Genomic DNA, 52105 nt, shown 5'->3' with positions numbered 1-52105 from the left:
CGCGTCCTTGGCGACAAGGTCCTCCCTGATTTCGCTGCCGGCGATACGCTGCGCGTTCACGTGCGCATCAAGGAAGGCGAGCGCGAGCGCGTCCAGGTCTATGAAGGCGTCTGCATCGCCCGCAATGGTGGCGGCCTCAACGAGAGCTACACCGTCCGCAAGATCTCCTTCGGTGAAGGTGTCGAGCGCGTCTTCCCGATGTATTCGCCAAATGTCGAGCTGATCGAAATTGTCCGCAAGGGCAAGGTTCGCCGCGCCAAGCTGTATTACCTGCGCGATCGTCGCGGCAAGTCGGCCCGGATCACCGAGCGCACCACCGGTCGCGGCATCGTCAAGCGCGAGCCGAAGAAGAAGGGCTAAGCCCCCTCTTCCTTACCGAATGCAAAACGCCCGCTGTTCAACCAGCGGGCGTTTTTTTACGTCTCGTTAGGGAATTCTGTCCGGTTTTGCCGCCCGAGTCCGGATTTGCGGGTGGCGCCATCAAGGCTGGAAACCGAACCCGCATTTAAAGACTCGGAGGCCGGTCAGGCGCCTGAATCCTCGATTTTGTGCATGTCTTCATCGGACAGACCGAAATGATGACCGATCTCGTGCACCAGGACATGACTGACCAGCTCGCCCAGCGTCACCGTCTCACGCTCGGCCCATTCATCAAGAATCGGGCGCCGGAACAGGAAGACCCGCGAGGCTTGCGGCGTCGGGTCCATATTCGACTGCTGCGTCAGGTCCACGCCCATATAGAGACCGCTCAGCTCGAACGGGTCTTCCAGACCAACCGCCTCGAGCATTTCCGCATCGGCGAAATCGGCCACGAAGAGTTCGACATGACCGCACAGGGCGCGATAGGCCTCGGGCAGGCGCTCCCAGGCGCTGGCGGCGAGGGTTTCAAAGTCCGACAAGGTCGGCGGGGTCAGATTGGCTGTAGTGTTCATGACGATATCCGGTTTTGCTGAACCGCCTCTAACGCTTCCCGGCCGCAAAGGCACGCTGCAATGCCGCAAGATCGGTCAGGGCCCTGACTTGTCATGTGAACAAAAACCGAACAAACTGCCGCCATGGACCTTTCTGACGTCGCCTCCGACCGCAATCCGCAAATTGATGACGCCCAGGCGCTGATGCGCGGGGCGGCGCGGCTGTTGTGGCAGATGGGCTTCAGCGCGATTCCGGAATTCTCCCTGCCGGACGGCCGTCGCGCCGATCTCGCCGCGATCGGCCGCAAGGGGGAGATCACCATTATCGAGGTCAAGTCCGGCATTGCCGATTTTCGCGCCGACCATAAATGGACCGATTACACCGGCTATTGCGAGCGGATCTATTTCGCTGTCTCGCAACGCTTCCCGCACGAGGTGATCCCGGAACATGCCGGACTGATTGTCGCCGATGGGTTTGGCGGTGCGATTGTCCGCGAAAGCCCTGTACTCACCCTGGCCCCGGCCAGGCGCAAGGCCCTGACCCTGCGCTTCGCCCGCGCCGCCGCCGACCGTTTGATGCGTGTCGGTGAGGGCGAACAGGCTGACTACAGTGCGACGCCCGGCAGGGCCTGACAGGCCGCTACGCTCCCGGCTTGACCCGCCAGGGCGGGTCGATGCGATTGACGCCGGCATGGTAGAGCTTGATCAGATGGCCGTCGGGGTCGCGCAGATTGGCCTCGCGCCACAGCCAGCCCATATCGGCCGGCGCGGTCTCGAAATCAAAGCCTTCGGCCTGCAGGGCCGCCACCTCGGCATCAAGCTCATCGCATTCCAGATAGATCACCGCGCCGGGCACGATGGGATCGGTTGTCAGGTGCAGTGAGAAGGTCGTATCGCCCTGTGGCGCCAGAAAGCGGGAGTAGTGCGGCGAATCGACGAGAAGACGGAAACCCAGCCGCTGATAGAAATCCTTCGAACGCGGTATGTCACTGACCGGAATCGTCACCTGGTTGAGACGCATGATTGGCTCCCGTGTAATCGGCAATTTCGTCAAGCGGCCGCAAGAGCCGGTCAAGACTCAGGTCGCTGAGCAGATAGGCCCAGCCCCCGGCGCGGGCATTGATCGCCGCTGCGGCGTCGCGGCCGCCATCACTCAACGCCTCGGCCTGGATCACCGCCCAGCGCGTATCACCCAGCGCCAGGATATCGAGGCTGACACGCAGACCGGAGAAGGTTTCCTCGACATGCCGTCCCACCGGCTCGCCGCGCAAACGGTCGGCCCGGCGTACATCGCGAAACCGCAGGCGCGACAGGGCCGCCGAGGGGCCATTGCCGGCCCCGGCCGTGATAGGGCGCCAGCCACCGGGCTCGCGCAGCGAGAAATTGCGCGCCGAACGCCCCGCCCGCTCAAACACATAGGCCGGACCGCGCTCGGGCGTGATCGCGGTGCGGGCGATATCGGAACTGTCGAGCGCGATGAAATCGAGGTCGAGCCAGCCATCGGCCAAGCCGATCGCCGGAATGGCCGAACCGCCACCGGAAAGCTGCGCCGCATAGCTGCGCGGGCGATCCGGGAAGCGGAGATAGATCAAGCCATTGCGCGCCGCGCCGAGCAGGATATCGGTCAACACTTCCCCATCGCTGCCACGCACGGTCAGCCGGGTACCGGCACCGCGCTGACCGGCATCGGCCAGTTCCAGCCGCGCCAGCTTGGCCGGATCGGCCGTGCGCGCCCCGGCATAGCCCAGATCGGCCAGGAAGGCGTCGAGCTCGGCCAGACGTTCGGCAATCACGGGGTGGTCATCGCGGCTCGGCATCACCCAGCCGGCTTCACTGCGCTCCAGGGTGAAATGATCCTCGGGGCCGGTGATTTCGATTTCGCGGGCATTGGCGACTGTGGCCGACCAGTCCGGCAATACTGGGCCGCTCACCTCCGGCTGCCAGTCACGCCGGGCCTGGATGACCAGCGTGGCCGCCGCGCCAGCGAGCAACAGCGCGGCAATACCGCCGGTGATCAACAGGTGGCGCAGTCTTTGACGATCCATCGGCCGGCTCATTGGGCACTCCTGCAGCGGCGCACCAGCGTCCCGGCCAGACCGAACAGCACCACCAGGGCCGGGGGCACGCCAATCGTCCAGAATTGCAGGCTGGAATTGAGAGCATCGATGTCATGGCGGAATTCGCGCTCGACCTCGCGCAAATGCGCCCGGGTTGCCAGGATCTGCTGGCGCAAGGCAATCGCTTCATCACGGCCCGCCCGCGCACCCGGATCAGCGAGGCCCGAAGCCTGCCCGGAGCCGAGCAGTTCCTGCAGCCGGGTCTCGGCCGCCTCGATCTCCGCCTCAAGCCGGTCCTGGATCTCGACATATCGCGCCTCGGCCTCGGCCCGCAGGGTATCGACACGCGTCATCGGGCGGGCTGAAGGTGCGCGCGACCGCAAACCGATCAGGGCCGGGTCGCCGGCGGCCATATCGACCAGATTCATCGCCAGGGCAAGATTGTCGGCAACAATCATGTCGCCGGCTGCCGGGTCACTGCGCAGGTAGAAACTGTCATCGAGCCAGTCGATATCGGCAATCACGGTCAGGTCCAGTGGCACTTCCGAGCGGGACAGGTGCTCGGCAGGGCTGAACATCACATCACCGGCTGGCGGGCCGTCCGGAAAGGCCGTGCCGGCATCGCCGCGCAAGCGGGCTCCGAGAATCACCGGCTGGCGTTCAGGTTCGTATTCCCGCAGCAGATCATCCGGGCTCGGTGCACTGGCCGCGATATCGGCATCCACAAGGGCGCCATCCGGGCTGGTGGTCAGCAGCGGCGTCACGTCAAACCCGCTGTCGGCGAGAAAGTCGAGGGCGCCCGGGGAGCCAAAATTGACCCCGCGATCGAGCGTCGAGGTTGCGAGGTCTTCGCCATCGATCTGGGCACTGCCGATCGAGAACCACAGCGGATAGGCGCGGCGGCGGGCACGGCCATCGGTATCGATGATCTCCACCGGCAGGCCGAGCGTGCGGTCCATCGCCACGGTCTCGCTATCCCAGGCGACGCCCCAATTGGCCAGCAATTGCGGCAGGTCCGATGCGCGATGGGCATCGACGGGCGGCAGGCCGTCGAGCCCGGGACGCAGGGCCAGATGCGCCATCGGGTCGATGAAGAGCAGGACCCGGCCGCGGCGGAGGGCAAACTGGTCGATCAGATAAAGTTGAGACTCGCTGAGCCGGCCGGGATGGATGATCATCAGGGCGGCGGCATCGGGAATGGATTCGAAATCCCGCTCGATCCATTGCAGGTCATAGGCGCTGTTGAGGTCGGCGATGAAACGGTTCGGCGCGCCGCTGGAGGGATCGAGCGGAATGCCGGACAGGATGGCCAGGCGCGGCCGGTCGGGCCGGTCGACATCGGAAATCAGGCGGGTCAGATCATATTCCAGCCGCGCCTCGTCGGCCTGGTCGAACAGGTCGATAATCGCCCCGTCATCGACGGAATTGCGCGCAACCAGGCCGAAGAAGATCTGTTCGCCGGTATCGGTTGGCAGGGAATGCAGGCCCGCCGCGAGGGCTTCGTCCTCGGCCTGGGAGAAGGGTGCCGGATCAATCTCGACCAGGCGGATGCGGCCGCCGGACTGTTTCTCATAGGCGCGGAGCAATTCGCGCACCCGGGTCGCATAGCTGCGGATTGCCGGATATTGCGCGGCTTCGGCGCGCGAATGATAGAAGCGCCACTCGACCGGCTCGTTGAGGCGGTCGATCACGGCGAGTGTACCGGGCGAAAGCCGGTAAAGACCATTCTGGGTCAGATCAATGCGCACGCCCGGCAGCCATTGGCCCGCCAGGAATGTGCCGGTCAGGAACATCAGCACAATGCTGGCCAGCATCAGCGGCAGATAGAGCGCCTTCTTCATCGTCCGCCCCCGCGCTGTTCGGCAATCATCACACCGGCCGCACCCAGCGAAGCGAAGATCAGGCCGGCAAAATAGAGCAGGTCGGTCAGGTCGATGACGCCGTTGCGCAAGGCGTCATAATGCTCGAGCGCACTGAGGCCGGCAACGAATTCGGAGACCGCCGCCGGGGCATTGTCACCCAGCACCGACAGGACGAGCGGCAGCCCGGCCATGGTCAGGATGAAACAGGCGCCGGCGCCGAGCACGAAGGCCACCACCTGGTTGGAGGTCGTCGCCGACAGCGCCTGGCCGATGGCGAGATAGCCGCCGGCCAGCAGCAGGGCGCCGAGATAGGCGGTGGCAATCGCCATATTGTCCGGCGAACCGAGATAATTCACCGCGATCCACATCGGCATGGTCAGGATGATCGCAGCGGCCGCGACCGTCCAGGCGGCGAGGAATTTGCCACCAGTCGAGGCCCAGAGCGGGATCGGCAGCGACATCAGGAATTCCAGCGTGCCGCGATCGCGTTCCTCGGCCCAGGCCCGCATCGCCAGTGCCGGCATCAGGATGACCAGCAGCCAGGGCAGATAATCGAACAGGGGGGCAAGATCGGCGCGATTGGTGTCGAAGAAGCGGCCGATATGGAAGGCAAAGGCCGGGGCGGCAAAGGCGAAGACCGCCAGGAAGACATAGGCAAGCGGCGTCTGGAAATAGGCCGTCAGCTCGCGGCGATAAACAGCGACCAGCGACCCCATCAGGCGGCCTCGCCGATAGCGGGAATGCCGGCAGTGAAATGCCGGAAGGCGGCCTCGATGCTTCCGGCTTCCGTGACAGCCTCCAGCGCATGGGGCGTGCCGTCGAACAATAGCCGGCCCTGGGCGATGATGATCGCGCGGCTGCACACGGCGGGGACCTCGTCGAGGATATGGGTCGAGATGATGATCGCCTTTTCCGGTGCCATTTCGCGGATCAGCTCGCGCACCCCGTCCTTCTGGTTGGGATCAAGCCCGTCTGTGGGCTCGTCAAGGATCAGCACGGCAGGATCATGGGCGATGGCCGCAGCCAGGGCGGCGCGGCGCTTATAGCCCTTGGACAGCGTCCCGATCGGTTGCGAGGCTGCGGCGCCAAGACGGGCGCGTTCCAGCGCCAGCGCTGTCGCGCGTTTCAGGGCATCACCGGAGAAGCCGCGCACCTGCAGGCCGAAGGCGACAAAGGCCCGCGGCGTCATCGCCGGATAGGCCGGGGCGCCCTCGGGCAGATAGCCCAGGCGCGACTGGGCCTCGATCCGGTCCTCGACACAATCATGGCCCGCGATGAGGGCGCAGCCGGAATCGGGCTCGAGACAGCCGGCCAGCATTCGCATGGTCGTGGTCTTTCCGGCACCGTTTGGCCCGAGAAAGCCGAGCACCTCACCGCGCTCGAGTGTGAAACTGACATCGTCGACGGCCCGCAGGCCTCCGAATTCTTTCACCAAATGGTCGGCTACCAGCATGGGAAGCGCTCACGTATTGCAGACCCTAGCGTTAGCGCGGTGCACAGCACTTGGCCAGAGCGAAGAGTGGTCGCAAAATACAAATCGGTGGGAGAAGTGTCGACCGGCACGCTGCTCTTGATCCGGGGGGCTGGGGGGGCTGTTTAAAACCAAGACCCAGAGCGTTGATGCGGCCGATCGACACCGAAACCGTGGCGGTGCGGTGCGGCGCGATCAGGCCGAAATCATGGCAACTTTGCGGCACTGGGTGAAATGTTTGTAAGCTGTCGCCCACACCAGGCCAGGAATTCAACCGGGAGGAGAAAACAGGTGGCGGCAGGACCCCAGACCGCGAAACGCGCGCCCGCCCCGATCATGTGGGACCGGCGCGAACTCTCCGATATTCTCAATGTCTATGGCCGCTTCGTCGCAATGGGCGAGTGGAAGGATTACGCCATTGACGGCCTGCCCACCACGGCCGTGTTCTCGATCTTTCGCCGCGCCAGCGAAGTGCCGATGTTCGCCATCATCAAGACCCCCGCCGACGCCCAGCGCCAGGGCATGTACAAGGTCGTCGCCGTCGACGGCCAGGTGCTCAAGCGCGGTCATGAACTGGCCCAGGTCCTGCGGGTGTTCGACAAGAAGCGCTTCACGGTCGTCGACTGAGCGCAGGCCAGAAAAAACCCCCGAAGCCAGGCTCCGGGGGTTGATATCCAGGCGGGACAGTCCCGATCAGTTGCGATTGCCCATGAAGCGCAACAGGAAGAGGAACATGTTGATGAAGTCGAGATAGAGCGAAAGCGCTCCGTGGATCTTCATCTTGGCCGCCACCTCCGGCGTGCCGCCATATTCGTAATAGCTGATCTTCAGACGCTGGGTGTCATAGGCGGTCAGGCCGGCAAAGATCAGCACACCGATCGCCGAGATCGCGAATTCCAGGGCGCTTGAGGCCAGGAACATATTGACGATCGAGGCGAGGATGATGCCGAACAGGCCCATGATCAGGAAAGAGCCCATCCCGGTCAGATTACGCTTCGTGGTGTAGCCATACAGGCTCAGCGCCGCGAAAGCCGCTGCGGTCACGAAGAAGGTGTTGGCGATCGAACCTGCGGTATAGACCGCGATGATCGAGGACAGGGAAATCCCCATCACGGCGGCGAAGACGTAGAACAGGATGCGCGCCATGCTGTGGCTGAGCTTGTTGAGCCTGAAGGAGATCAGCATCACCAGGCCGAGCGGGGCGAGCATGACCAGCCATTTCAATGGCGTATTGAAAACCGTATTGCCGAGCGGCGTCACGCCGAAGCTCTCCGTGCCGATACCGACAAAGAAGAGCTGGGCAGCAAGGATGGCCGCACCGGCGGTTACCAGCAGGCCAACCGTCATCAGATTGTAGATGCCGAGCATATAGCTGCGCAGCCCGGCATCGATGGACATGTCCATCGAAGGCGCGCCGACATGGGTGCGGGAAAAATCATTCATCGTTGCGGTCTCTCATTCTTCCATTCGCCCGATCAGGCGATTTGAACTCAATATCGTCTCGCCCAGCGCCGATTGCAAGGCGGGACGCACGAGCCTCGCGTCCCCCCTTGCGGGGCATTCAGGCCTGGACGCCATTGAGCGCCCGCGCCGCGGGAACCGACAGGGCCGAACGCGCCACCAGCGCCCCCCCGGCAGCGGCCGACAGGATCGCGATCGCGCTCACCAGGCCGACGGCAACCCAGTCCGGCGCCCACACCGCCTCAACCAGTTGCGTCATCACATACCAGGCGGGTGGAATCGCGAGCAGCAGCGCCATAATCGTCGCCATCACCCCGACCAGGGCAAATTCGAGCGCAAAGATCATCAGCACGCCCGCCGGTGTGACGCCGAAGGTTTTCAGGAGCGCCGCATCGGCAACGCGGCGGCGGGCCGCAGCGGCAAAGGCACCGAGCATGACCAGGGCCCCGGCAAGGGCCACCACTCCAGCGACGGCATTGATCGCGACGGTGGTTTGTTCAAACACCTCGGCTGCGGCCTGCAGCCTCTCGCGAATCCGGTAGATGACCACCTCGGGAAAGGCGGCTCCAATCGCCGCGGCAATCGCATCCTCGAACTCCGGATCGACGCGCAACAATGCGGTCTGGCTGGCATTGGCGCCCTCCAGTGTTCCCGGCGCAAAGACGATGGCGACATTGACGCCGAAACTGCCCCAGTCGATCGTGCGCAGACTGGCGATCTCGGCGGTGATGTCGCGGCCGAGAATGCGCAGGGTCAGTTCATCGCCGACACCGACACCCAGTCCGCGCGCGGCATCGCCCTCGATAGAGATCAACGGCGGTCCGGCATAGTCCGACGGCCACCATTCACCGGCTTCCAGCACCGATTCCGGTGGCTGCTGCGCCAGATAGGTCAGGCGTGTCTCGCCATCGACCAGCCAGCGTTCCGAAGGCGCGACGGCCTCCATGTCCAGCGGCTCGCCCTTGATGGCGATGATCCGGCCCAGCAGGGCCGGCGCGCGGCGATAGCGTTGGGGGTCGTCGACATCACCACCGGCCACGGCGACGATGCGGTCAAACTCTCCGGCGCGGTCGGAAGGGATCTGGGCCATTGCCAGGCTGGGAAGATTGGCCGGTGCGGTATCGCGGATCTGGGTCACCAGATTGTGCTGCACCAGGGTCACCACGGCGAGCAGGGCCAGGCCGAGCCCCAGCGCCGGGGCGGCGATCGGTGCCACCGAGCCCGGACCACCCAGCTGGGTCAGCGCCAGCCGCAGGCCGCCGCGCGTTCCATGGGCGAGCCAGCGCGCGAGACGGCGCAGGGCAAAGGCTGCACCCCAGAGCAGGGCGAAAACCACCAGGGCAAAACCGAGCATCACCGCGGCCACCAGTGGCGACGGGCTGAACAGGATGGCCAGCGCCACAAAGACGAGGCCGGTCAGCAGGGCCGCGATACGTTCGGCCCATGGCGCCGCGCTCTGCCCCCGAATGTCGCCGCCGAGCAGGGCGGAGGGCGGCGTCGCCCGCGCCCGGCCGATCGCGGGCAAGGCAAAGGCCAGCGCCGAGAGCAGGCCGGACAGGATCGCCAGCCCCAGCGGCACCGGATAGATGCCGGCCTGGACCGGGATGGGCAGGGCATCGCCGAACGCCTGCGCCAGCGCCATCGGGGCCAGTGCGCCGAGCACGGCACCCAGCAGGGAACCGGCCAGCGCCAGAACGATGATTTGCAGCAGATAGGCCAGCCGGATCGTGGCGCCGTCGGCACCAAGCGCCTTGAGGGCGGCGATGGATCCGATCCGGGTCGCCAGGAAGGTCGAGACAGCTTGCGCCACGCCCAGCCCGCCAGCCAGCAGCGCGGCCAGCCCGGCCACAGCGAGAAAGACGCTGAGATTGTCCAGCAGGTCGTCAAACTGGTCGCCCAGCTGGTCCCGTGTGGTGAGATTGATGCCTTGTTCGCGCAGGGTCGGCTCCAGCCCCGCCGCAACGGCATCCAGATCCGCGCCCGCATCATCGAGCCGGACACGAAGTCCGGAACTGTAGATCGAGCCCTCGCTCATCAGGCCGGCCGCCTCGACCACCTCGAGTTCGACCAGCAGCCGCGGCGCGAAATCAAAGCCGAGATTGAGCCGGTCCGGCTCGCTGGTCAGCTCGGCGCGCAATTCGAAGATCTCGCCGGCGAGCTCGATCCGGTCACCGATCCGGGCGTTGAAGACCCGGAAGATATCCGGATCAGCCGCGGCACCGGGAATGCCGTCGCGCACTTCGAGCAGACGATCCAGCGGCAGGTCCGGTACGGTCTGTACCGTCCCGAACAGGGGATAGGCGGCATCAACGCCGCGCAGCCGCACCAGGCGGCGCACCTCGTTCAGGCTGGCCATGACATTGATATCCGCAATCCTGGAGACCTCTCCAGCCGCCTCCATCGTGGTCGTCAGATCGCCTGGAATGGGCGCGCGCTGTGCGGAAAACGCCAGATCGCCACCGAGAATACGGCTGAGTTCACCGGCGACGCCCTGGCGAAACATCGCGCTCGCCGACCCGGCAGCGGCAATCGCCGCAACACCCAGGGTGAGGCAGGCGAGGAACACCATGAAACCGCGCGCACCGGCGCGCAGTTCGCGGCCAGCGATGCGAAGGGCCAGCGGAGCATTCATGACAGGATCGCCCCGTCGCGCATCTCGATGGTGCGGTCAGCCCGGCTGGCGAGCTCGCGATCATGGGTGACCAGGACCAGGGCTGCACCATGCTGGCGGGCGGCATCGAACAGGAAATCCGCGATCATGCCACCGGCGGCGGTGTCGAGATTGCCGGTCGGTTCGTCGGCGAAAATGATCTCTGGCCCGACTGCCAGCGCCCGCGCCACGGCGACGCGCTGACGCTCGCCGCCCGAGAGCTGGCCCGGATAATGGGTCAGGCGGTGCTCGAGCCCGACCAGGGCCAGGGCCTCGATGGCCCGTTCGCGGACCCGGTCCTGGCGCGCAATTTCCAGCGGCGCCATGACGTTTTCCAGAGCCGTCATGGTCGGCATCAGATGAAAGGACTGGAACACAAAGCCGACCCGGCCGCGCCGCAGACGGGCGAGTTGACCCTCGCTGCGGCCGTTCACCGGATCACCGAGGAGCAGGATGTCACCGGAGGTGGCACGCTCCAGCCCGGCCGCGACCGCCATCAGCGAGGACTTCCCCGATCCGGACGGGCCGACAATGGCCACACTTTCGCCCGCAGCGACCTCCAGACTGACATGATCGAGAATATGAACCGGCCCCGAAGCGGCCATCAGAGTGAGTTCGACATCGCGCAGCGACAGGACGGGTGGCAAGCTGGTATCTGTCATTGCGGATCCGGAATTTGTGTTGATATCGAATTTCGATATATGTCATAGGACAGCATTCGGCAAAGGCCTTCTTGAAAATGCGTCACATGTTTCACCTTGTCGTGATCGGCCTGCTGGCCCTGACGACGCCAGCCATGGCTGCGGACGATGCGCCGGGCTACCGGCTTGTCGTGATCGGCGACAGCCTCAGCGCCGGCTTCGGCCTCACCGACGCGCAAGCCCTGCCAGCCGCGCTCGGCCGGGAATTTGCGGCTCGCGGCATTGCCAATATTACCGTCATCAATGCCGGCGTCTCCGGCGACACGACGGCCGCCGGCCTCAACCGGTTCGACTTTTCCGTCGGCCCCGATGCCGATGGTGTCATCATCGCGCTCGGTGCCAATGACGCGCTGCAGGGCCAGCCGCCGGCGCGGGCCCGCGCCAACCTGGCAGCGATGATCGACCGGGCACAGGCGCGGGGCCTCGATATCGTGCTGGCGGGCATGCTTGCTCCGATCAATCTCGGCGAGACATACCGGCAGGAATTCGACACCCTCTATCCCGAGTTGGCAGAGGAGAAGTCGGTGCCGCTCTACCCCTTCCTGCTGGAGCCGGTCGCGCTGCATCCCGAATATCTGCAACGCGATGGTCTGCACCCAACCGCCGAGGGCGTTGAACTGATGGCCAGCCCCCTGGCCGAATTCCTCGTCCAGACCCTGTTTACGCCTGCGGGGCCGACGCCATGAGCCAACGTCTTTTTGCTGCAATCGGCCTGCCGGACGCGGCCTGTGAACCATTGCTGGCGCTGCAATCGGGTCTGCCCGGTGCGAGTTGGCGCCCGCGCGAAAACCTGCATCTGACCCTGCGCTTCTTTGGCGATGTCGATGAACGCCAGGCCGAGGATCTGAGCTTCGAGCTGGCGAGGGTCACCGCGCCGGCCTTTGATCTCACACTCAAGGGAGCGGGCTGGTTCGGCCGGCTTGAACCGCATGCGCTGTGGATCGGTGTCGACGAAAACCCGGCCCTGCTCGCCCTGCAGGGCAAGTGCGAACGCGCCGCCCGCCGCGCCGGACTGGCGCCGGAACAGCGCAATTTCCTGCCACATGTGACGCTGGCCTATCTCGACAAGACGCCCGTCGACAAGCTGGCAGGTTTCACCCAGGGACTGGGCACATTCCGCAGCGAGCCGATACGGGTGACCGGATTCAGCCTCTATGCCAGCTGGCTGACCCGCGGCGAGGCCAATATCTACGAACCGGTTACGCGCTACCCGCTAGACTGAATTCAATCGGACTCTGCGACCTCGAAGGCAGCGGGCAGGACAGCGACCTGCCAGGCACCATCCAGCCGGTAGAGCCAGAACACATCGCCATAGGCGGTCTCCTCGAGACGACCATCCGTGCAGCCTGCGGTCTGCGCGGCCGCCTCGCCGGCAAATTCGGCCAGCCAGAGGCAGCTTGTGTTGGAATGCTCCCCGACCAACGTCCAGCGGGCCTGCGAGGCCGCGGCCTGGGCAAAGGCATCGGCCCGGCTGCGCGTGATGCGGTCATCGGCGGCGCAACCGGTTTCAAGCCCGTCGGCAGCCTGGTGCACCGTCACAGCCTGGCCGCCGGCCTCGGCTGTGCGCAGGGTGCGGCAGGCAGCGCTGGCGAAGGCTTCATCGACAGGCGGTGCCCCGATCAGGCTCGCCAGCTGTGCGGTCATCGCCTCGCCGCGCGGACTCAAGGGACAATCGAGTGCATTGCAGTCCGGCGCGATCTTGCGCGCATGGCGCACGACCAGGATATGCCGGTCGGCGCGGCCAATATCGGCAGCCGTGGCGGCGGGCAGGCGCTCGAGCAGGGCAGGCCTGTCGAAATCGGCGCCTGTTTCAGGAGCCGCACAGGCGGCCAGGGAGGCGCAGAGCGCAATCAACGGCAGGACGAGTCGCATGGGAGACCTCATTTCCGGTTTTGCCGAAGCCTAGTGCGCCGGGCGCAGTGCTACCAGCCCAAAGTGACGCCGCAGCTAGACCTCGTGCCGCATCGGCAGGTTTACCCGGATTGTCGTGCCGCTGGCACTGTCGCTCGAAATGGCGAGACTGCCCTCCAGCAGGCCGGCGAGCTGCCAGCAGGTGGCCAGACCGATACCGCCATCGCCCCGCATGCTGCCCTGATCGGCACTGACGCGCTCGATCACCTCGCCGGGGAAGTCCAGTTCGGACGCCACGAGCGTGAACGTGACCGCGACGATATCATCGGGAGCCGGGTCGAGATCGACAGCGATCGTCACCGTGCCGGCCGGGCTGTATTTGATGGCAAGTGAGGTGAGGATCGACAGCATTTGGCGGGTCAGCCGACTATCGCCAACCATAATGGTTTCCGCCGCCTCCGAAGCCTGGCCGATCAGGGTCAGCCCGCTTTCCTGGGCCGACGGGCCAAACAGGGCGATAATGGACCGGACCAGCTCGGCCGGAGAAAAGCTCCCCGCCCGCACCTCGACATCGCCGGTCCTGAGCTGCGACAGCTCGATCACCGCGCCGACACGCGCCAGCATGGTCTGGGCCGATTGCTCGAGCGTGCCGAGCAGGCGCCGCTGATTGGGATCAAGATTCGTATTCCCCAACAGGCTTCCCAGCCCGATGATTCCGTTCAGGGGGGTGCGCAATTCATGGCTGAGACCGAGCAGGAATTCGGATTCCTGCCGGCCTGCCTGCCGCTGCGTCGCGCCGGCAGCCTTCAACTCGGCCTCCAGCGTTGTCCTGGCCCGATGTTCCTGCGCCAGGGCCGAGGCCGATTGGTCGAGCGCCGCCAGCAAGCGGCCAAAGCGCTGGGTCAACCGCACAACGCCTGCCAGGAAGAGAATGGTGGCGACAGTCTCGACGCCCCAGCGGACATAGGTCTGCAGCAGGTTTCCCCATTCAAGCATCATCGCTTCACTCGCCCAGAGCGGGCCAAGCAGCAGGAAGAGAAGGTGGAAAAGGTGGAAACTGCCCCAGAGCAGCATCCCGGCCGCAATCAGGCCGAGTTCGCGGGTGAGGCCGGCAAAGCTGATCGCGCGCAGATTCCGCGCCATCACGAACAGTGTGAGCGCGAGTACGAGAATGACAAAGACGTCCTGGGCTGCCGTTGACAACATGAAGTTCTCGCTCATGCGCGGCCCGAAGAGAGCTGCGCGGCAGTCAGACATGTACCCCGGGGCGCATCAAATGCGACCGGCCCGACAAATAGTGCCCGCAACCTCACCATTATCGCCCGGTCTGTAAAGCACTATCCTGCCCAATGAATTAAACATGCGTACGCGTGCCCCGCCAACGCGCCCGGCGGCATCGACCGCCGGGCATTGCACGTCAGGCATCAATCATTGCGGCCAAGCCGGCGCTTGCGCCGTGCCAGCAGCTGGAGCCGGAGCGCATTCAGGCGGATGAAGCCGGCTGCGTCCTTCTGGTCATAGACCTCGTCTTCCTCGAAAGTGACGTGGGCCTGCGAGTAGAGGGAGTGGTCGGAACTGCGGCCAACGACATTGACCGAGCCCTTGTAGAGCTTCAGCCGGACATCGCCGGTGACATATTCCTGGCTGGAATCGATGGCAGCCTGCAGCATTTCGCGCTCGGGCGAGAACCAGAAGCCCTCATAGAGCAGCTTGGCATAGCGTGGCATCAGCTCGTCCTTGAGATGGGCCGCGCCGCGATCGAGCGTGATCTGCTCGATCCCGCGGTGGGCCGCCATCAGGATGGTGCCGCCCGGGGTCTCGTAGACGCCGCGCGACTTCATGCCGACGAAGCGGTTCTCGACCAGGTCGAGTCGGCCGATGCCGTGCTTGCCGCCCAGCTCATTGAGCCGGGTCAGCAAGGTGGCCGGGCTCATCGCCTTGCCGTCAATGGCGCAGGCATCGCCGCGCTTGAAAGAGATGGTGACATATTCCGGCGCGTCGGGCGCATCTTCCGGCCGCACGGTGCGCTGATAGACCAGTTCGGAAGCTTCCTCGGCGGGATCCTCGAGCATTTTGCCTTCCGAGGAGGTGTGCCAGAGATTGGCGTCGACCGAAAATGGCGCTTCGCCGCGCTTGTCCTTGGCGACTTCAATCCCGTGCTCTTCGGCATAGGCGATCAGCTTGGTGCGCGAATTGAGATCCCACTCCCGCCACGGCGCGATCACGCGCAGATCCGGGTCAAGGGCGTAGACGCCGAGTTCGAAGCGGACCTGGTCATTGCCCTTGCCGGTGGCACCGTGAGCGACCGCGTCGGCGCCGGTTTCATGCGCAATCTCGACCAGGCGTTTGGAGATCAGCGGCCGTGCGATCGAGGTGCCGAGCAGGTAGAGGCCCTCATAGACCGCATTGGCGCGCACCATCGGGAAGACGAAATCGCGGACGAATTCCTCGCGCAGGTCGTCGATGAAGATTTCCGAGACGCCGGCAGCCTTGGCCTTGCGCCGTGCCGGTTCCAGCTCCTCACCCTGGCCGAGATCGGCGGTGAAGGTGACGACTTCGGCATCATACTCATCCTGAAGCCATTTCAGGATGACCGATGTGTCGAGCCCGCCGGAATAGGCGAGGACGATTTTCTTCACTTTGGCGGGAGTTTTCATGGCCGGGCTTTCCTTTGCACCTTTTGCAGCCCGCGTAGCGCCCCCGCCCCTTGTGTGCAAGTGCCCCGGCCCGAAAAATCGTACCCCAACAGCAAATTGCGACCATTCAGCGCTGGACAGGCGCCCTGACGACCGCAATCTAGCGGGATGGTTACACATCCCGTCTCTGCCTTTTCCGGATTTTCCGGCCGCCGAGCCCGCTTCGAGCACGACATTGCCGACAGCGCGACGGCGCGTGAACTGGCCTTGCGTCTGTTGCGGCGGGCACGGGAAGAAGGCCTCACAACAGCTGCCGGCCTGCGCCAGCACCTGGCCCGCGCCGGCATCGATCTCGACATGCCACGCCTCGCCGATGCCCGCAGCTTTCTGGAAAGCGATGCCGGGCTTGATGCCGATGCCGCCGAAGCCGCACTGACCCCGGATATCAGCCGTTTCATCCTGCAAGTCCTCGACGGCGATCTTGCGATCCACAATTTTCCCGTCTTCGAGAACCGGATCGCCAATATCTACGCCCATGCCGAGGCGGCCACGGGCGGCGACGTCGCCAGCTATATCCCTGAGCTTGCGAAACAGGACCCGGACAGTTTCGGCCTCGCCGTCTGCAGTATTGACGGCCAGCGCATGGCATTAGGGCAGGCGGATACGCCCTTCTGCCTGCAATCGGTGATGAAGCCGCTCAACTACGCCCTCGCCCTGGGTCTCAATGGCGAGCGCTATGTGCACCACCATGTCGGCCGCGAACCCTCCGGGCAGGGCTTCAATGAATTGACGCTCAATCGCGACAACCGGCCCCATAATCCGATGATCAATTCCGGCGCCATCATGTGCAGCGCCATGATCCGGCCCGGACATCCGGTAGATGAGCGGTTCGACATGCTGATGCGGTTCTGGAATTCGGCTGCCGGCGGCCCGGCCTGCAGTTTCGACGAGGCCGTTTACCGCTCGGAACAGGCCACGGCCGAACGCAATTTCGCGCTGACGCGGCTGATGGACAGCCATGGCGTCTTCCCCGAGGGCAGCCAGCCGGAACGCGCGCTCGACCTCTATTTCCGCAGCTGCGCCATTTCGCTCGATTGCCGTGCCCTGTCGGTCGCCGCCGCGACCCTGGCCAATGGCGGTGTCTGCCCGCTGACCGGTCACCGCATCGCCGAACCGGTGGTGATCCGCAATACGCTTTCACTGATGCTCACCTGCGGCATGTATGATTTTTCCGGCGAGTTTGCCTTCGTCGTCGGCCTGCCGGCGAAATCGGGCGTGTCGGGTGGCCTGATGCTGGTCGTGCCCGGCGTGTGTGGAATCGGTCTGTGGAGCCCGCCCCTCGACCGGCTGGGCAATACGGTGCGCGGGCTGGAATTCTCGCGCCGCCTGGTCGAGGCCTTCCCGTTTCACATTTTCGCGGGAACCACCGCCGGACCGGCATAGCCCGCTGGACTTTCGCCGCAGCTCTTCGCACCTTGTGCGCCACCACCAGCCTTCAGGAGTCCGCCTCATGCGACGTCATCTTGTTCTGATCACCGGCGCCTCTTCGGGCATTGGCAAGGCGCTGGCGCGCGAATTCGCCGCCAATGGCTGGGACCTCGCCCTGACGGCCCGCCGCCAGGACCGTCTCGAGGCTCTGGCCGAAGAGATCAAGGCGCAATACGGCGTCGACAGCCTCGTCATCCCCGCTGACCTGTCCAAGGCCACGGCTCCGAAGAAGATTGTCGATGCCGTAGAAGCGACCGGACGCACGATTGACGGGCTGGTCAATAATGCCGGCTTCGGCCTGCCGGGCACCTATACCCAGACCAGCTGGAAACAGCAGGCCGATTTCCTCCAGCTCATGCTGGGCAGCTATGCCGAGCTCGTGCACCGGGTGATGCCGGGCATGCAGGAGCGTGGCTATGGCCGCATCCTCAATGTCGCCTCGGTCGCCGGCCTGATGCCCGGCTCGAAGGGCCATACGCTCTATGCCGCCGTGAAGTCGGCGCTGATCAAGTTCAGCCAGTCGCTCCACTTTGAAGGCAAGGAATACGGCATCCACGCCAGCGCGCTGTGCCCGGGCTTCACCTATTCCGAATTCCACGACGTCAACGAAACGCGCGATCTGGTGTCGAAAATGCCCTCCTATTGGTGGCTGACCGCCGAGCAGGTCGCCGAAGCCGGCTATAATGCCTTGCAACGCAATCAGCCGATCTGCGTGCCCGGGCTCTGGTATAAATTCCTCACCGGGCTCAACCAGGTCCTGCCGACCCCGGTCTCGATGTGGATGATGGAACGCAGCAGCGGCAGTGTCCGCCGCGGCGAGGTGGACCCGGCAAGCCCGGCCGCCGGAGACTGATCCATGCTCGACCTTACCCTGCTGCCGATTTTTCTCGCCGGCGGTCTGGCGCTGGCGCTGACGCCGGGACCGGACATGGCCTTCACCCTCGCGACCACGGCGTCACGGGGTTTGCGCGCCGGGCTGGGCGCGGTGGGTGGAATCATCACCGGCGGTGCGATCTGGACGATAGCGGCGGCGATCGGGCTGGCGGCCCTCCTGACAGCCTCCGAACATGCGCTCTCGCTGATCCGCTATGGCGGGGCCATCTATCTGCTGTGGCTGGCCTGGCAAACGATCCGCACGCTTGACGCCGCGCCCCACGCCCAGGCATCGGCCTCGGCTTCACAGGCCTTCCTGCGCGGCCTGATGACCAATCTGCTCAATCCCAAGGTCGGGCTGTTCTTCCTCGCCTTCCTGCCGCAATTCACCAATGCCGAACTGGGCCCGGTCTGGATCCAGATGCTGATGCTCGGCGCGATATTCTTCGCGATGGGGACGATGGTCCTGGTCGCGGTCGCGCTGGCGGCCGGTGCGGCACAGGCCCGCCTCGCCCGTTCGCTGACCTTGCGGCGGGCATTGAACGGTCTCGCCGCCACGGCGTTTGGCGCGCTCGGTTTACGCTTGATCTTCAGCAGCAATACCGACTAGACCTGCGGCTTATGTTACAAGCTGATCCCCGCCTGATCGTCGCGCTCGACAAGCCGACTGTCTCCGACGCATGGGCGCTTATCGAAGCGCTCGGCGATACCGTCAATTTCTACAAGATCGGGCTGCAACTCATCCCGATCGGCGGCATGGATCTCTCCGCCCGCCTGAAACAGGCGGGCAAGCAGGTCTTCCTCGATTACAAGCTGCACGACATCCCGGCCACGGTCGAGAAAGCCACGCGCAGCCTCGCCGATACCGGGGCCGACCTGTTGACCGTTCATGCCGAGCCCGCCGTGATGCGCGCCGCCGTCGCCGGGCGCGGAGACAGCAGTCTCAAGATTCTCGGCGTCACGGTGATGACCTGTTATGACGACGCTATGCTGACCGAGATGGGCTATGCCTATGGCGCCCGAGACCTTGTCCTGCGTCGCGTGGAACAGAGCCTGGAGGCCGGGGTCGACGGTATCGTTGCCAGCGCCCATGAGGCCACGGAAATCCGTCAGCGTTTTGGCGGTGATTTCCTGATCGTCACGCCAGGTATCCGGCCCGCCGGCAGCGCGGCTGATGATCAGAAACGCGTCGCCACGCCCGGCACGGCGCTCAAGGATGGTTCGACGCATCTGGTGATTGGCCGCCCGATCAATGCTGCCGCTGACCCGGCCGCCGCGGCCCGTGCCATCATCGCCGAAATGGCCGCAGCTTCACCGCAGCCCGAACCGGCCTGACGCGCAGCGATCAGTCTGAAGGATAGGGCCAGGCCCGTCGCGGCCCCGCCTGTGGGCGCGGCGCGGCACGCTGGTCGAGAGCGCGGGTCTGCAGGACACGATGCTCCAGGCCGGCATGCCCGGTGCGGACCTGCCCGTCAGCGGCGATCAGGATCAGGCCGCGATAGCTGTAGACCGGCGTAAAGGGCCGCTCGACGCCGCCAACCAGCCCGCCACGGAAGAAATCATCGCTGAGCCGCACTGTTTCATTCGAGGCGGGTGCGATCGGGCGTGGCGGCGCGCTGGCAACCGGGCCGGACGGCGCCGGCGGCCATTGCCGCACGCTGGTCTCGGCCTGCCAGCTCGTGCCTTGCTGCGACGAGACATGGGAGCTTCCCGATGAGCCGGACACCATCACGACCGGCCGGTGCGCTGGCCGCGGCGAAATGGCGCGTCCGCCATGGCTGACCGGCCGCGCCAGTTCGGGCTGCGCCGCCTGCGGACGGGCTCGCAGAATAGGTGGCGAAACGGGTTGCGCTTCGGCCGCAGCTTCGACAGCCGGGCGTGCGACATCGGATCGCGGCGCAGTCATGCCGGCCGGGATTTCCGTAAAGCGGCACGGTGGACCGGCATAGCTGCCGTCCATCGCCTGCCGGATTTCATCCTCGGTGCAGATACGCTCCGGGCCGCCCGCCAGACGAGATTCCGTCTGCGGCTGTGCAAACGCGGCCGGTGCGGGCGCGGCGACGACGAGCATAAGGGCGAGGAAGCGTTTCATTCCGGCACAGTAACCCGGCATCGCCGCCCGCCCTAGCGAACGCACCCCGCAGGCGAACTCGCGCCGGCCATGACGGCTGACAGGGGTGGGATTGCTGCCGGTGACGGGGCTCAGAAATCGCTGATCTTGCCGTTGCGTTCCCAATCGCCAAAGCGCGTGGGTTCCGGCCCCTTCGGACCGCCCGTCTCGGCCGGAAGCTCGGTATTGGCATCAATGGCCGCACGGCGCTCAGCGGCTTCTGCCAAGGCTCGTCTGGCGGCCGGTGTCAGCACCTTGTCAGGGGTCTCGACGGTGTCGGTTTTTTCAGGCGTGTCTTCCATGCTGAAGCGATACAACTCCGGGCTGGCGGCGACAATGCCGCCGGGATCATTAGACGCAGCGCGGCCGCCGTGCTAGCTGGCGCGCATGAGTGATGGACTAGACCCCCGCCGGGCGGCTGCCCGGGCCTACACACTTGTGCTCAAACAGCGCAAGACGATTGAATCCGCCCTGGACCGGGACCCCGGTTTTGCGGCGATGAGTGATCGCGACCGCGGCTTCGCCCGCGCCATCGTCTCGACGACATTTCGCCGCCTTGGACAGACGCGGCTGGTGCTGAACAAGTTCCTTGCCCGGCCAATTGATGAGAATGCCGCGCCAATCCAGGCCATCCTGCTGACCGGCGCCGCGCAATTGCTGTGGATGGGCGTGCCGCCGCACGCCGCCGTCTCCTCGGCCGTGTCGCTGGCCGATGAGGACGACAAGTCACGCCGCCTCAAGGGCCTGGTCAATGCGGTCCTGCGCAAGGTCGACCGCGAAGGAGCCGCGATTGCCGGGGCCACCGCGCCGCAGGAAAACCTGCCGGAATGGCTGGTCCAGAGCTGGCGCAGCGCCTACGGACCGGGCCAGCTGAGCAAGATCGCCAATGCCCTGCTGGAAACCCCGCCGCTCGATCTGACGGTAAAGATCCCGTCCGAGCGCGAACACTGGGCCGCCGAGCTCGGCGCCACCATCCTGCCGAACGGCACGCTGCGCCGCGCCGGCGTCACCGATCTGACCAGCCTGCCCGGCTTCGCCGAGGGTGCCTGGTGGGCCCAGGATGCCGCCGCCTCGCTGCCGGCCCAATTGCTGCGCGTCAAACCGGGCGAGACGATTGTCGATCTCTGTGCCGCACCTGGTGGCAAGACGATGCAACTGGCCGCGATGGGTGCCAGGGTCATCGCCGTTGATACCTCAGAACAACGCATGAAGCGGGTCACGGAAAACCTGCAACGCACCGGGCTCGAGGCCGAACTGATTGTCGATGATGGCCGCACCTGGCGCCCCGACAATCGCGTCGACGCCGTCCTGCTGGATGCGCCCTGCACCGCGACCGGCACGCTGCGCCGGCATCCGGAAGGTGCCTGGATCAAGCGCCCCGAGGACGTCACCAAGCTGCAATCCCTGCAATTCGAGCTGATCAAGTCGGCGATCCGGATGATCAAGCCCGGCGGGCGCCTGATCGTGTGCACCTGTTCGCTACAGCCCCAGGAGGGCGAGGCGCTGGCCAATACGATCTCGAATTATGAGAGTCTGGCGCCGTTCGCGATTACCCGCACCGAACTCACCGACCTGGCAGAATCGGTCACCAAAGACGGATTCATGCGGGTGACTCCGGCGGTCTGGCGCAGCCATGGCGGCATGGACGGTTTCTTTATCGCCCGCTTCTCGAAACGCGCCTGATTCCGCACTGTTTCAGCAGGATCGGCGGGCGTGTCTTGCAGTCCTGCAACAGCACTGTTATCCGATCTGTCATGGGCAATCCGGTTTATATTTCACCATCCATCCTGTCGGCGGATTTCGCCCGGCTCGGCGAGGAAGTGCGCGCGATCGACGCCGCGGGTGCCGACTGGATTCATATCGACGTCATGGACGGGCATTTCGTGCCCAATCTGACGATTGGCCCTGGTGTCATCAAGGCGTTGCGTCCGCATACACAAAAGCCCTTTGATGTGCATCTCATGATCACGCCGGTGGACCCCTATCTCGACGCCTTCATTGAGGCCGGTGCCAATATCATCACCGCCCATCCCGAGGCCGGTCCGCATTTCCATCGCACCGTCCAGGCGATCAAGACGCGCGGCGCCAAGGCCGGCGCGGCGCTGAACCCGTCCTCCTCGCCGGAGATGATCGATTATGTCCTTGAGGAGCTCGACCTGGTTCTGGTGATGAGCGTCAATCCCGGCTTTGGCGGTCAGAGCTTTATCCAGGACCAGCTGCGCAAGATCGAAGCCCTGCGCTCCATGATCGACCGGCGCGGCCTGCCGACCCTGATCGAGGTCGATGGCGGCGTCACCCCGGCCAATGCCCAGGCCTGTATTGATGCCGGTGCCGACGCACTGGTCGCGGGCTCGGCCGTCTTCAAGGGCGGCCCCGACATGTATCGGCAGAATATCAGCGCGTTGCGCGGGTAGAGACATGGCTGGCGCGATCCGTCTGTCCGACTATCCGATTGCCGCTCTGCAGGCGCTGAGACGCGAAGCCTCCTCGACGGTGAATGCGATCGGCCTCCTGCGTTCCATGCGGGCGCTGGGCTCGATCCCCGACAGCCTCATCACCGTTCCGGCCGATTTCTACAGCGGCGATGCCAAGCGCGGCGCGGCCATGCTCGAAGGCCGGTTCCAGCTCGCGGGTGACCAGCTGGATGCGCGGCCGGGCGAAGCCGGGATCTGGTCGCGCTCGACCCCATCGCGGGCCTTTGCCCGCAGCCTGCACGGTTTTGGCTGGTTGCGCGATTGCGCCGCGGCCGACGACTCCGGCCAGGGAACGTTGCAGCTGGTCGATTCCTGGGTCCAGGATTTTGGCCGCTGGAACAGTTTCTCCTGGTCCCACGACGTCCTGTCCTCGCGCCTGATGAACTGGCTGCGCGCCGGCGAACTGCTGTTCACTCCGCCGGAGGCAGACGATGCCGGCGCCGGCAAGCGCCATGCGGCCCGCATGCGCTGCCTGGTGCGTCAGACCCGCTATCTGCAACGCGCGCTGCCACTGGCACCGGACGGCACGATCCGGCTGCGCTGTGCCGCGGCGCTGACCCTGGCGGGGCTTTGCCTGCCGGACCAGAATGCATTGCTCAAGGCCGCGACCCTTGCCTATGGCCAGGAAATCGACCGCCAGATTCTCCCCGATGGCGGACACTTGTCACGCGCCCCGCGGGCCGTCGCCGAAGCGCTGATCGACCTGGTCACGGTGCGCGATGTCGCAGCCGGGCTCGAGGTTGAACTGCCGGCCTCGCTGCTGCGTGCCTGCGACCGCCTCGCGCCCATGGCCCGCTTCTTCCAGATGGTCGATGGCGGTCTGGCGAGTTTCCATGGCGGCGGCGAAGGGGACCGTGCCGCACTCGCTGCAGTGCTGGAACGCGGCGATATCAAATCACGCTCGTTCGGTTTTGCCCCGCATTCAGGCTATCAGCGCGCCCATGCTGGCGGCGCCACCGTCCTGCTCGATGTCGGCGAGCCGCCGCGGGGCGCGCTCAGCGTCGAGGCGCACGCCTCGGCCCTGGCTTTTGAACTCTGCACCGCCAGCGGTCGGCTGGTGGTCAATTGCGGCTGGGCCGACGACCAGCCAGCCAATTGGCGCGAGGCCGTCCGCGCCACCGCCGCCCATTCGACGCTGACACTGGAAGAGACCTCCTCGGCGCGCCTGCTCTCGCCCGGCTGGCAGCGCGAGCTGCTCGGCCCGCGGCTGGCGACCTCGCCAGGCCCGGTCACCGCACGGCGCAATGAAGAGGAAATGGGTGTCTGGCTGGAAGGCGGACATGAAGGCTATCGCGAGGATTACGGTCTCTCGCATCGCCGGCGGGTTTTCCTGGCGGCCGATGGCGGCGATGTCCGCGGTGAGGACGCACTGTTCCGTCCGATCGAGGACGGCGCGCCCGACGATATCAATGTGCGCTGGCGCTTTGCGATCCGCTTCCATCTCCACCCCAGCGTCCGCGCCTCCCTGGCCCGCGATTCCATGAGCGTCCTGCTGGTTCAGCCCTCCGGGGCCGGCTGGCGTTTCCGCTGCGATGGCGAGCCGATCCGGCTGGAACGCTCGGTCTATCTCGCCGCCGGCGCCCCGCCCCAGCGGGCGACCCAGATTGTCGTGCAAGGTGAGGCTGAACCGTTCGGCGCGGGCGACCGGCCACCAAATCGTGTACGCTGGGCGTTTCAGCGCCTCGGCCGCATCGGTGGCGCTGCGGGGGAAAGCGCATGAGCACACCACGACCTGACGCACGCGCATCGGCCGCCGCAGGCAACAGGATGACCATGATCTGGGTCGGCCTGTTTGACCTCTGTGCCGGCGCGGCCTCGATGTGGGCGGCGATTCATCTGCGCTATGTCTTCGAGGGCACGCCGCCACCCGATTCGATCATGCTGCAGTCGGTGGCCGTATTTGCGCTCACCTGTGCGGTGATCTTCCCGATCTATGGCCTGCATCGGGGTCTCTGGCGCTTCACGGCGCTCAATGATGCGGCCCGGATTCTGATGGCGATTTTCGTCGCCAACCTGGTCTTTCTGCCAATTCTGTTCCTGATCAACCGGCTGGACGGCTTCCCGCGTACCAGCCAGCTGATCGAGATCCCGATCCTGATCGGCCTGATGCTGGGGTCGCGCCTGATTGTCGCATCCTGGCGTTCACGCGGCCTGCAGTCTGTGTTGCAGTTTGAGGACCGCAGCAAACCGGCGGCGATCCTTGTTGGCTCCGGAGAAGACCTCGATCTCGCCCTGCGTGACCTGTCCCGCCGCAACGGCTCGGCCCCCTTCCGCCCGAAAGCCCTGATCGAGCCCAGCGCAACGCTCGCCGGCCGCGCGATTCACGGCGTACCGGTGCTGGGCGGTCTCGCCGCCCTGCCGGCGGCACTGAAGCGGCTTTCTCAGGCGGAAAAACTGCCGGTACGTCTCGTGCTCGCCGGCACCAGCACCGATGTCGAACTGGTCAATGCGCTGGTGCGGATCGCCGCGCGCTCGGGCGCCAAGCTTTCACGGGCACGGCCCGCCGAGGGACCCGGAGCGTTTTCGCCGGTTGAAGCCGCGGATTTGCTGAACCGGCCCCCGCGGGCACCGGATCTGGAACCGGCGCGCCCCCTGATCGAGGGCAAGCGGGTTCTGGTGACCGGCGCCGGGGGCACGATCGGGTCCGAACTGGCGCGTCTGGCAGCGAGGCTGGGACCGGAAAAGCTGATCCTGCTCGATTCCTCGGAAGCCAATCTCTACGAGATCGACCTGGAATTCGCAGCCCGCTCACCGAAAGTGCCCTGGACCGCCGTGCTCGGGGATATCCGGGACGCGGCACGGCTGGAACGGGTGTTTGCGGACGAGCGGCCGGACGTGGTCCTGCACGCGGCCGCTCTCAAACATGTTCCGATGAGCGAGCGCAATCCGAGCGAGGCGGTGCGCACCAATGTGCTGGGCACCATGCAGACCATCCAGGCCGCCGTGCGCAACGGGGCCCAGATCGTGGCGCTGATCTCGACGGACAAGGCGGTCGAGCCGACCAATATCATGGGGGCCACCAAGCGCGCGGCGGAACTGTTCGCGCAATCGGCCGCGATGTCGGCCAGCGCCACACGGGTCTGCGTCGTGCGGTTCGGCAATGTGCTCGGTTCGACCGGCTCGGTTGTGCCGCTGTTCGAGCGCCAGATCGAGCTGGGCCGCGCCATCACCGTGACCGACCCGGAAGCCACCCGTTATTTCATGACCGTCGAGGAGGCCTCCGGCCTGGTGTTGTCAGCCGCGGCCCAGACGGCCGCCGATCCGTCGCTCAATGGCGCACTTTATGTGTTCGACATGGGCGAGCCGGTTTCGATCCTGCGCCTGGCGCGGCAATTGCTGCGACTGCGCGGCCGTGATCCTGACGCCCCCGGCACGCTGTCCGTCGTTGGCCTCCGGCCCGGCGAGAAGCGGCATGAGAGCCTCGTCTATCCGTTTGAGCACACCCACGACACCAGCATACCCGGCGTCTGGCTGGTCGATGGTCCCAGCAGCGATCCCGAGGCCGTCGAAGCCCGGCTGGCGACCCTGCTGGCCGCGGCCGAAAGCCAGGATGTTGAAGCGGTGAAACTTGCCCTGAAACAGGTGTGCGGCCTGAGCCCGGCCGCGCCGATCTGATTGACTTGTCGCGTCGTCGTGCTACCTCCCGCTCGACCCTGCCTGTCCTGAATGAATGGAGCCCCGCCCATGCCCGATCTGGATCTTGTTCCGCTTCGCCGCGCCCTGATATCCGTTTCGGACAAGGACGGCCTGATTGAACGGGCGCAACGCCTGGCCGCTGCAAAGGTCGAGATCCTCTCGACGGGCGGCACGCTGAAGGCGCTGCAGGCCGCCGGCATTCCCGCCCTGGACGTCGCCGAAGTAACGGCGTTTCCCGAAATGATGGACGGACGCCTCAAGACCCTGCATCCGCGTGTGCATGGCGGACTGCTGGGCCGCCGTGACAATGAGCAGGACGCGACGGACATGGCGCAGCACGGCATCCCTGCCATCGACCTGCTCTACGTCAATCTCTATCCGTTCGAGGATACGGTCGCCAAGGGCGCCGAATACGACACCTGCGTCGAGAATATCGACATTGGCGGGCCGGCAATGATCCGCGCGGCGGCGAAGAATCATGCCTGGGTTGCCGTCTGTGTTGATGGCGACGACCTGGATGCGGTGCTCGACGCCATGGACAATAATTCCGGATCGACGCCGCTGGAACTGCGCAAGCGTCTGGCCGCCAAATCCTATGGCCGGACTGCGGCCTATGACGCGGCGATTTCCAACTGGTTCACCGATACGCTCGACATTCCCACGCCGGCCTACCGGGCCTTTGGCGGCAATCTGCTGCAGGCGCTGCGCTATGGTGAAAACCCGCACCAGGCCGCAGCCTTCTACCGCACCTCGGAAAACCGCCCCGGCATCGCCACCGCGCGCCAGGTGCAGGGGAAGGCGTTGAGCTTCAACAATCTCGCCGATGCCGATGCGGCCTTCGAACTCGCATCCGAGTTTGACCCCGCAAGCACCGCCGCGGTCGTGATCGTGAAACACGCCAATCCCTGCGGTGTCGCGCTGCATGCTGAACTGGCCACCGCCTATGAGAATGCGCTGTCAGCCGATCCGGTCTCGGCCTTCGGCGGCATCGTCGCCATGAATCGCAAGCTCGACGCCGTCACGGCGAATGAGGTGGTGCGGATCTTCACCGAGGTGGTGATCGCGCCCGATGCCGACGAGGATGCGCTGGCGATCCTGTCGGCCAAGCCGAATGTCCGCGTGCTGCTGACCGGCGCCCTGCCAGACCCGGATCAGACCGGATGGCTGGTCAAGACCGTGGCTGGCGGCCTGCTGGTGCAGGAACGCGACACCGGACGCATCCTGCCCTCCGAGCTGAAGACCGTAACCAAGCGCGCACCGACCGAGCAGGAGCTCACCGATCTCCTGTTTGCCTGGAAGGTCGTCAAACACGTGAAGTCCAATGCCATCGTCTATGTCCGCGATGGCGCCACCGCCGGGATCGGCATGGGCCAGACCAGCCGGCTCGAGGCCGCCCGCCTCGCCCTGAGCAAGGCCGAGGCGACCGCTGTCGAGAATGAGTGGGACCAGCCGCATACGCACGGCTCGGTCTGCGCCTCCGACGCCTTCTTCCCGTTCGCGGACGGACTGAAGGCGGCAATCGAGGCCGGTGCGACCGCAATCATCCAGCCGGGCGGCTCGATCCGTGACGACGAAGTGATCGCCGCCGCCGATGAAGCCGGCCTCGCCATGGTCTTCACCGGGATGCGCCATTTCCGGCACTAGGACTGCGGGCGGCGCAATGTGAATCAACTAAACATTGACCAATCCGTCTGTGACGGCACATTGCACGCATGATGTACAAATTTCTGATACGGGCGGTCCCTGCCGCCCTTGCGATCGCCGCGACCGGTCTGGGCGCCTCGGCCAGCTCCAATGTGACGGGCTTCGGCGTGCCACAACGCTCGCTCGAGCAACATGCCGAGCTGATTCGTCCCTTCACCGAGATCCGGATTCCGCAGAGCGCTACCGGTCCTGTGCCGACGGTGCTGATGTTTCATGGGTGCGGCGGACTGCGCGAAGTGCAGGAGGACTACGCCCGCTCAGCCCTGGACGCCGGATATGGTGTGGTGATCATTGGCTCGAACGCGGCGCGCGGCATTGATCGCTTCGCCGCCATGAGCCAGGTCTGTACGGGCCTGCGCCTGTGGGGCCGCGAGCGGTCGGCCGACGTGTTCGCCGGCCTGAGCCTGGCGCGAGAAGATGCGCGGATCGATGCCTCGCGCCTCGCCCTGATCGGCTGGAGCCATGGCGGCTGGACGGTTCTGGAAGCCCTGGATGATGCCGGGCGCCGGGCCGTGCCGGAGGCACTGGACATGGACGAGGCCGCAGCGCCGGACCTGGCCGGGGTCCGCACCGCGATGACGCTCTATCCCTATTGTGGCTTTCCGATGCGTAGCGACGGGCGCGAATATGCCCGGGACATCCCGCTGCACGCCATTCTGGCCGAAAGCGACATGATCGCCCCGCCCGCCGATTGCGAGCGTCTGTTCGAGCGTTCCGAAGCAGCCGGTCATCCGGTTGATTTCGAGATTCTCGCCGGCCAGACCCATGCCTTCGACGAACCCAATCCGCCGCCTGACCCGCGCATCCATTACGATGCCGCCGCGGCGGAACAGGCGCGCAGCCGCTGGATCGAGATTCTCGACAGCGAACTGGCGCCCTGATCCGCTTCAGGCCGGTGGAGGCCGGGCCGGTGGCGAGCTAGGGCTGCGCCACCGATGCCATTTCGCCGAGCTGTGTGGACGCGATGGACAGTTTCGACAGCGTCCAGGCACCGGATTCGTCAAGCTGGCGCTGAACCAGATCGACGCGATCGGCCTCATCCCCATTGACGGTATTCCAGGCCTCGACCAACGAGTCCGCCCAGTCGCGTGACGGCGATTCAACACCGCTTGCCAGCGAACCGCCCGCCTGGGCGGCAAAGCGCATCGCCGATGAGGCGAGGGCCTGCTGGCTGGCATAGAGATCTTCCATCAGGCGGCGCACCGCCAGACGGTCCCAGTGCAGCTCGGAGGACACTTCCTGACCAAGACCGCGCAAACGGTCAAAGCGGAAACGGGCCCCGATGGCGTGGTAGATATAGGCGGTCGATGCGAGCGGCCAGTCGCTGGCCACGGCCATGTCGATGACATCGGTCGACGAGGTCAGAGGACGCAGTTCGGCGATCGCCTTGGCGAGGTCCGGCGGGGCGCCGGCAGCCACGAATTTCTGCTTGCGGGAGCGGACACCCTTGCGCTCGTGATCGGAAATGATCTCGTGCGCCATGCCCCGCAATTCCTGCACGCCGGACTGATAGCTCTCGATGACCGTGCCGATCGCCTCCAGCGAGGACGCTGCGCGGCCGCGATTGCGCCGGACCAGCCAATAGGCCTGGCGGCGCAGGAGACGGATGATCTCGCTGTGCAGATCGATCTGCACCGATGCCGGCGCCTTGTTGTCGAGCTGGTTGATCTCGGACGACAATTCGCTGAAGCGGAAAATCTCGCGGCCAACCTCGAAGGCGTGGGCGATCGCCGGCACGGCTGCCGCCGTTGAATCGATGGCCCGGTGGATGAAGGTCGGTCCACCCAGATTGATCATTTCATTGGCCAGGACCGTGGAGATGATCTCCCGTTTCAGCCGGTGACCCTCCATGGCCTCCGTATAGCTGTGAAGCCCGTTCGGGAAATAATTCACCAGCATGGAGTGGAAATGAGGATCGTCAGGCACGTCCGACGCCACGAGCTGATCGAACAGGGTGATCTTGGCATAGGAAATCAGCACGGCCAGTTCCGGACGTGTGAGGCCGAGACCGCGCTCCTTCAGGCTGCGCATCCCTTCGAGATTCGGCAGGCCCTCAACCTCGCGATTGAGCTGACCGGCACTTTCCAGCCGGGCCATGAAGCGCTCATGGGCGTCCAGATCGGCAACCGCCGTATGCTCGGCCATGGAAAGCGCGAGCGTCTGATCGTAATTGTGCTGCAGGACGTGATGGGCGACATCGTCGGTCATCGACTCCAGCAAGACATCGCGGTCGGCGAGGGTCATGGCGCCACTGCGCACCATTGGCCGCACCAGGATCTTGATATTGACCTCATGGTCGGAACTGTCGACGCCGGCGGAATTGTCGACGAAGTCGGCATTCGAGCGGCCGCCATTGCGGCTGTATTCGATCCGCGCCGCCTGGGTAATGCCCAGATTGGCGCCCTCGCCGATGACCTTGACCCGCAATTCCGAGGCATTGATCCGCAGGCCGTCATTCGCCTTGTCGCCAACTTCGCTGTGCTGCTGGTGGCTGGCTTTGACATAGGTGCCGATCCCGCCAAACCAGAGCAGTTCGGCATCGGCCTTGAGCAGGGCGTTCATGAGTTCGAGCGGGCTGGCGCTCGGCGCGGTCAGGCCGGTCAGGGCCCGGATCTCGTCAGACAGTGGCAGCGATTTCTCGCCACGGGAGAAGACCCCGCCACCCTTGGAGATCAGCGATTTGTCGTAGTCCTGCCAGGAGCTGCGCGGCAGATCGAACAGGCGTTTGCGTTCCTGCCACAGCCGCTCGCAATCGCCCGGATCGGGATCGATGAATATGTCCCGGTGGTCGAAGGCGGCGAGCAGGCGGATCTGCTTGGACAGCAGCATGCCATTGCCGAACACATCGCCGGACATGTCGCCGACACCGATCACGGTGAAGGGTTCGGTCTGGATGTCCTTGTTGAGTTCGCGGAAATGGCGTTTCACCGATTCCCAGGCGCCGCGGGCGGTGATGCCCATCTTCTTGTGGTCATAGCCGGCCGAGCCGCCTGAGGCGAAGGCATCGCCGAGCCAGAAATCGAACTCGTCGGTCGCCAGGCCGTTGGCCGTGTCGGAGAAGGTTGCCGTGCCCTTGTCGGCGGCGACAACCAGATAGGGATCATCATCATCCCAGCAGACCGTATCGGCAGGATGGGCCACGACATCGTCGACGATATTGTCGGTGATATCGAGCAGGCCACGGATGAAGGTCTTGTAGGCCTCGCGCCCGGCTTCAAAAACCTCGTCGCGCGAACCATTGCGCGGCAGGGTCTTGGGATAGAAACCACCCTTCGAGCCAACGGGCACGATGACCGCATTCTTGACCTGCTGTGCCTTGACCAGACCCAGCACTTCCGTGCGGAAATCATCGCGCCGGTCCGACCAGCGCAGGCCGCCACGGGCGACCGGGCCAAAGCGAAGGTGAACACCTTCAACATCCGGCGACCAGACGAAGATTTCCCGGTAGGGCTTGGGCAGCGGCAGGTCGGCCAGTGAGGCACTGTCGATCTTGATTGAGATCCGCGGCTTCACATTACCGTCGGCATCGCGTTGATAGAAATTGGTGCGCAGGGTCGCCTGCAACAGCTCGTACATGCGGCGCAGGGCGCGGTCATGATCAAGGCTGCGCACGGCATCAAGCTGCGTCACGATCTGTTTGCCGACGGCAGCGGCCGCCTCGACGCGGGCCTTCTGGCCCCCGTCGAAAGCCGGATCAAACTTGACCCGGGCCAGTTCGAGCAGACCACGCGCGATATCGGGGTAGGCGGCCAGCGCCTCTTCCTGGATCGCCTGCGACGGATCGAGCCCGGTCTGCTGGCGATAACGGGCGCAGGTGCGCAGGAAGGCAGCCTCACGCCAGGTCACGCCGATCTCGACGATCAGACGGTTGAAGCCATCATCCTCGGCCCGGCCATCGGCCATGGCGAGCAGGGCGTCCTCGAGTTTCGGCCCGAGCTCTTCCAGCGACTGGTGCTTGAGCGCGTCGGAGCGGATCTCGAAATCATGGACATAGGCGCGATCGACCAGTTCGCCATTGCGGCCACGGCGATCGACCGGGAAGCCGGTTTCCTGGACGACATAGACGCCGAGATTTTCCAGCACCGGCATGACGCGCGACAGCGCGACGGGCTTGCCGACCCGATAGATCTTCAGACGCAATTCGGTCTGCTGGTCATCGGCCTCGCGATAGGTGCGCACAGCGACCTGGTTGGGCGAGTCGAGCGATTCCAGCTTCAGCACATCGGCCAGGGCCTCATGGGAATCATAGAGTTCGCGATAGCCGGCCTTGAAAGCATCCTGGTAGGCGGGCATGCGCAAGCGGATGGCTTCGGACGCCGTACGGCGAACATGGGATTCCAGATCGTCTTCCCAGGTGCGCGACAACCGTGTCACGCGCCGTTCGAGCTCGTCGATATCCGGCTCGGGGTGATCGAACGGGTTGAGGCCGATGATGAAGTGGACCCGCGCCAGCGAACTGTCGCCGAATTGCGGATAGAAGGCCGAGAGCCGGCCGCCGAAGGCATCACGGATCAGCTCGCCCGCCTGCTCACGGACCTGCGAGTTATAGCGGTCACGCGGCACGAACAGCAGCGCCGACACAAAGCGGTCGAACTGGTCACGGCGAATGAAGAGCTTGGTCCGCGGGCGATCGTGCAGGTGCAGGATGCCGAGGCAGATTTCCAGCAGGTCATTCTCGTCGGTCTGGAACAGCTCGTCGCGCGGGAAATTCTCGACCGTATTGCGCAGTTTCTTGGCGTTGTGGGTGCCGGGCGCCTTGCCGGCACGCTCAAGCACGCGGCGGACCTTGCGGCGGATCAGCGGCACCAGCGAGGCGCTCTGGTCATAGGCTTCGGCGGTGAACAGGCCGACAAAGCGCGACTCGCCGATCACGGCACCGTCTTCGCGGTACCGTTTGACGCCGATGTAATCCATGTAGACGCGGCGATGGACGCGCGACTTCATATTGCCCTTGGCAACGATGATCGGCGTCGGTTCACGCAGAAAGGTCTCGATCGCCGGCGTCAGCACGGCGGGCTCGGAGCCCTTGCGCAGGACATGGCGCTCGGGATCGCGCAGCACACCGCGCCCGGAATCGGCCCGGACACGCGGATGGCGGTCCGCCATGGACCCGTCTTCACTGACGTCGAAATCATAGATCCGGCAGCCAAGGAAGGCGAAATGATCGTCGCGCAACCAGCGCAGGAATTCGAGCGATTCAGCGATCTCTTCCGGGGATGCCAGGGTGGTGGCCTGTTGCAGGTGCGCGATGGACTCGTCCATCTGGGCCCGCATGTCCGACCAGTCCTCGACAGCGACACGGACATCATCGAGCGTGGCGGTCACGCCTTCGATCAGCGTGCGCCGGGACAATTCATCCAAGGGTGGCAGATGCACCTGGATCATGGATTCGGCGACACAGCGGCCACCCTCGGCAATACGTTCGCCATCAGGCGCACGCCGCACCTGCATGATCGGGTGGAACATGGCGACAACGTCATGGCCCTGGGCGCCGATTTCGCCCATCACCGAATCGACGATGAAGGGCCGGTCGTTTCCGATGATTTCAAGAATATCGCGGCCGAGATCGACGCCGTCAGAGCGGGTCGCAGTTCGCATCCGGACGAGGATATCATCACCGGCGCGCTTGTTGCCGAAGGCCCAGAATTCGACACTGAGGGCTGCCAGGTCGTCGGCGGAGACACGCTCCAGGTCTTCCGACAGGGCGTCGTCATAGATTTGCGCGAAGAAAGCGTTGCCGATTTCGCCGCACTCCCCTCCGCATTGTTCCTGCCAGCGCTGACGCGCCGCTTCCATGAATTCCGCACGCGTATAGGCATGCGCGATTCCGACGACCGCCCCCATGATACGGCGCTCCTCAGCTCAAGTTGACCGGAGGTTGAGCCTAGCCTTGTTTGCGGGCGGTGCAACCCGGCTACGCCGTTGAAAACGCAATATCGCTATTCCGTTTGGGATGGCTTGAAAAATGCGGCACCGCCGGGAAGGGACAGGGGACCCGGCGGTGCCTGACAGACCTCATTCGGCAGGCTGGGGGGACGCACGTTAGAGGCCTGTTCAATCACTGGCTTGGTTGGGGGAAACCTTGCCAGGATACTTTGCGGACGGGGCGTGAATGCCTCCGTCGACACACATATGGGGAGGGGTGGTCGCCAATCCAACCCCCCGCCTTCACAGCTTCGTGACCGGGGCGGAAAACCCGCGCCGCGAGGCTAGTGCGTGCGGCCATGCGGTTCGGAGACCAGCAAGAGATCGGCAGGGATCTCGCTGTCGCCCAGCGCACGCTGAACGCCACAACGCAGGACTTCGATCAGATAGGTCAGGTCGTCATCCTGGCTTTCCAGCGCCTGGAGTTCCTTCTCGACCAGGGCCAGCACCAGATCAGCGACCTGCAGACGGTCACGATCAGTGTCGGCCTGCCGGATATCAGGGAAATATTTTGCCAAGGATCTTTGGGTCATCAGCCTATTCCAATTTTCTTCAGGGTTGGTGTTTCCGGCGAGCGCAGCCAGGTGGCCACAACCTCGTCCAGGGGCACGGTGCTGCTCAGGCGGTCGATCAGATCGAAGGAGATATCGCGAACGCTGGAAGCCGAACGCGGACCGACGGCCCGGCCGCCGACAGCCTCGGGGATTACGGTCAGGCGCTGATCGCGGGCGACGGCATCGAACATCGTCGCCATCAGCGAGAAGGGTGCGGAAAATCCGACCAGAAAGCAGGGCGGGCCGGCATAGTGGCGGATCATGCGGCCGAAATCCGGGTCGGAATAGGCCGACAGGCCGGTGCGGATGAAGACCGCTTCGCGCGAGAGTGGTGCGAGGCCGTCTATCGGCGCGCCGGGCACACTCACACCGCAATTGATCGCGGGCCGGTTGCTCTTGTACTGGCAGTGCAGAATGTTCCAGCCGGACAACCGCGCCGAGGTCAGCAGGCGCCGGATGCGATCTGCGACCGCAGTATTGCTGCCATCATCTTCCGCCTCGCCCGGATCGAGGGATTCCCTCTGGCAATCGAGCAGGACAAGAGTGGGCAGGAAACGGCTCATGCGAGCTCCTCCGGCCGGCGTTGCCGGCGCGGCGCGCGGCGCAAGGAGCGATCGAACGGCCCGGGCCGGTCCCAGTCACCATCGGGGCGAATGATCGCCAGCGGATCGGAATCCATGGTGATCGCATTGGCCGGGCGCTCGAGGGGATGCTCGATCTCGACGTATTCGTAATCGGAGAACATGAAACTGGCCCGGCCGGGACGGACCCGGAACCCGTGCGATCGCCAATAGGCGACCCGGTTGAGCTGGGCGTGGCCCAGCACCTGGCGATAGCCGCGGCGGGCGCAATAGCTCAGGGCTTCCTGCATCAGGGCGCGCATCACGCCGTGGCGGCGGAAGGTCGGCAGGACCGCCGCACGCTCGACCTTGGCGAAATCGGCAAACCAGCGCAGCCGCAACACGCCGACCGGCTCACTGCCGCGCCAGGCGATCAGATGCGAGGCGGCAACCAGGTCATTGCCGTCATATTCCTCGTTATAGGGCGCGCGCTGCTCGCCCATATAGGTGACACCCCGCAGGGTCATCGCCATGACAACATGGTCGAAACTGCGCGCAACGGTGACGCGCATCCGGTCTCGGCTCTCCGCATTCATGCGAATTGCTCCTCTGAAACGGGTTTGCTGCGAACGGAAAGCTTCTCGGCAATCCGGTGGGGGAAGCCTGTGCTGCCAAACAGCATCGTCGCGCCATCGGGGCGGCCAAGCGGGACAAAGCCCAGCCGGGACATCAATTTCTCGCCCTCGACCGATCGGGCGCGGGCATAGACGCGGATATCGCAATAAACCCCGTACCAGACCGCCAGCAGCCCGCGCAGTGACGCCGCCTGGTCCATCGGGGAGCGGCCCGCCATGCCCCAGGACAACAGGGCATGCGCCGTTTCTGTCGGGCCACACACCCATTCGCGCCGGGCATTGGCAAAACCGAACTGGCCGGCAAGCAGGGCATCGACACCGGCCCGGGTCAGGGGGATCGAGGCCAGCAAGGCGTTGGCCTTGCCATTCTTGCGGCGCAGCTGCAGGGCGCGCCCGGTCCAGGACTGGACCTGCCAGAGCGCTTCGGGCCCGGCGACCTCGCCCTCGATCAGCTCATCGGCGAGCTGGTGAAACTCGTCGATCTGGTTTTCGTGAACCTGCGTGAAACCATATGCCCCGACAGCTGCATGAAGTTGGGCGTCCTGAGTTTGAACGACCGGCCGGGATCGGGTAGGGTCATCGATTGTATTACGCATTGGGCTATCCTGTTTCGGACTGTCCCAATTGGCTTAACATCGCCGCTGATCACGCGGCCTCTTCGAAGTTGGAATAGTGGATAGTCAGGAAACAGCCATCAGCCTGCGTCGCAACGTGTTTGACTGGGACGATCTCCAGATATTCCACGCTGTAGCGACGACAGGCTCCATGAGCGGCGCAGCCGCCGCGCTCGGCTGCCAGCAGCCGACCGTCAGCAAACGCATGCGTCAGCTTGAAAGCCGGCTCGGAGCGCAGCTGATCGACCGGCGCGCCGATGGCATCGTGCTGACCCAGGCCGGGGAGGCAGCGCTGGACTATGTCCGCACCATGCAGCGCTCGGCGCAGCAGCTGGAATCGCGCATTTCCGGCACCGACACCGCCAATACCGGCGATGTGACGCTGCACGCGTCAGACGGCCTGTCGACCTATTGGCTGGCGCGCCACATGCCGCGCTTCATGCGCGTCAATCCGGGCATCAATCTTCACCTCCTGCGCCCCGGTGCCGGAGCAGGCCCCGCACCGGATCTCTCAATAACCTTCACACGTGACAAGGATATGGACGCTCCGACTTCGGCGCTGGGCACCATGCACTACATGCCCTTCGCCTCACGCGAGTTCATCAATTCCTACGGTGTGCCGAAATCGACCCACGACTTGCTCAACCTGCGATTCCTGAAACTGGAACAGTATGACCGCGGCCTGTCGCTCTGGGAAAACCGCAATGAAATTGTGGACGCCTACATAAATTATGCATTCAGGACGGACGTCAGTTCTATCTTGTTGGAAACAATTAGACATGGCGGTGGTATCGCCATGGCACCAACCTATCTGGCTGCGCTGTATCCGGACGAATTAGTCGTGCTCGACTATGATGTTAGGCAAGACGTTCGTTTCTGGCTCAAATATCTCCCCGGAAGCCAGCGTGTCGGGCGTACAAAATGCGTAGGCGACTGGATCAACGAGATTTTTGACCCTACCAATAACCCTTGGTTCCGTGAGGAATTCTGTCATCCCGGCGAGTTCTGCGAGATCGAAGTCGTAAAACCAAAACTGTGAGGCAATCATGAGTGCTAGAGGCCCAACGAGTATTGACCAGCACGTCGGTGCTCGCCTTCGCCTGCGGCGCAGCCTGCTGGAGATGAGTCAGTCCGAACTCGGCGAGAAACTCGGCGTTACCTTCCAGCAAGTGCAAAAGTATGAGCGCGGCACCAATCGCATCGGTGCCAGCCGGCTTTTTCACGTCGCGCGCGTCATGGAAGTTCCCGTCTCATATTTCTTCGAAGGTCTCGATTCCGAAGGCTCATCCGAGCTGAAGGGTCCGGATTCGGAAACACTCTACGATTTCATCGCAAGCCCTGACGGTCTGGCCTTGGCATCGGCATTCTCCGGAATTCGCGACCAGACAGTCCGCCGCCGCGTCATCGACCTTCTGAGATCACTCTCCATCTGATCGTCCGGAAGCACCTGTCTGCCGGATGAACGGAACCGTCACGGTTTTGCCCGGACGCGGACGTGCTCACGCCTTACGAACCCCTCAGCTTGAGACCTTCAAAGCTGAGGGGTTCTTTTATGCGACTGAAACCAACCGGAAACGCGCCCGCGCGTGCCGACACCGCCAGTGCTCGTGACAGCCGGGCCATGGCCCATCCCTGGTTCCACCTGAACAGTTCGGGCCGCCACTCGGCCTCATCGCTCGATCTGGCAGCTGCCGCAAAATTCAGCCAAAAACCGTGACATCGCGAATGGCCACGCATTTGTCGTGGCGATTCAACGGCGCGTTCAACGCAGCCGTTTGCGCACAAGCCTGCGCCCGTCGCCGGTCACGCGACCGGTGGCACCAAACTCTGCTCATATCTGAAAGAGAATGGAGCGGGCGATGAGATTCGAACTCACGACATTCACCTTGGCAAGGTGACGCTCTACCCCTGAGCTACGCCCGCTCATGTCTATGCGGGGACCAGCCCCGCCAGGGAGCGGGGTATATCGCGCAAACCCGGACGGATTGCAAGAGGGAGATTCCGTCGCAGTGCACAAGGACTTGATCCGGCCCGCCACCCGCGCTTCAACTAACGAATGAGCGCTTCCCGTGAGACCTTGTTCGCCCGCCTCGATGCATTGGGGGTTGAGCACAAAACCGTCAGCCATCGCCCGGTGTTCACCGTCGATGAAGGCCGCGACATCAAGGCGTCCATGCCCGGTGCCCATACCAAGAATCTCTTCCTCAAGGACCGCAAGGGCCAGGCCTTCCTCATCACCGCGCGCGACGAGACACAGATCAGGCTCAACCGGCTGCACCATCATCTCGGCAGCGCCCGTCTATCCTTTGGCCCCGAGGACCTGTTGCTGGAGACGCTCGGCGTCCGGCCGGGATCGGTGACAGCCCTGGCGCTGTTGAATGACACCGAAGGCCGGGTCCGTTTCGTGCTCGACGCAGCCCTGATGCAATGGCCCGTGGTCTATTGCCACCCGCTGCTCAATGATGCCACGACCGGGATCGCGCCGCAGGACCTTGTCCGTTTTGCCGAGTCGACCGGGCATACGCCGCAGCTGATTGACTTCACTGCCCTGCATGATGATGAAGAGAGCGCAGACTGATCGCTTGCGCACAAGGCCCGGCGGGGCCACTTATCCAGCAAGACGCAGCAAGGAAACAGCACGATGACCATGTTCAATACCGGAACCCCGGACGCCGACACCGACATGCTGGTGAAGGATTCCACCGATCGCGATTTCATGGCCGACGTCGTCGAGCCGTCGAAATCGGTTCCGGTTCTGGTTGATTTCTGGGCACCGTGGTGCGGACCCTGCCGCCAGCTTGGCCCGATGATCGAACATGTTGTCCGGCAGGCCGAAGGTGCCGTGCGCCTCGTCAAGATCAATATCGACGAGAATCCGGGCATCGCGCAGCAATTGCAGGTGAAATCCATCCCCGCCGTATTTGCCTTCAAGGACGGTCAGCCCGTTGATGGCTTCATGGGTGCCCTGCCTGAAAGCCAGATCAAGGATTTCATCCAGCGCATTTCCGGCAAGGGTCCGAGCGAAGCCGAATTGAAGGCGATCGTCGATCGCGGCATGGCCGGCCTGGAATCCGGCGATCTCGGTGGCGCGGCACAGGACTTCGCTTCCGTGCTGCAGAACGATCAGGGCCATCCGTCGGCGCTGGCCGGGCTCGCCCGTGTCTGGCTCAAATCGGGCGATATCGACAAGGCCACGCAGATCCTCGACCAGGTTCCCGCCGACCGGGCCAATGACCCGGCCGTCGAAGCTGCACGGACCGCGCTTGAGCTGGCAACAGCCGCCCCGGCCGACGATGCGGTGACCGCGCGCCTGCGCGAGACCGTCAAGGCCACACCAACCGATCTGCAGGCCCGCTACGATCTCGCCGAGGCCCTGCTGGCCGGCGGCGATCAGGCCGGTGCAGCCGATCAATTGCTCGCCATCACCGCGCTCGACCGCGAATGGAATGAACAGGCCGCCCGTACCCTGTTGCTGAAAATCTTTGAAGCGGCCGGGCCGATGAGCGATGTCGCCCGCGACGGTCGCCGCCGCCTGTCCTCGATCCTGTTTGCCTGAGGAGGCCATCATGAGTGACTCGTCCACCGGATCCGCCAACCGGACCGTCGACCCGAAACTGCTTGAAATCCTCGTCTGCCCGGTAACGCGCGGGCCGCTCGTGTATGATCGCGAAGCCCAGGAACTGGTCTCCGAGGGCGCCGGTCTGGCCTATCCGATCCGTGACGGCATCCCGATCATGCTGCCCGAGGAAGCCCGTCAGCTGGAGCAAGCCTGATGGCGCGCGCCTGGCCCGAGGAACTGCGCTTCTCCAAACAGGACAAGGCGCTGCATGTGCTGTTCGACGATGGCGCCGCCTTCGCGATCCCGTTTCAGACACTGCGGGTGGAAAGCCCCAGCGCCGAGGTCCAGGGCCATGCGCCCGACCAGAAGGTCACGGTGACCGGCAAGGAAAACGTCCTGATCTCCGCTGCCGAACCGGTCGGGCGCTATGCCGTGCGCCTCGTCTTCGACGACGGACATGATAGCGGCCTGTTTACGTGGGACTATCTCTACGCCCTCGGCGAGGCATCCAAACCCGCCTGACCCCACTGGCGCGCCATTCGGGCGGGGTCTAGGGTGTCGGAGCCATTTTCACACAGGTGCGACATGAAACGCTTCTCAATCATCGCCACGATCGCAGCCACAGCCCTCGGCGCAAGCGCCGCCTGGGCCGGGCCGGAGAACTTCACGACCGGCCCCCTGATCGAGGCCTATGGCGCTGTTGCACCGGTCGAGAACCAGATGCCGATTCCCGACGGCACGGTCTTCCAGATCGCGTTTGATATCTCTACACCGGCCGAGGTCGGAGAACTCAACCGGCAGCTCGTCAGCGCCGCTCGCTTTCTGAACATGCATGCCGCGGCCGGTATCGATCCGGAGAACATGCACCTCGCCATGGTGATCCATGGCGGCGCTGTACAGGACGTCTCGAACGGCAGCCATTTCACGCCGGGCGTTGAGCCAGCCAATGCCGATCTCGTCGCGACCCTGATTGATCACGGCGTCAAGATCTATGTCTGCGGCCAGAGCGCCGCCTATCATGATGTCAACGCCGAGGATTTGCTGCCCGGGGTCACAATGGCGCTCTCGGCCATGACCGCGCACGCCCTGTTGCAGCAGGACGGCTACACCCTCAACCCGTTCTAGGCCGCGTCGAGGCGCTCGCCGCGCAGGAGTTTGGGTGGATCACCGGTTTCGCCGCCGGCCTGGCGCATGAAGAAGCGCCGCGCCGGGCCGATACTGTTGACGATCGACAGCCCGATGCCACGCAGATGCCGCAGCGGTGCGATATCATTTGAGAACAGCCGGTTGAACAGATCGGTGCCGGCCGCCAGCGAGGCGCTGTCGAATTTGCGCCAGCCCTCATAACGCCGCAGCGTCGTCAGGGCACCAATGTCGAGCCCGACCCGTTTCGCTTCACCGCAGACTTCGGCCAGTGCCGCGGCATCGCGAATGCCGAGATTGAACCCCTGGCCAGCCAGCGGGTGAATGCCGCGCGCCGCGTCGCCGACAAAGGCGATCCGGTCGACGCAGAAACTCTCCGAGAATTTCAGCCCGAGCGGATAGGCCCAGCGCGGCCCGACGGGACGTACATCACCGAGAAAATCGCCGAAGCGGTTCTCGAGTTCTTCCTGGAAAACCGCATCGTCAGCGGCCTTCAGCGCATCGGCGACATCGCTCGGCTCGGTCCAGACCAGCGATGAGCGGTTGTCGGGCAGCGGCAGGATGGCGAATGGGCCCGAGGGCAGGAAATACTCATAGGCGACGCCATTATGCGGCTCGGCATGCCGGACCGTGGCGACGAGGCCCTTCTGGCCGTAATTCCAGCCAACGCTGCGGATTCCGGCCTGTTCGCGAATCCGCGAGAACTTGCCATCGCAGGCGACGAGGAGTTTTGCCGACAGGCGGCGTCCGTCCGCGAGTTCCACGCTGACACCGTCGGGGCGAGTCTCGTAACGCTCTGCGGTTGCCGGGGCGATGCTTACGATATCGGGCCGTTCCAGCACGGCGGCGGCAAGCGCCTGGCGCGTGTGCCGGTTTTCGGCCATCCAGCCCAGCGGCTCACCTTCCGGGCCCTCGCTGATCTCCCGCCGGTCAAAATGCAGGCTGTGTGGACCGGGGCCACCGGGTTCGACGCCGCCATAGGGCCGGCCGTCACAAACCATGATGTGTTCGATGCGCTGGGTATGCGGACGCAAGGCCTCCGCCACCCCCAGCGCTTCAAACAGGCGCCAGGACGTATAGGCCAGGGCGGAAGCCCGGCCGTCGAATTCCGGCGCCAGCTGGGTGTCGATCGGCAGGGTGTCAATCACCGCAACACGCAGGCCCGCCTGCTCCATGGCCAAGGCCAGGGTCAGCCCGGCCAGGCCACCACCGACGATAACGGCATCGCCGTCGAAGAAATCTTGCTCGCTCATGGGCGCGAGAATAGGGAATTTTCCCGGTCGGGAAAGCGGGCATCGCGCCGCAGCCGCATTAACCTCTGTTTACCACCCGGATACCCTTGCCGCGCTAAACCGGGGCATGACCAAACGTGCAACTGCCGAAACCGATAGCAAAGCGCCGCAGCCAGGCCGGATCTGGCTGGTCCGGACAACCGATCTTCTGCTTGGCGGCGTGATGCTGGCGGGCGGCGGTTTCCTGCTCGCAGCCCTGCTCAGCCATAATGCCCTTGATCCGAGCTGGAATGTCTCGGCAGCCGGCGAGGTGCGCAATCTGATGGGCGCGCCCGGTGCCGCTGCCAGTGATCTCATGCTGCAGGCCCTTGGCTGGTCGGCCGCAGGGCCGGCCATCGCGCTGATCATCTGGGGCGGCATTCTTGTTTTGCGCCGCCCGCGCCATCGGCCGGGAAGCATCGCCGCCTGGCGCTGGCTCGCCGCTGCAATCGGGACAACCGGTTTCGCCGCCGCCGCCAGCGCACTGCCACTGCCCAATGCCTGGCCCTTCGCCAGCGGCCTGGGCGGCGCGATCGGGGACATGATGCTCGGCGGCATGCGCAGCCTGCCCGCATCCTTGGATCTGCCTGCGGCAACCGGTATCGCGGCCACCCTCGGCCTTGTCTTCGCTGTGGCGGGCATCTTCTTCACCTTCGGCCTGCGTTCGCGCGACCTTTCGGCCGCCTATGACGCCGCGGGCCTGGCCTGGGCGACCGCGCGGGTCTGGTTCGACTCCCTGCGGGGCCATGGACTGTCACTGGGCCGTCTGCTGAATGATGGCGGCGGCCGGGCCGACGAGCGGGATGAACCGCGGCGTGAAGAGCCGGTCCTGCGCCGCGCCATGCGCGCGGCCGACAATGAGCTCGACGATGAGGACGCGTTCGACACGGCGCCAGAGCCAGCCTTCAGCTCCAGCGTCAAGGTCGCCCCGACCCGCCGCGCCTCGACCTCCGGACGCGACAGCCGCGAGGCCCAGGGGGCCTTGCCCTTCGTCAAGTCGAGCGGCTTCAAACTGCCGCGCCTTGACCTGTTGTCCAAACCCCAGGCGCGCAATGCGGCCGTCGATGAGCTGGCCCTGCGCCAGAATGCCGTGCTGCTGCAGGGCGTTCTTACCGATTTCGGGGTCAAGGGCGAGATCGTCCAGGTCCGGCCCGGCCCGGTCGTCACCCTGTATGAGTTCGAACCGGCCCCCGGCGTGAAATCCTCGCGGGTGATCAATCTGGCCGACGATATCGCGCGATCGATGAGCACCACGGCTGCCCGCGTCGCTGTCGTGCCCGGGCGCAATGCGATCGGCATCGAACTGCCCAATCCCAAACGCGAAACGGTCTTCCTGCGCGCGCTGCTGAATTCGAAAGTGTTCGAGGACAGCAAGGCCGAACTGCCGATGGCGCTGGGCGAAACGATCGGGGGCGAGCCCTTCGTCGCCGACCTGGCCCGCATGCCCCACCTGCTGATTGCCGGCACCACCGGTTCGGGTAAATCGGTCGGCATCAATGCCATGATCCTGTCACTGCTCTACCGGCTGCCGCCGGAAGACTGCCGCATGATCATGATTGACCCGAAAATGCTGGAATTGTCGGTCTATGACGGTATCCCGCATCTGCTGACGCCGGTCGTGACGGAGCCGAAAAAGGCGATCGTCGCGCTCAAATGGGCCGTGCGGGAGATGGAAAGCCGCTATCTGCGCATGTCGAAGATCGGCGTGCGCAATGTCGCCGGCTTCAATGAACGCGTCGCCGCGGCAGCCGCCACCGGTGAACCGCTCTCGCGCACGGTCCAGACCGGCTATGACCGCGAAAGCGGCGAGCCCATTTTCGAGACCGAGATCATCCAGGCCGAGAAAATGCCGTATATCGTCGTCGTAATCGACGAGATGGCCGACCTGATGATGGTCGCCGGCAAGGAAATCGAAGCCGCTGTCCAGCGCCTGGCCCAGATGGCCCGCGCCGCCGGCATCCACGTGGTGATGGCAACACAGCGCCCCTCGGTCGATGTCATCACCGGTACCATCAAGGCCAATTTCCCGACCCGGATTTCCTATTCCGTCACCTCCAAGATCGACAGCCGTACCATTCTGGGCGAGCAGGGTGCCGAGCAGCTGCTCGGCATGGGGGATCTGCTCTACATGGCCGGCGGTGGGCGTCTGCGGCGCCTGCACGGCCCATTTGTCTCCGATACGGAGGTCGAGGAAGTCGCTGCCTATCTCAAGAAGCAGGGCGCGCCGGAATATCTCGATGCCGTCACGGCCGACAGCGAGGATGGCGACGGCGGAGCCCTCGGGCTCGACGGCGAGGCCAGCAGTGGCGATGCGCTGTTTGACCAGGCCGTGGCGCTGGTCGCCCGCGACCGCAAATGCTCGACCAGCTATATCCAGCGCCGGCTGCAGATCGGCTATAACCGCGCCGCCACCCTGGTCGAGCGCATGGAAGAAGAGGGCATGGTTGGCCCGTCCGACCATGCCGGGCGGCGGGAAATCTACCTGCCCGAACACAATGCCGCCTGAGCCGGAAATGAACATCAAAGCCTTGCTCGCGCCGCAATCACACGGCAGCTTGGCGCCATGATTACGCACCTGATTTCCGCCCTGCTCCTGCAGGCCACGACTCCGGCCGCTGACGCGCTGCCCGAGCCCGCATCCGTGCAAACAGCGCCGGCGAACCTTCAGGCGGAGCCGGCCGCGGAGGTGTTCGATCGCGAGGCCGCGATTGCCGACATCAACACCTATCTCAATGCCATCACGACCCTGCGCGCCCGCTTCATCCAGATTGCGCCAAACGGCAGTGCCACGCGCGGCCTGTTGTCGATGTCGCGGCCAGGCCGACTCCTGTTCGAATATGACGACCCGACCCCGATCCGGGTGATCGCCGATGGCACCACCGTCGCGCTCGAGGACCGGGCGCTGGAGACGGTTGATCGGGCCCCCCTGCGCTCAACGCCACTCTGGTGGTTGCTCAAGGCTGATATCGATATCGCAACTGATGCGGAGATCATCGATATCCGCAGCGAATACGGTTTCCTTTCGGTGATCGTACGCGATCCGGACGGTGAGATGGACGGCGAGATCGAATTCCTGTTTGCAGGCCCGGACCTGGAATTGCGCGAATGGTTCGTCACCGATGCCCTTGGTGAGGTGACGCGCGTCTCCCTGCTGGAAACCGAAACCGGGATTGCCCTGAATCCACGGCTGTTCGCGATCCCCGACCCTCAGGCCGAGCGCGATTCCCGGCGTGGCCGACGCTGATAGCTGCGACATTTCGACCACAGGCAATACCTTTCTAATATTTTATTTGTATATTTTTTCCGGGCGTGTCGTTATTACTACGCTGACTGAGAGAAAAAGGATCGGCTTCGTCCCCCCGCTTGCGGATCCTTACCTCAGTCGCGCCGGTTTGATCCCCTCCCGGCGCTGCGACGATGAAAATTCGCGCACAGCTCGGCGCCCGGTCTCCTCCCCCCTTGAGACCGGGCGCCTTTCATTTCAGCTCCGGCATCCCGTCTCTCGTCTTTCAGCCCGGTTCAAACCGGCATTTGTCCTGTGCAGCGCGCTGATTGGGGGTTAAACAGCTCTCATGCAATTTCACGACAATTCCGACGACGTGGATTTCACACGTCTGCTCGAGGAAATCCCTCTGCTCTACAAGGCCCGCGCCTTTGCCGAGAGCCTCAACGCCAATACCTGGTTCTCCAGACTCGGCGAGCCGCTTGACCCGCGCGACCGCACACTGGCCCGCGCCTATCTCGATGGTCTGGGCTTTCCGGAAGCCGAGCCGGCCCTGCTGTCCGACTGGGGCGAAGCGGCCACGGCCGCCGAAAGCCTCGACCGCGATCCGATTGGCTGGGAAGCCGAGGAGATGCTGCGGGCCGGGCTCATCAGCCGCGTCCTGGAACGGCTCGACGAAGAGGCCGTCAACGTCGCCCTGTCCCAGGTCGGCAGCAAGACGCATGAGTCCTCGCGCGACGCCGTCGAGGAAGCTGCCTCCATCGATGACATCGAGGATATGGAACTCGTACATGCCGCTGCCGGAGCGCTGGCCCAGGCCGCCAATGGCGCCGCGCTGGTGATCATGGCCGAGGCCGAGGATGATGATCCACCGCACCCCTTCCTCGCACGCTGGCGCCTGTTTGCCCGCGGTCGCTGGCCGGTCGGCCTTGCCGGTGCCAGCTATAATATTCTCTGATCGTCGAGACGAAAGAACACAGCCATGAGCGGTATTTCCATTGCCACCTGGAACATCAATTCCGTGCGCCTGCGCGCTGGCAGCGTCGCCGAATGGGTCTCGGCCGCCGATCCGGACGTGCTGTGCCTGCAGGAGATCAAGTGCCTGAGCGAACAATTCCCCGAGGATGCCTTTCGGGAAATGGGATTCAGGCATTTTCACATCCGCGGCCAGAAGGGCATGCACGGGGTCGCGATAGCCTCGAAACTGCCGCTCGAGGAGTTGCCAGACGAGGATTTGTGCCCGCGATCTGAGGCGCGGCACCAACGCGTCGGCGTCGCCGGGTTTGAATTGCACAATTTCTACATCCCGGCCGGCGGCGACGAGCCGGATCCGGCCATCAATCCGCGTTTTGCCCACAAGATGGAATTCCTCGACAGGCTCGAGGCCTATTTCGCCCGTCGGGCGGCCGAGAAAGCACCGCTCGTCCTGGTCGGCGATTTCAACATTGCGCCCTATGAGCACGATGTCTGGTCACACAAGCAATTGCTCAAGGTGGTCAGTCATACCCCGGGCGAGGTAGATGCCCTGGAGCGAATCAGGCGCGCAGGCCGGTTCAGCGATGTCGCCCGCGAGCTGATCCCGATGGACGAGAAGATCTACACCTGGTGGAGCTATCGCGCGAAAGACTGGAAGGCCGCCAATCGCGGTCGCCGTCTCGACCACATCTGGGTCTCGCCGGAGCTGCACGACCAGGCTGTCGCGGGGGGCCGCGAGGCGCTCAGGATCTGGGATAATGTGCGCAGCTGGGAAAAACCGTCCGATCACGCACCGGTCGTGTTGCAACTGCAGGCCTAGAGCAAATCTGCCTGCAAGGGCTGCCGCTCAGTGGGCCAGCCGGTAACCACCGCTTTCGGTGACGAGCAGGCGTGCATGCGAGGTATCCGGCTCGATCTTCTGGCGCAGCCGGTAGATATGGGTTTCCAGGGTGTGCGTGGTGACCGCCGGGTTATAGCCCCAGACCTCATGCAGGAGTTCCTCACGCGGCACGGCCTTGCTGCCGGCGCGATAGAGGTATTTGAGAATATTGGTCTCTTTCTCCGTCAGCCGGACCTTTTTCTGATCGGCCGTGAGCAACAGCTTCATTGCCGGACGGAATTCGTAGGGGCCGACCTGGAAGACGGCGTCCTCGCTTTGCTCATGGCTGCGCAGATGCGCCCGCACCCGCGCCAGCAACACGGAAAACTTGAAGGGTTTGGTGACGTAATCATTGGCGCCTGATTCGAGGCCAAGGATCTGGTCGGAATCGGTATTCTGGCCGGTGAGCATCACGATCGGTGCCGTGATGCCGTTCTTGCGCATCAGACGGCAGGCATCGCGCCCATCCATATCGGGAAGGTCGACGTCCAGCAGGATCAGGTCCGCACGCTGGTCACGCGCCACCGACATGCCTTCGCCGGCGGAACTGGCCGCCAGGGTCTGGAATTCCTCATGCAACTCGAATTGTTCGACGAGGGCTTCGCGCAGATCATCGTCGTCATCGATGATCAGGATTGATTTCTTTGAGCTCATATCGCCGATCATGCCCATTTCGCGGCACAAGGCAAATATTACCGACCGGCAATCGGCACCCGGCAGATTTTGCCGGGGTCGGGCCCGCAGGCATTGTGTCAAATGGTTGATTTATGGCCCGAATATTGCTTCTCCATGAGAGAGTCCGGGCTCCGGACACCCAGCCGTGGTGGGGAAGGCGAAGGGGACGCCAGGCATGACCCATGGTCATGAAACAGGCGTCCCTCGCCGACCATCCGGCAAGTTTCAGGTGGTTCCAATGGACTGGATTGTCTCGGCATCGGGCACCCTGGAGCTGGCCGGCGAGCGCGTCCGCGCCGCCCTTGGCCGCTCCGGCATTTGTGCCGCAAACCTCAAGCAGGAAGGCGATGGCGCCACACCGACAGGCCGCTACCGTCTGCGCCGCGTGTTGTTTCGCGCGGACCGGATGCCGGCACCGAAGACCGCTTTGCCATGCCGCGAAATACGCGCCGATGACGGCTGGTGCGACGCCCCCGCGGACCCGGCCTATAACCGCCCGGTTCGACTGCCATATCCGGCGTCGCATGAAACACTTTTACGTGAGGATGGGCTTTATGACCTGGTGCTGGTGCTGGGCCATAATGATGATCCGCCCGTCCCCGGAGCCGGTTCGGCGATTTTCCTGCACTGCAAGCGCGGTGATTACGAACCGACCCAGGGCTGTGTCGCGCTCGATGTCGCCGATGTGAAGCGCTTGCTATCGCTGGCAAAGCCGGGCGATGACCTTGTGATCAAGCCCTAGAGCCGATCGCCGAAAAAGGCTGTGCCGATCCGCACCGAACTGGCCCCGAGCGCGACCGCAGTCTCGAAATCAGCGCTCATCCCCATGGAAAGCTCGCGCAGCCCGTTCTCGCGGGCCAGCTTGGCGAGCAGGGTAAAATGCAGTCCCGCGGGCTCGGCCGTCGGCGGAATGCACATCAGGCCCTCGATCACCAGACCGTGCTCATCACGCATACGGGCGAGAAACCCGGGCAATTCGGCCGGTGCGATCCCGGCCTTCTGTGGCTCTTCGCCGGTATTGATCTGCACCAGAAGACGAGGTGTGCGGCCTGTTGCTGTCATCGCCTTGCGCAGGGCAATGGCCAGCTTGTCGCGATCGAGGGTTTCAATCACGTCGAACAATTCCACCGCCTCATGCGCCTTGTTGCTCTGAAGCGGTCCGATCAGGCGCAATTCCAGATCCGGGAAGGCTTCACGGCGGCCGGCCCAGTGTTCGAACGCTTCCTGGACGCGGTTTTCGCCGAAAACACGCTGGCCGGCCTCGAGCGCCGCGACGAGCGAGTCGTCAGGCTGGCGTTTCGAAACAGCGACAAGAGTGATATCGGACGGCTTGCGTCCGGCCTGTTGCGCGGCAGCAGCGAGCTGTGCGAGCAAGTGGGTGCGGCGTGCCGCGATATCCGGGGAAGTATCCATGACGCGGCCATATGATGCACAGCTCGGCTTGGCAAGACTGGCAGAGCGGGTTCGCAGCAGACAAAAAGACAATCTGCCAGCGCTGTTCGCCCTGACCGATCCTGTCAGAACCCCGAACCCGATTGCCTTCGCCTCCGCCCTCGCGCCGGGAACGGGGCTGGTTTACCGCCATTACGGAGCCGCATCCCGGGTTGAGACCGCACTGGCGCTGGCCCGCATCGCCGATGAACTCGGCTTGTACCTCTTCATCTCCGGTGATGCGCAGCTCGCCGATCATGTCGATGCCGATGGCATTCACTGGCCGGAACGGATGCTGGGGCAGGCCTCGTCACGGCGCATGCGAGGCGACACGCGTGTCTTCACCGCCTCAGTGCACTCGGCCGCCGCAGCACAGCGCGCCCGGCGGGCCGGGGTAGATGCGCTGTTTCATTCAACGGTTTTCGCCAGCCAAAGCGCAACGGCCGGGCGACCGCACGGTATTTTTGCCGCCGCGGCACTGGCGCAGAGCATACAGATACCGGTCTTCCCGCTCGGCGGCGTCAATGCACGCACGGGCCGTCGTTTGTGCGGCTTGGGATTTGCGGGATTTGCCTGCGTCGGCGCCTTGTCGGAAGGCTAGAAACGCAATGCCGATTCAAACTTGATTTCGGGCTGACGCTCATCACTGTCGGTCAGGCGGAAAATCGGATCATCGGGCGAGATCAGGCGAACCTGACCACCAAGGCGGAAGCGCTCACCCAGATTGATGAAGGCACCGGCGCTGAGATCATTGACGTCACTGCGGACATCCGAGCCATCCTGGATACCGACGCGAACACCCCAGCGGCCGCCGGGAGATTCCCAGTCAACGGTCGTTTCCAGGTCGAGACCCGGGAGCATCCGCTCATTCATCGACAGGGTGAAAGCTTCATACCAAGGCGTTTCAACGCCTGCTGCATCGGCGATAGCGGCCTGGGCTGGCGCCTGAACGACCGGCTGAGCGATGTCCGAACTGTCCTGGGCATAGGCGGCGGGCGCAAGGCCCAGCATTGCCGTTGCGATCGAACCAGCGATCACGGTCTTGGCCAACAGGCCCCGGCAATTTCCCCACTTGGACATGGAACTACACTCCCTCGGTTCATCAGACTAGCCAAAGCCAAACGACTCCCCAAGCGGATTCTGCGGAGGGTGGAAAAGAATCCCGCCAGCTGTGGCGGATATGTCAAAACTGCCAGCCGAGCTCCGCGAAGACGGCCGTTCCCTGAAGCCGGTTTTCATCGCGCCCTGCCGGCGTCAGCACCGGATCATCGCGGCTGGACGCCTGCACGCCGCCGCCAACCACCCAGCGTTCGCCCACCAGGCGCGAACTGCTGAGCTGGACAGTCTGCCCGTCAACATGAACCAGATCATCGCTGAAGCGCGCCAGTTCAAGCGAGGTGAGCCAAGGTCCCGCTTCCAAGGCGGCCGACACCGACCAGGCCTCATAGGCTCCGTCACCGGTCACACCGTTATTGCTCCGCAACCAGCGCGCGCCGGCGCTCAGGGCACCACGGCTCCAGGAGAAACCGGCATCGCGGGTGCTGATGCCGGCAAAACCGGCCAGCCCCGTCGCCTCACTGCCTTCGCTCAGACCCAGGCTGAAGGCGAACGTATCGTCGCCGCGAAGGATCTCGTAGCGGGCGCCGACTTCCCAGACATCATCGAGTTCAGGACTGACCAGGCCAGCGGGGCCGGCGCCCCAGGCACAATGATCAACGCCGCAATCACGCACGCGGGGTGTAAATGATGCGGCCATCCGGAACGAACCGATCGTGGAAGCCTGTCCGAGCGCGACGGAATGGAAGACCAGCTTGGGGGAATAGCCCGAACCGAGATTCGCCGTGCGGGCACCGCTCAGCCCGGTCAGATCGACACGGCCACCATCGGCGCGGCTCAGACGGAAGGCCGTCGGCCCGCGCTCGGCATCAAGCACCGCAGCGCCGGCGCCATAACCGGCCCTGATCTCGCCCCAGCCGATATCCACATAGGCATAACCGGACTGGGGAGCGAGCCGCGGGCCGTCACTGGCCTCGGCGGCCACTGACTGGAAACCGGAACTCCCGGAGCGCACTGCGCGCGGAGCGCCAAGGACCAGCGCGGTCGCGCAGTCCGCCAACCCGGCCGGACAGTCGCCAGCCTGGCCGCCCCAGGCCCGGCGTCCGGAATCCTGTTCGACCCGGCCGCCGAGGACGAAACCCCAACGGCGCCCCGAGTCCGTAAAGCTCTCGAGCACGAGTTCGGCATCAAGGTCGAAGAGAAAATCTGATGAAGGCGTCGTATCAAGCCCGGCAAGCCATACACTGCCGAGGTCGAGCCGAAGCTCCGGCTGGAAGCCGCGGGCAGGTTCGCTGAAGCTTTGGGATTGCGCTGGCTGGGCCAAAGCCGGCGGGCCCGCGAGGATACCGGACAAAGCGGCGAAAAGTATCGCGCTGGAAGTCCGTATCATAACCTCGCGGCCCCGCCGATCGGCCCCGTCCCCCCGGACGTCGCGCTGTTAATGGAAGCGACAGACCGGCTCCGGTCAAGCGTCCGCCACCTTTTCAGCGAGTGTTCCTCGCCACATGTTGCACACTTGCCACGCTCGATTGGGTGCCTTTCGGCGCTGGCGTGAGCAAGATGGCGTGTTATACACACTTTCCCGATACCCCCCGAGCCCACAAGTTTCTGGTGTGAGGGAAGTGTTTTCGCCGTTTTGCATTGAAGGAGTTACGGCACATGTCCGACAGTCGGATTCTTGGCGCGGCCCTGTTCGCCGCCCTCCTGTTTCTCCCGGCC

General features: G+C 64.5%; 52 protein-coding genes and 1 tRNA gene. 28 read left to right on the top strand and 25 right to left on the bottom strand.

What is annotated here, in order from left to right:
- Window positions 1-360, top strand: a 360-nt coding sequence (gene rplS / locus ACN0YF_RS12275; RefSeq protein WP_417494598.1) for a 50S ribosomal protein L19, incomplete at its 5' end; no start/stop codon positions are given.
- Window positions 361-524: 164 nt separating this feature from the next.
- On the opposite strand, the gene ACN0YF_RS12270 is transcribed toward rplS, so the two are convergent.
- Complete coding sequence (locus ACN0YF_RS12270; protein ID WP_417481182.1) at window positions 525-932, bottom strand: metallopeptidase family protein; 408 nt, start codon at window positions 930-932, stop codon at window positions 525-527.
- Window positions 933-1055: 123 nt separating this feature from the next.
- On the opposite strand from ACN0YF_RS12270, the gene ACN0YF_RS12265 reads away from it, so the two are divergent.
- Window positions 1056-1544: an MmcB family DNA repair protein gene (locus ACN0YF_RS12265; protein WP_417494597.1), complete on the top strand. Its 489-nt coding sequence runs from the start codon at window positions 1056-1058 to the stop codon at window positions 1542-1544.
- Window positions 1545-1551: 7 nt separating this feature from the next.
- On the opposite strand, the gene ACN0YF_RS12260 is transcribed toward ACN0YF_RS12265, so the two are convergent.
- Genes ACN0YF_RS12260 through ACN0YF_RS12240 form a run of 5 tightly spaced genes read right to left on the bottom strand, consistent with a single transcriptional unit; the run spans window position 1552 to window position 6283 of the window.
- Window positions 1552-1932: a VOC family protein gene (locus tag ACN0YF_RS12260; RefSeq protein WP_417494596.1), complete on the bottom strand. Its 381-nt coding sequence runs from the start codon at window positions 1930-1932 to the stop codon at window positions 1552-1554.
- Entirely contained in the window at window positions 1898-2956 is a 1059-nt protein-coding gene (locus tag ACN0YF_RS12255; protein ID WP_417494595.1) for a hypothetical protein, read from the bottom strand. Before ACN0YF_RS12255 ends, ACN0YF_RS12260 begins: the two co-directional genes overlap by 35 nt.
- Window positions 2957-2964: 8 nt before the next feature.
- Window positions 2965-4809, bottom strand: a complete 1845-nt coding sequence (locus ACN0YF_RS12250) for a Gldg family protein (protein ID WP_417494594.1) — start codon at window positions 4807-4809, stop codon at window positions 2965-2967.
- Entirely contained in the window at window positions 4806-5546 is a 741-nt protein-coding gene (locus tag ACN0YF_RS12245; protein WP_417481187.1) for an ABC transporter permease, read from the bottom strand. The genes ACN0YF_RS12250 and ACN0YF_RS12245 overlap by 4 nt, the downstream gene beginning before the upstream one ends.
- Entirely contained in the window at window positions 5546-6283 is a 738-nt protein-coding gene (locus ACN0YF_RS12240; RefSeq protein ID WP_417481188.1) for an ABC transporter ATP-binding protein, read from the bottom strand. The genes ACN0YF_RS12245 and ACN0YF_RS12240 overlap by 1 nt, the downstream gene beginning before the upstream one ends.
- A gap of 354 nt (window positions 6284-6637) precedes the next feature.
- Between ACN0YF_RS12240 and ACN0YF_RS12235 the strand changes: the two genes are divergently transcribed.
- A complete protein-coding gene (locus ACN0YF_RS12235) occupies window positions 6638-6928 on the top strand; it encodes a DUF2794 domain-containing protein (protein ID WP_417494600.1) in 291 nt (96 codons plus the stop codon).
- Window positions 6929-6994: 66 nt separating this feature from the next.
- Here the strand turns inward: ACN0YF_RS12235 and ACN0YF_RS12230 are convergent, their stop codons facing one another.
- From ACN0YF_RS12230 to ACN0YF_RS12220, 3 genes are all read right to left on the bottom strand, one after another.
- Entirely contained in the window at window positions 6995-7744 is a 750-nt protein-coding gene (locus ACN0YF_RS12230; RefSeq protein ID WP_417481189.1) for a Bax inhibitor-1/YccA family protein, read from the bottom strand.
- A gap of 118 nt (window positions 7745-7862) precedes the next feature.
- Window positions 7863-10394 (bottom strand): ABC transporter permease, encoded by a 2532-nt coding sequence (locus tag ACN0YF_RS12225; protein WP_417494593.1) that lies wholly within the window; start codon window positions 10392-10394, stop codon window positions 7863-7865.
- Entirely contained in the window at window positions 10391-11074 is a 684-nt protein-coding gene (locus ACN0YF_RS12220; protein WP_417494592.1) for an ABC transporter ATP-binding protein, read from the bottom strand. Before ACN0YF_RS12220 ends, ACN0YF_RS12225 begins: the two co-directional genes overlap by 4 nt.
- Before the next feature lie 86 nt (window positions 11075-11160).
- Here ACN0YF_RS12220 and ACN0YF_RS12215 point away from each other — a divergent pair, with 86 nt between their 5' ends.
- Together ACN0YF_RS12215 and thpR are read left to right on the top strand one after the other, a co-directional pair.
- A complete protein-coding gene (locus tag ACN0YF_RS12215; protein ID WP_417494591.1) occupies window positions 11161-11799 on the top strand; it encodes an arylesterase in 639 nt (212 codons plus the stop codon).
- Window positions 11796-12335 carry an RNA 2',3'-cyclic phosphodiesterase gene (gene thpR / locus ACN0YF_RS12210; protein WP_417481193.1) on the top strand — a complete coding sequence of 180 codons (540 nt, stop codon included), beginning with the start codon at window positions 11796-11798 and terminating at the stop codon, window positions 12333-12335. Before ACN0YF_RS12215 ends, thpR begins: the two co-directional genes overlap by 4 nt.
- A 2-nt stretch (window positions 12336-12337) precedes the next feature.
- Here the strand turns inward: thpR and ACN0YF_RS12205 are convergent, their stop codons facing one another.
- From ACN0YF_RS12205 to ACN0YF_RS12195, 3 genes are all read right to left on the bottom strand, one after another.
- Window positions 12338-12985: a histidine phosphatase family protein gene (locus ACN0YF_RS12205; protein WP_417494590.1), complete on the bottom strand. Its 648-nt coding sequence runs from the start codon at window positions 12983-12985 to the stop codon at window positions 12338-12340.
- Between the two features lie 75 nt (window positions 12986-13060).
- Window positions 13061-14185, bottom strand: a complete 1125-nt coding sequence (locus ACN0YF_RS12200; protein ID WP_417494589.1) for a sensor histidine kinase — start codon at window positions 14183-14185, stop codon at window positions 13061-13063.
- 203 nt (window positions 14186-14388) lie between these two features.
- A complete protein-coding gene (locus ACN0YF_RS12195) occupies window positions 14389-15621 on the bottom strand; it encodes an argininosuccinate synthase (protein ID WP_417481196.1) in 1233 nt (410 codons plus the stop codon).
- 147 nt (window positions 15622-15768) lie between these two features.
- Between ACN0YF_RS12195 and glsA the strand changes: the two genes are divergently transcribed.
- The 4 genes from glsA to pyrF all read left to right on the top strand — a co-directional run bounded on the left by glsA (window position 15769) and on the right by pyrF (window position 19296).
- Window positions 15769-17043: a glutaminase A gene (glsA, locus tag ACN0YF_RS12190; protein WP_417494588.1), complete on the top strand. Its 1275-nt coding sequence runs from the start codon at window positions 15769-15771 to the stop codon at window positions 17041-17043.
- Between the two features lie 67 nt (window positions 17044-17110).
- Window positions 17111-17941: an SDR family NAD(P)-dependent oxidoreductase gene (locus ACN0YF_RS12185; protein ID WP_417494587.1), complete on the top strand. Its 831-nt coding sequence runs from the start codon at window positions 17111-17113 to the stop codon at window positions 17939-17941.
- A gap of 3 nt (window positions 17942-17944) precedes the next feature.
- A complete protein-coding gene (locus ACN0YF_RS12180) occupies window positions 17945-18571 on the top strand; it encodes a LysE family translocator (RefSeq protein ID WP_417494586.1) in 627 nt (208 codons plus the stop codon).
- A gap of 11 nt (window positions 18572-18582) precedes the next feature.
- Window positions 18583-19296, top strand: a complete 714-nt coding sequence (gene pyrF, locus ACN0YF_RS12175; RefSeq protein ID WP_417494585.1) for an orotidine-5'-phosphate decarboxylase — start codon at window positions 18583-18585, stop codon at window positions 19294-19296.
- A 10-nt stretch (window positions 19297-19306) separates the two neighbouring features.
- Here the strand turns inward: pyrF and ACN0YF_RS12170 are convergent, their stop codons facing one another.
- Both ACN0YF_RS12170 and ACN0YF_RS12165 read right to left on the bottom strand, forming a co-directional pair.
- Window positions 19307-20053 (bottom strand): hypothetical protein, encoded by a 747-nt coding sequence (locus ACN0YF_RS12170; protein WP_417494584.1) that lies wholly within the window; start codon window positions 20051-20053, stop codon window positions 19307-19309.
- Window positions 20054-20163: 110 nt separating this feature from the next.
- Window positions 20164-20373, bottom strand: a complete 210-nt coding sequence (locus ACN0YF_RS12165; RefSeq protein ID WP_417494599.1) for a DUF1674 domain-containing protein — start codon at window positions 20371-20373, stop codon at window positions 20164-20166.
- Between the two features lie 85 nt (window positions 20374-20458).
- Here ACN0YF_RS12165 and ACN0YF_RS12160 point away from each other — a divergent pair, with 85 nt between their 5' ends.
- The 6 genes from ACN0YF_RS12160 to ACN0YF_RS12135 all read left to right on the top strand — a co-directional run bounded on the left by ACN0YF_RS12160 (window position 20459) and on the right by ACN0YF_RS12135 (window position 28766).
- Window positions 20459-21754: an RsmB/NOP family class I SAM-dependent RNA methyltransferase gene (locus ACN0YF_RS12160; protein WP_417494583.1), complete on the top strand. Its 1296-nt coding sequence runs from the start codon at window positions 20459-20461 to the stop codon at window positions 21752-21754.
- 71 nt (window positions 21755-21825) lie between these two features.
- Entirely contained in the window at window positions 21826-22485 is a 660-nt protein-coding gene (gene rpe, locus ACN0YF_RS12155) for a ribulose-phosphate 3-epimerase (RefSeq protein ID WP_417494582.1), read from the top strand.
- A 4-nt stretch (window positions 22486-22489) separates the two neighbouring features.
- Window positions 22490-24265: a heparinase II/III family protein gene (locus tag ACN0YF_RS12150; protein WP_417494581.1), complete on the top strand. Its 1776-nt coding sequence runs from the start codon at window positions 22490-22492 to the stop codon at window positions 24263-24265.
- A 47-nt stretch (window positions 24266-24312) separates the two neighbouring features.
- Window positions 24313-26160, top strand: a complete 1848-nt coding sequence (locus ACN0YF_RS12145) for an SDR family NAD(P)-dependent oxidoreductase (RefSeq protein ID WP_417481206.1) — start codon at window positions 24313-24315, stop codon at window positions 26158-26160.
- Window positions 26161-26211: 51 nt separating this feature from the next.
- Window positions 26212-27825: a bifunctional phosphoribosylaminoimidazolecarboxamide formyltransferase/IMP cyclohydrolase gene (purH, locus tag ACN0YF_RS12140; RefSeq protein WP_417494580.1), complete on the top strand. Its 1614-nt coding sequence runs from the start codon at window positions 26212-26214 to the stop codon at window positions 27823-27825.
- 68 nt (window positions 27826-27893) lie between these two features.
- Window positions 27894-28766 (top strand): dienelactone hydrolase family protein, encoded by an 873-nt coding sequence (locus ACN0YF_RS12135; RefSeq protein WP_417494579.1) that lies wholly within the window; start codon window positions 27894-27896, stop codon window positions 28764-28766.
- A 37-nt stretch (window positions 28767-28803) separates the two neighbouring features.
- Here ACN0YF_RS12135 and ACN0YF_RS12130 read toward each other — a convergent pair whose 3' ends face one another.
- From ACN0YF_RS12130 to ACN0YF_RS12110, 5 genes are all read right to left on the bottom strand, one after another.
- Window positions 28804-33729 (bottom strand): NAD-glutamate dehydrogenase, encoded by a 4926-nt coding sequence (locus ACN0YF_RS12130; RefSeq protein WP_417494578.1) that lies wholly within the window; start codon window positions 33727-33729, stop codon window positions 28804-28806.
- Between the two features lie 365 nt (window positions 33730-34094).
- Window positions 34095-34343, bottom strand: coding sequence for a hypothetical protein (locus tag ACN0YF_RS12125; RefSeq protein ID WP_417494577.1), 249 nt, complete (start codon window positions 34341-34343; stop codon window positions 34095-34097).
- Window positions 34343-34927, bottom strand: a complete 585-nt coding sequence (locus ACN0YF_RS12120; RefSeq protein WP_417494576.1) for an isochorismatase family protein — start codon at window positions 34925-34927, stop codon at window positions 34343-34345. Before ACN0YF_RS12120 ends, ACN0YF_RS12125 begins: the two co-directional genes overlap by 1 nt.
- Window positions 34924-35520, bottom strand: coding sequence for a GNAT family N-acetyltransferase (locus tag ACN0YF_RS12115; RefSeq protein WP_417469343.1), 597 nt, complete (start codon window positions 35518-35520; stop codon window positions 34924-34926). The genes ACN0YF_RS12120 and ACN0YF_RS12115 overlap by 4 nt, the downstream gene beginning before the upstream one ends.
- A complete protein-coding gene (locus ACN0YF_RS12110) occupies window positions 35517-36155 on the bottom strand; it encodes a hypothetical protein (protein ID WP_417481212.1) in 639 nt (212 codons plus the stop codon). The genes ACN0YF_RS12115 and ACN0YF_RS12110 overlap by 4 nt, the downstream gene beginning before the upstream one ends.
- A gap of 76 nt (window positions 36156-36231) precedes the next feature.
- Between ACN0YF_RS12110 and ACN0YF_RS12105 the strand changes: the two genes are divergently transcribed.
- Both ACN0YF_RS12105 and ACN0YF_RS12100 read left to right on the top strand, forming a co-directional pair.
- Entirely contained in the window at window positions 36232-37212 is a 981-nt protein-coding gene (locus ACN0YF_RS12105) for a LysR family transcriptional regulator (protein WP_417494575.1), read from the top strand.
- A gap of 7 nt (window positions 37213-37219) precedes the next feature.
- Entirely contained in the window at window positions 37220-37606 is a 387-nt protein-coding gene (locus ACN0YF_RS12100; RefSeq protein ID WP_417481213.1) for a helix-turn-helix domain-containing protein, read from the top strand.
- A 415-nt stretch (window positions 37607-38021) separates the two neighbouring features.
- Here the strand turns inward: ACN0YF_RS12100 and ACN0YF_RS12095 are convergent.
- A tRNA-Gly gene (locus ACN0YF_RS12095) sits at window positions 38022-38096 on the bottom strand.
- 133 nt (window positions 38097-38229) lie between these two features.
- On the opposite strand from ACN0YF_RS12095, the gene ACN0YF_RS12090 reads away from it, so the two are divergent.
- The 5 genes from ACN0YF_RS12090 (at window position 38230) to ACN0YF_RS12070 (ending at window position 40857) form a co-directional block, all read left to right on the top strand.
- Entirely contained in the window at window positions 38230-38751 is a 522-nt protein-coding gene (locus tag ACN0YF_RS12090; RefSeq protein ID WP_417494574.1) for a prolyl-tRNA synthetase associated domain-containing protein, read from the top strand.
- A gap of 63 nt (window positions 38752-38814) precedes the next feature.
- On the top strand, window positions 38815-39729 hold the full coding sequence (gene trxA / locus ACN0YF_RS12085) for a thioredoxin (RefSeq protein WP_417481215.1): 915 nt from the start codon (window positions 38815-38817) through the stop codon (window positions 39727-39729).
- A 10-nt stretch (window positions 39730-39739) separates the two neighbouring features.
- Window positions 39740-39946 (top strand): Trm112 family protein, encoded by a 207-nt coding sequence (locus tag ACN0YF_RS12080; RefSeq protein WP_417481216.1) that lies wholly within the window; start codon window positions 39740-39742, stop codon window positions 39944-39946.
- Entirely contained in the window at window positions 39946-40254 is a 309-nt protein-coding gene (locus tag ACN0YF_RS12075; RefSeq protein ID WP_417481217.1) for a gamma-butyrobetaine hydroxylase-like domain-containing protein, read from the top strand. Before ACN0YF_RS12080 ends, ACN0YF_RS12075 begins: the two co-directional genes overlap by 1 nt.
- Window positions 40255-40317: 63 nt before the next feature.
- On the top strand, window positions 40318-40857 hold the full coding sequence (locus ACN0YF_RS12070; RefSeq protein ID WP_417494573.1) for a DsrE family protein: 540 nt from the start codon (window positions 40318-40320) through the stop codon (window positions 40855-40857).
- On the opposite strand, the gene ACN0YF_RS12065 is transcribed toward ACN0YF_RS12070, so the two are convergent.
- On the bottom strand, window positions 40854-42128 hold the full coding sequence (locus tag ACN0YF_RS12065; protein ID WP_417494572.1) for a UbiH/UbiF/VisC/COQ6 family ubiquinone biosynthesis hydroxylase: 1275 nt from the start codon (window positions 42126-42128) through the stop codon (window positions 40854-40856). The two genes, ACN0YF_RS12070 and ACN0YF_RS12065, sit on opposite strands and share 4 nt — an antisense overlap.
- A 106-nt stretch (window positions 42129-42234) precedes the next feature.
- Here ACN0YF_RS12065 and ACN0YF_RS12060 point away from each other — a divergent pair, with 106 nt between their 5' ends.
- From ACN0YF_RS12060 to xth, 4 genes are all read left to right on the top strand, one after another.
- On the top strand, window positions 42235-44652 hold the full coding sequence (locus ACN0YF_RS12060) for a DNA translocase FtsK (protein ID WP_417494571.1): 2418 nt from the start codon (window positions 42235-42237) through the stop codon (window positions 44650-44652).
- Window positions 44653-44709: 57 nt separating this feature from the next.
- On the top strand, window positions 44710-45390 hold the full coding sequence (locus tag ACN0YF_RS12055) for a LolA family protein (protein ID WP_417481221.1): 681 nt from the start codon (window positions 44710-44712) through the stop codon (window positions 45388-45390).
- Window positions 45391-45718: 328 nt separating this feature from the next.
- Entirely contained in the window at window positions 45719-46327 is a 609-nt protein-coding gene (locus ACN0YF_RS12050) for a hypothetical protein (protein ID WP_417481222.1), read from the top strand.
- A 24-nt stretch (window positions 46328-46351) separates the two neighbouring features.
- Window positions 46352-47164, top strand: a complete 813-nt coding sequence (xth, locus tag ACN0YF_RS12045) for an exodeoxyribonuclease III (protein ID WP_417494570.1) — start codon at window positions 46352-46354, stop codon at window positions 47162-47164.
- Between the two features lie 27 nt (window positions 47165-47191).
- On the opposite strand, the gene ACN0YF_RS12040 is transcribed toward xth, so the two are convergent.
- Window positions 47192-47878: a response regulator transcription factor gene (locus ACN0YF_RS12040; protein ID WP_417481224.1), complete on the bottom strand. Its 687-nt coding sequence runs from the start codon at window positions 47876-47878 to the stop codon at window positions 47192-47194.
- Window positions 47879-48137: 259 nt separating this feature from the next.
- Here ACN0YF_RS12040 and ACN0YF_RS12035 point away from each other — a divergent pair, with 259 nt between their 5' ends.
- Window positions 48138-48641 (top strand): L,D-transpeptidase family protein, encoded by a 504-nt coding sequence (locus tag ACN0YF_RS12035; RefSeq protein WP_417494569.1) that lies wholly within the window; start codon window positions 48138-48140, stop codon window positions 48639-48641.
- Here the strand turns inward: ACN0YF_RS12035 and ACN0YF_RS12030 are convergent.
- The gene (locus ACN0YF_RS12030) at window positions 48638-49312 is read right to left on the bottom strand and encodes a YggS family pyridoxal phosphate-dependent enzyme (RefSeq protein ID WP_417494568.1); all 675 of its coding nucleotides are present in this window, start codon (window positions 49310-49312) and stop codon (window positions 48638-48640) included. The two genes, ACN0YF_RS12035 and ACN0YF_RS12030, sit on opposite strands and share 4 nt — an antisense overlap.
- Here ACN0YF_RS12030 and ACN0YF_RS12025 point away from each other — a divergent pair.
- Window positions 49311-49931, top strand: coding sequence for a thiamine phosphate synthase (locus ACN0YF_RS12025; RefSeq protein ID WP_417494567.1), 621 nt, complete (start codon window positions 49311-49313; stop codon window positions 49929-49931). The genes ACN0YF_RS12030 and ACN0YF_RS12025 overlap by 2 nt on opposite strands.
- On the opposite strand, the gene ACN0YF_RS12020 is transcribed toward ACN0YF_RS12025, so the two are convergent.
- Together ACN0YF_RS12020 and ACN0YF_RS12015 are read right to left on the bottom strand one after the other, a co-directional pair.
- Window positions 49928-50410: an NtrZ family periplasmic regulatory protein gene (locus ACN0YF_RS12020; protein WP_417481228.1), complete on the bottom strand. Its 483-nt coding sequence runs from the start codon at window positions 50408-50410 to the stop codon at window positions 49928-49930. The genes ACN0YF_RS12025 and ACN0YF_RS12020 overlap by 4 nt on opposite strands.
- 103 nt (window positions 50411-50513) lie before the next feature.
- The gene (locus tag ACN0YF_RS12015) at window positions 50514-51740 is read right to left on the bottom strand and encodes a hypothetical protein (protein ID WP_417494566.1); all 1227 of its coding nucleotides are present in this window, start codon (window positions 51738-51740) and stop codon (window positions 50514-50516) included.
- Window positions 51741-52105: the final 365 nt, after the last annotated feature.

It is taken from the genome of Maricaulis sp. (assembly GCF_048270265.1).
Taxonomy (GTDB): Bacteria; Pseudomonadota; Alphaproteobacteria; order Caulobacterales; family Maricaulaceae; genus Maricaulis.
The sequence above is the reverse complement of the archived record's forward strand: the minus strand, read 5'-3'. Positions and strand labels throughout refer to the sequence as shown.

Coding starts and splice junctions, on each gene's coding strand:
- ACN0YF_RS12270 (WP_417481182.1), bottom strand. CDS start 932: ATGAACACTACAGCCAATCTGACCCCGCCGACCTTGTCGGACTTTGAA.
- ACN0YF_RS12265 (WP_417494597.1), top strand. CDS start 1,056: ATGGACCTTTCTGACGTCGCCTCCGACCGCAATCCGCAAATTGATGAC.
- ACN0YF_RS12260 (WP_417494596.1), bottom strand. CDS start 1,932: ATGCGTCTCAACCAGGTGACGATTCCGGTCAGTGACATACCGCGTTCG.
- ACN0YF_RS12255 (WP_417494595.1), bottom strand. CDS start 2,956: ATGGATCGTCAAAGACTGCGCCACCTGTTGATCACCGGCGGTATTGCC.
- ACN0YF_RS12250 (WP_417494594.1), bottom strand. CDS start 4,809: ATGAAGAAGGCGCTCTATCTGCCGCTGATGCTGGCCAGCATTGTGCTG.
- ACN0YF_RS12245 (WP_417481187.1), bottom strand. CDS start 5,546: ATGGGGTCGCTGGTCGCTGTTTATCGCCGCGAGCTGACGGCCTATTTC.
- ACN0YF_RS12240 (WP_417481188.1), bottom strand. CDS start 6,283: ATGCTGGTAGCCGACCATTTGGTGAAAGAATTCGGAGGCCTGCGGGCC.
- ACN0YF_RS12235 (WP_417494600.1), top strand. CDS start 6,638: ATGTGGGACCGGCGCGAACTCTCCGATATTCTCAATGTCTATGGCCGC.
- ACN0YF_RS12230 (WP_417481189.1), bottom strand. CDS start 7,744: ATGAATGATTTTTCCCGCACCCATGTCGGCGCGCCTTCGATGGACATG.
- ACN0YF_RS12225 (WP_417494593.1), bottom strand. CDS start 10,394: ATGAATGCTCCGCTGGCCCTTCGCATCGCTGGCCGCGAACTGCGCGCC.
- ACN0YF_RS12220 (WP_417494592.1), bottom strand. CDS start 11,074: ATGACAGATACCAGCTTGCCACCCGTCCTGTCGCTGCGCGATGTCGAA.
- ACN0YF_RS12215 (WP_417494591.1), top strand. CDS start 11,161: ATGTTTCACCTTGTCGTGATCGGCCTGCTGGCCCTGACGACGCCAGCC.
- thpR (WP_417481193.1), top strand. CDS start 11,796: ATGAGCCAACGTCTTTTTGCTGCAATCGGCCTGCCGGACGCGGCCTGT.
- ACN0YF_RS12205 (WP_417494590.1), bottom strand. CDS start 12,985: ATGCGACTCGTCCTGCCGTTGATTGCGCTCTGCGCCTCCCTGGCCGCC.
- ACN0YF_RS12200 (WP_417494589.1), bottom strand. CDS start 14,185: ATGAGCGAGAACTTCATGTTGTCAACGGCAGCCCAGGACGTCTTTGTC.
- ACN0YF_RS12195 (WP_417481196.1), bottom strand. CDS start 15,621: ATGAAAACTCCCGCCAAAGTGAAGAAAATCGTCCTCGCCTATTCCGGC.
- glsA (WP_417494588.1), top strand. CDS start 15,769: ATGGTTACACATCCCGTCTCTGCCTTTTCCGGATTTTCCGGCCGCCGA.
- ACN0YF_RS12185 (WP_417494587.1), top strand. CDS start 17,111: ATGCGACGTCATCTTGTTCTGATCACCGGCGCCTCTTCGGGCATTGGC.
- ACN0YF_RS12180 (WP_417494586.1), top strand. CDS start 17,945: ATGCTCGACCTTACCCTGCTGCCGATTTTTCTCGCCGGCGGTCTGGCG.
- pyrF (WP_417494585.1), top strand. CDS start 18,583: ATGTTACAAGCTGATCCCCGCCTGATCGTCGCGCTCGACAAGCCGACT.
- ACN0YF_RS12170 (WP_417494584.1), bottom strand. CDS start 20,053: ATGAAACGCTTCCTCGCCCTTATGCTCGTCGTCGCCGCGCCCGCACCG.
- ACN0YF_RS12165 (WP_417494599.1), bottom strand. CDS start 20,373: ATGGAAGACACGCCTGAAAAAACCGACACCGTCGAGACCCCTGACAAG.
- ACN0YF_RS12160 (WP_417494583.1), top strand. CDS start 20,459: ATGAGTGATGGACTAGACCCCCGCCGGGCGGCTGCCCGGGCCTACACA.
- rpe (WP_417494582.1), top strand. CDS start 21,826: ATGGGCAATCCGGTTTATATTTCACCATCCATCCTGTCGGCGGATTTC.
- ACN0YF_RS12150 (WP_417494581.1), top strand. CDS start 22,490: ATGGCTGGCGCGATCCGTCTGTCCGACTATCCGATTGCCGCTCTGCAG.
- ACN0YF_RS12145 (WP_417481206.1), top strand. CDS start 24,313: ATGACCATGATCTGGGTCGGCCTGTTTGACCTCTGTGCCGGCGCGGCC.
- purH (WP_417494580.1), top strand. CDS start 26,212: ATGAATGGAGCCCCGCCCATGCCCGATCTGGATCTTGTTCCGCTTCGC.
- ACN0YF_RS12135 (WP_417494579.1), top strand. CDS start 27,894: ATGATGTACAAATTTCTGATACGGGCGGTCCCTGCCGCCCTTGCGATC.
- ACN0YF_RS12130 (WP_417494578.1), bottom strand. CDS start 33,729: ATGGGGGCGGTCGTCGGAATCGCGCATGCCTATACGCGTGCGGAATTC.
- ACN0YF_RS12125 (WP_417494577.1), bottom strand. CDS start 34,343: ATGACCCAAAGATCCTTGGCAAAATATTTCCCTGATATCCGGCAGGCC.
- ACN0YF_RS12120 (WP_417494576.1), bottom strand. CDS start 34,927: ATGAGCCGTTTCCTGCCCACTCTTGTCCTGCTCGATTGCCAGAGGGAA.
- ACN0YF_RS12115 (WP_417469343.1), bottom strand. CDS start 35,520: ATGAATGCGGAGAGCCGAGACCGGATGCGCGTCACCGTTGCGCGCAGT.
- ACN0YF_RS12110 (WP_417481212.1), bottom strand. CDS start 36,155: ATGCGTAATACAATCGATGACCCTACCCGATCCCGGCCGGTCGTTCAA.
- ACN0YF_RS12100 (WP_417481213.1), top strand. CDS start 37,220: ATGAGTGCTAGAGGCCCAACGAGTATTGACCAGCACGTCGGTGCTCGC.
- ACN0YF_RS12090 (WP_417494574.1), top strand. CDS start 38,230: ATGAGCGCTTCCCGTGAGACCTTGTTCGCCCGCCTCGATGCATTGGGG.
- trxA (WP_417481215.1), top strand. CDS start 38,815: ATGACCATGTTCAATACCGGAACCCCGGACGCCGACACCGACATGCTG.
- ACN0YF_RS12080 (WP_417481216.1), top strand. CDS start 39,740: ATGAGTGACTCGTCCACCGGATCCGCCAACCGGACCGTCGACCCGAAA.
- ACN0YF_RS12075 (WP_417481217.1), top strand. CDS start 39,946: ATGGCGCGCGCCTGGCCCGAGGAACTGCGCTTCTCCAAACAGGACAAG.
- ACN0YF_RS12070 (WP_417494573.1), top strand. CDS start 40,318: ATGAAACGCTTCTCAATCATCGCCACGATCGCAGCCACAGCCCTCGGC.
- ACN0YF_RS12065 (WP_417494572.1), bottom strand. CDS start 42,128: ATGAGCGAGCAAGATTTCTTCGACGGCGATGCCGTTATCGTCGGTGGT.
- ACN0YF_RS12060 (WP_417494571.1), top strand. CDS start 42,235: ATGACCAAACGTGCAACTGCCGAAACCGATAGCAAAGCGCCGCAGCCA.
- ACN0YF_RS12055 (WP_417481221.1), top strand. CDS start 44,710: ATGATTACGCACCTGATTTCCGCCCTGCTCCTGCAGGCCACGACTCCG.
- ACN0YF_RS12050 (WP_417481222.1), top strand. CDS start 45,719: ATGCAATTTCACGACAATTCCGACGACGTGGATTTCACACGTCTGCTC.
- xth (WP_417494570.1), top strand. CDS start 46,352: ATGAGCGGTATTTCCATTGCCACCTGGAACATCAATTCCGTGCGCCTG.
- ACN0YF_RS12040 (WP_417481224.1), bottom strand. CDS start 47,878: ATGAGCTCAAAGAAATCAATCCTGATCATCGATGACGACGATGATCTG.
- ACN0YF_RS12035 (WP_417494569.1), top strand. CDS start 48,138: ATGGACTGGATTGTCTCGGCATCGGGCACCCTGGAGCTGGCCGGCGAG.
- ACN0YF_RS12025 (WP_417494567.1), top strand. CDS start 49,311: ATGACGCGGCCATATGATGCACAGCTCGGCTTGGCAAGACTGGCAGAG.
- ACN0YF_RS12030 (WP_417494568.1), bottom strand. CDS start 49,312: ATGGATACTTCCCCGGATATCGCGGCACGCCGCACCCACTTGCTCGCA.
- ACN0YF_RS12020 (WP_417481228.1), bottom strand. CDS start 50,410: ATGTCCAAGTGGGGAAATTGCCGGGGCCTGTTGGCCAAGACCGTGATC.